This window comes from Pedobacter sp. BG31 (genome assembly GCF_042464845.1).
Lineage (GTDB): Bacteria > Bacteroidota > Bacteroidia > Sphingobacteriales > Sphingobacteriaceae > Pedobacter > Pedobacter suwonensis.
The window spans coordinates 1-55,947 of the sequence record NZ_JBHNZK010000026.1; the positions used below are offsets into that span (position 1 = coordinate 1).

The following is a 55,947-nucleotide window of genomic DNA, read 5'->3' on the forward strand; positions in this document are numbered from 1 at the left end:
ATTTGCCGCCGACTTCCTTCAGATTCGCAGTCACCCACGACACCCTTGTCTTTAGCTAACACTTCCTACTGCTAAGCGTGTTCGGGACTCTAACCCTATAGTCGATTGCCATGCCCGGCGCACCATAGAAGAGGTCAGGATCATATACCCTGGCCTCAAACTGCTTAAGTGTATAAACCTCGTCAAACTGAATTATTTAATAAAGAGATGACCAGGTCTACACCAATCAGATGATATGGTGCCCAAAGTTGTGAATGACTTATATAAAAAAATTTACTGAAGCATTTGCCACAGCAGACCAGTATATGGAAAGAGGCAGAGAACTTACCGTCATACCAACCATTACCTATTAACCGTAGTGTTTATTGCCCTCGAAGCGGATAATAACCAAAACTTGGCAACAAAATGAGGTCTACGCAAACATTCACCTTTTAAAGGCGGTTTTGGTAGATATGGAACAGGATCAAAACATAAAAGCAAACATCAGAACCGTAGTTGTTACCGGCGCATCCAGCGGTGCAGGGCGGGCCGTCGCCCTGGCTTTTGCGGCAAATGGCGATCGGGTGGTGATTGCTGCGAGGAATATCGATGCGTTAAAAGACCTTGCTGTTGAATGTGAAAATGCTGGTGGTGCGGCAGAATGTGTCGCCTGCGACACCACTGATTATCATCAGGTACTCAACCTGGCGGCAACAGCAGCGAAGATCGGTATGGGTATTGATGTATGGGTTAATAATGCAGGTGTACTTGCTATTGGCAGTTTCGACCAGACACCCATGGAGGTCAGTGAGCAGGTAATCAAAACCAATCTTTTGGGTTATATGCATGGTGCCCACGCCGTTATGCCCTATTTTAAAAAACAGGGATTCGGAATCCTGATCAACAATATCTCCATCGGCGGGTTCCTGCCTGTACCTTTTGGTGCGGGTTATTCTGCTGCTAAGTTCGGACTTCGCGGCTTTTCCGCATCATTAAAATCTGAACTGAGGGAATATCCTAATATCCATGTCTGTGATGCCTTTCCCGGCTTTCTTGATACGCCCGGCATACAGCATGCGGCCAATTATACCGGCAAAGTGCTCAAACCCGGCCCGGTAGTTTATGACCCTAACCGCCTGGCCCATGAGGTATTCAAACTTTCACTCAATCCCAGATCTGAAAAAATGGTGGGCAGTTTCTCCATTTTGATGCGCTTATCCCGTGCCCTGTTCCCAAGCCTGACCACTGCCATAGCCGGAAGCGTGATCCGTACCTACCTTAAACACGCCAAAACCATTGCACCAACAAATGGTAATATTTTCAGTCCGGTAGCCTATGGTAATTCGGTACATGGCGGATGGGGAATCCCCGGAAAACCAAAAGCGCACCGTAAATATGTGGCTCTGGGGGCTGGGCTATTACTCGGTGCATTACTCATCAAAAGGAAATGGTAAATGGAGAACAAAATTGTTTTTTTTGGCGATAGCCTGGTGGCAGGATACGGTCTCAAAAACCCTTTCTCTGAATCCATCCCAGCCCTCATCAATGCAAAACTAAAAAAGCTCGGACTAAAATACACTGTAGTTAACGCAGGCCTAAGCGGTGATACTACGGCTTCTGCCCTATCCAGACTTGGCCAGGTCCTGAATGAAAACCCAGCGATTTTTGTCCTTGAACTTGGTGCCAATGACTTTCTGCGCGGCATTAGTTCTGCGCTGATCCTATCCAACCTGCAGCTCATCATCAACAAAGTTAAATCTACCTGTCCGTCGGCATCCATACTTTTATTGGGCATCGAACTACCAGACTGGGCAACCGGCTGGCATCAAAGTGATTATGCTGGTATATTTCCGGCACTGGCTAAAAAAAACGGCCTTTCGCTGGTACCGTCATTTTTAAAAAATGTAGCAGGCATACGGGCACTGAATATGTACGATGGTGTTCACCCGCTTAAAGAAGGATACGAGATCGCGGCGGAAAATATCTGGCCGGAATTGTACAGAATTATTCAGGAGCGTGGTAGCCTCACTGACTTATTTTAAACCGTAATCACCTCATGATCGCTTCCAACATACAAGACATCGGACAGATGGATGTTATATTTCCGTCTTAGCAAGACGCCAGGACCAGTTAAGGTTTATATAGGCCTGCTCAAAGCACGCGATTTGTTAATGGCTGCAATAACTTTATTTATCTTTCTACATACTTATGTAGCCTGGCTATTTTTCATTTAGAAATCAGCAAAACCTATTCGGGAGAATGTAATTATTTTTGGATATAATTATCCAGCCAGTTGAATGGTAAATACGGTAAGCGGCCTGACCGTTTTCAAAGAAAAATCGAAACCGTGGTTGAGCAGTATTTCTCTAACCAGGGTTAGCCCAATCCCTTGTCCATCTTTTTTTGTGCTGAAAAATGGACTAAATAGTTGTGCTGCATTTTCCTCAAAAATACCTTTTCCATTGTCGTAAATATTGAGCTGGTGTTTAGCAGAATTTAGTTCTATCTGGATAACGCCGTTATTTTCTATCGCTTGAATTGAATTTTTAAGAATGTTTATCAGGGCCTGTTCCATTTGTTCAACATCGGCGGCAATAAAATATGATGAGGTTGGTAAGTCCAGTTCAAACCTGATTTCTTTTTCGTTTGCAGCGAAATACATTAATGCTGAAACCGATTTGAGGAGTTCTACCAGATCTGTTTTCTTTCTGTTCGCTGCCGGAAGTTTAACCAGATCGGCAAAATTCCGCATAAATACATTTAGGTTCTGATTACGCTCAACAGCAATTTTCATGGCATTTTTTAATAGCTGCTCTTCCTCTTCCAGCCATAAATTATCTTGTGCCAATGCCGTATTAATAATTGAATTTACGGGACCAACTGTATTGTTCACCTCATGCGCCATCATCCTGATCACCTTACTGTAAACACTTTTTTCGGCTGCAAAAATTTCTGCCGTTACTTCCTCCATCATGATAAAAATCCGCTCAAAACCCCTGTCCATAAATCTCGACTTTTGAATTTTGTAGGTATGCAATCCATCTGTACGGAGCATTTTTGATGTTCCGGTTTTCATACCCAGGATCTGATTTTCGAGCATATCAGGATTCGCTTTTGTAATTTCCAACGCTTTTGGATTAATCTGCTTTAACTGCCCATCATAATCAAGAATAATAATTCCCGTTGGGGAAGTCTGAATGAGCTTTTCGAGAAAAAAATGCTGTTCTTCCTGCTTGGTTCGCTCAGTTCTCAATTCGTCAATCATGCGGTTATAAACATCCACAAGCTCATCTACCTCTTTTTTTCCGGTCAATAAAAATTTAACGTTAAAATCACGGTCTTTTATAGCTGCAATGCCTTGTTTTAAATAGGTAAGCGGACTGACTAGCTGCTTATAAAGGCTAATTGATATAACAACAGAAACCAGCACAAATGCCTCTGCCAGCATAAATATGAGTTTGTTTTTCTCAAAAATAAAATAGCTCATCACCAGGCAGATGAGGTGAAGAATAACGATAAACAGAATATACTTAGTCTTCAGTTTCATGAAATGGAATTTGATATTTTTCCAAACGGCGATAAAGAGCATTCCTGGTAATCCCCAATGATGCCGCGGCTTTTGTAATTCTGTTTTTATGGAAATTCATGGCCTGCTTAACCATTTCTGCTTCCATCTGGTCTAAAGTCATGGTACCTACTCCGGGCAATCTGACTTTATCGCTTTTTAATGGTGACAAATTTAATTGTGATTGAAAATCATCAATCGTTAACTCATTTGTACTGCTGATCAGTACCGTTCGCTCAACCAGGTTTTTTAGCTGGCGGATGTTACCGGGCAAAGGCAGTTGCTGTAACCAGCGTAAGGCACCGGGCGCTATTGATAACGCTTCCCTACCGTAAATTTCTTTCAGATTATTGATAAAGAAGTTAACCAGCAAAGGAATATCAGATGGTCTTTCCCTTAACGCGGGTAGGTGAATAGTAATGAGGTTAATACGGTACAACAAATCCTCTCTGAACAAGCCTAACGCTACCCTTTCGTTTAAATTTTTGTTTGTTGCACAAACTACCCTGGTATCAACTGTTTTGGTTCGGCTGCTGCCTAAAACTTCATACGTACGGTCTTGTAAAACCCTTAATAACTTCACCTGTCCTGATGCATCCAGATCGCCTATCTCATCCAGGAAAATGGTTCCTTTATTCGCCATTTCAAACCTGCCCGTCCTATCGAAACGGGCATCAGTAAAAGCTCCGCGAACATGGCCAAACATTTCGCTCTCAAACAACGAAGATGAAATTCCGCCCAGATTAACTTTTACAAAAGGCTTGCCCGAGCGGTTGCTGTTTTCGTGAATGGCCTCTGCTATCAGCTCCTTACCCGTTCCGCTTTCGCCTGTAATCAATATTGATGCATTGGTTGAAGCTACGCGACCAATGGTTTCCAGAATATTCAGCAAGGTTGGGTCTTCACCTATAATCTGTTTAAAGTTATATTTCTTATCCAGTTCCTTTCTGCTTCGGGAGCGCGGTTTTTTACCATTAATTTCTAATAAGGTTGCTACCGACTGCAGCAGGTGTTCATTATTCCATGGCTTATTAATAAAATCATTTGCGCCGAATTTCATCCCCTGCACAGCAAGTTCTATACTTGCCCAGCCTGTAATTAAGATAATCGGAACACCGGCATCAACAGTTCTGATTTTTTTCAGCAAACTCATGCCTTCTTCTCCCGAGGTATCAATAGAAAAATTTAAATCCAGTACCACAAGTGCAGGCTTTTGGGTTTTTACCACCTCAAAAGCCTGCACAGCGTTATCAACAGCAATAACCTCGTAGCCCGCCCCTTTCAAGAGAAGTGAAATGGAAGTTCTAACGGCAATATCATCATCAACTACTAAAATCATATACGAAGTTAACCATTTAGTCTTCATGCAGTGCAACGGCCGGATGAATTGCAGCAGCTTGCCTGCCCGGATATAAGGAGCATGCGATAACCAATGTATAAATAAATAAAACAGAGAGTAAAATAGCAATAAGGTAAACGCTCGAAGCTATATCAAATACGTTTAACAGCGGAAACTGAACAGCAAAGAAACAGCCGATCAGAACAGATATTGTAGCTAAGATTAACGATTCGAGTACCATTTGAATTGACACGGAAACGCCACTTGCACCAATTGCCCGCCTCAGGCCAATTTCGCCTTTCCGTTTATTAATGTTATACCACAACACACCGAAAAGACCAAGGGCAACATTAATAATCAGGAAACCCGCAACAATGATGAACAATAACATCGGGATAATGGTTTCCTTGTTTTTGGCATCGCGCATTTCATCAACATGTTGAATTTCGACTGCACTGCGCATGGTTGTAGCCATAAACTTATATAGCTTGCTTTCAAAACCGGCACCGGCAGTTTCCCGTACCTTTATTAAAAGTGTACTCGCCCACTTCAAATTTGTTGTATCCAACTGACTAAACATAACATTGTTTGCAGGCAAAAAATCACCATTTGCCTTAAAATCGTTAACAACACCTATGATTTTGAATTTATTTTTATCATCGAAATCGCCAATCAGCTTTCCAGCAGCCTTTGCGGTTCCGAACAGTTCTTTGCTAAAGGTCTCGTTAATGACAATTCCTTTATTTTTGCTGATCAGGTCTTCCGGAGTAAACCATCTCCCGTCAACGAGTTTAACACTCCAAACTTTTTGATAATCGTTTCCGACATTAAAATCGCTAATGTCATTGAATTTCTTTCCTCCTTGCGTTAATCCGGTACTTATAAAACTGGATGAGTAGGGATAATTCGAGCTTGAAAAACTTACTGCTTCAATTTCAGGCATCGCTTGTAGTGCTTTGTTCAGATTGGTATAAAAAATACCAAGCGAATCAGCATTTTTCGATAACCGGTCACCATTATAGCTAACAGACCAAACCCTATTATAATCAAAGCCAAGTGGCTTGATATAATTCTTATAGTAATAGGTTAAATAAGAAAAAACAGCAAACACAACCAGAAAGGAAATCAGAATTTCAGACAGAAAAAGGAAGTTTTGTCTCCTTTTGTTCCATATTAATTTAAACAGATGTTTATACATATATTTTATTTTGAGGCATTAAGCCTTTAATGCTTTAACAATATTTAATTTCGACATTCTCCATGCCGGGTATACGCCTGATATCAATCCAAAGCAAAAACAGGTAATAAGACTAAAAAATAATACCGTTAAATCCATGGTGAGATTAAAGCTTGATATGTAATCTGATTCATTGATGAGGTAAATAACCAGCAGGGATAAAAAGACCCCTATAATGCCTCCAATAAAAGTGAGAATGAGGTTTTCTACAATAAACTGGTAAACCAGTGTTTTTGATGAAGCACCAAAAGCCTTGCGTACGCCAATTTCTGATGAACGCTCCATGATGCGGGTAATATTGATATTGACTAAATTCATGGTTGGCAGCAATAAAAACAGGAGTACAAAAATTCCGCCTACGGTGATTACCTTTGTGATCCCGTTACTGGTCGAATCTCCTGCTATTCTACGGGCAACACTGGTTTTAAATCCATCTGCATTGCAATAAATCTTATTAAAATCTGGCGGGATTGGCAGTTTATCAACCATTTGGGCAAACTCTTTTTTCATCCTGGGCACATCATTTTCCGTACGACTTAAAAGCACGGCATTATATGAACCCATTAGTCTGGTATCTTTACTATCTTTTGCAAGCGTATAAGGCAGATACATATCGCCGGCAAAATTGCGTACAGCACCTGAAACGTTATCAACCACTCCAATTACCCGGTAGTTAATGTTATCTGCAGAAATGTATTGGCCAATTACCGATTTTTGATCACCGAAATAAGCTTCTTTTGTTTTTTTTGAAATCACGGCAACACGTTCTGCACTTTTAATTTCCCTTTCACCATAAGGTTTACCTTCCAAAAACCGGTACGATAAAACATTCCAGTAATCTGCATTGGTATATTTGTAACCTATTACCAGCTTTTTATTGTTCAAATAAGCATTAGATGATCTCTGATCCGATGAAATGGCCATTTTATAAACCGTTTTCAACCTGGAAACATAATGTTCAAAGAAATAAAAAGACAGGTTGCTCATATTCACCCAACCTTCCTTGGTATTTTTTATTTCTATACGTTCAACATAAAGCGAACGATGTTGATTGTAATCAGGATATCCCGGATTAAACATTTTATCTGCAAGTGCAGTGGCTACCATTAAGATGGTTAGTGTAAGGCTGATGCCAAACAAGCTGATGAAGGTGAAAAATTTCCTTCTTTTTAAAACAGCTATAGCAATTTTGAAATAATTTTTTAACATAGCTGAAATTATTGAACCTGTGAACCATCAAAAAGACGAACCAATCTGTGTGTTTTTTGCGCCATGCTTTCGTCATGTGTAACCATCACGATTGTTGTACCTTCATTTTTGTTCAGATTGATGAGGATATTCATGATCTCATTTCCCATTGCGCTATCAAGGTTTCCTGTTGGCTCATCCGCAAGGATAATCTGAGGGCGGCCAACAATAGCCCTTGCAATGGCAACACGCTGGCGTTGCCCACCCGATAGCTGCGTAGGGAAATGTTTTAAACGGTTGCTCAGGCCAACTTTTTCCAGTGCTTCAGTAGCCAGGGCCTTTCTTTCCTTAGCAGATGAATCGCGGTACAATAAAGGTAGTTCTACATTATCCAACACCTGCAGATCATTAATCAGGTGGTAACTCTGAAAAATAAATCCAAGCTTCTCATTTCTGAAATGGGCCAGTTTTTTATCAGAAAAACTGCGAATGTCCTGGTCATCTATTTTGATATCACCCTTCGATGGCTCATCAAGCAAGCCCATAATGTTTAGCAAAGTACTTTTTCCGCAGCCCGATGGCCCCATAATGGAAAGAAATTCTCCCTTTGCAATGTCGAGGTTAATACCGTTTATCGCCAGGGTTTCCACAGTAGCCGTCCGGTAAACTTTTTCAATATTTTTTAAGCGTATCATCATGTATAATTAGTAATTAAGATTTATTAATAAGTTATTTTAATGTTTTTTTCAAAATCGTAAAGAGAAAGATAGCGAAGCTGATAATAAGCACCCCAAAAATCGCGGAGCGAAGAAACGTAATCGCGCTTTGCCGCATCATTTTCCTGGAAAGCAATACTTAAATCGGTAATGCTCAGGTTGCCTAAAACATAGCGTTCGCTGGCTATCTTATATTTTTCTGCGGCAATTTTTGCAGCCGTATCTGTAAGCTTGGTCTGTTCTTTCATCATATTAAAAAGCGTTACCTGCGTTACGATCTGCTGTTTAAAAGTTTGCTTATCCTGCTCAACAGCATAAGTTACCAGTTGCTCATTTGCTTGTGCTGTTTTTGTTCTTGATTTAGACCTGCCCCAATCCATAACCGGAATAGACAACTGTAGTTCAACGGTTTGCTGATTTTTCGGATTCCGGTAAACATCAAAAGCACTTAATCCGGCATTGGAAAAACCCAGATTTGCCCTCAATGTGGCCTTAATTCCATTTTCACCCTTTGCTTTGGCCACATCTCTTCTGGCTTCTGCCAACCGGCGGGCAAAACCAATCGCATCCGAACGGTTTGCAAAGGCTTCGGCCAAAACTTTTTCAGTAGCCACAGTCATTTGAGCAACCGCCTGCGGCATATCCAATTTTATCCTGTCGTCGCCCTCAATGCCCGTGTAACTGCGAAGGTTCAGTGTGGCCACCTCTACATCTCTTTTAGCCGTTCCAACGGCTTTTTGGGCATTAAGTACCTCCAGCTGAAGTTGGAGAATCTCATTTTTTGAAATCTTGCCCAATTCAAATTTAGTATTGGCAATACTCAGGATCCTTTTGGTGTTCGCATAATTTAATTCAGCAATATCGAGGTTAACCTGCGCCAGCAGTAAATCGAAAAAATATTCGGTAACGGTAATTGATATTTTCTCCTGTGTTTCGATAAAAACCTGTTTACTCTCACTGTATTTTAAAGGTTCAATTTTCTTGTCCCATTTTAAGCTGTTAAACTGTAATAGCGGTTGTGTGTAACCAACTCCGTAAGGAATACCATTATAAAGTACACTTTTTCTGTCAAAATCATCAAACCGCTGCAGTTGGGTAGTTCCATAAATGGTGCCGCCCGTTGCGGCAATACTTTGACTAAAATTTAGTGTCAGTGAGGAGTTATCATAATGTACGGGCTGGAAAAGAATGCTTCCGTTGGGTTGCTGTACCTGGGTATAAGTTTTGGTATAGCCGGGTAAAATACCCTCTAAAGCCAACTGTGGCTGGTAATTTGATTTGAAAGTACGCCACTCCCAGTATTTCGTCTCTTTAACCGTTGCGGCCTGTTTTGCCGCAATAGAATTGGCCCTGGCCATTTCAACTACCTGCAGCAGGTTAAGCTTAAGCGTATCGGTAACCGCGAATACTGCATGTATTGAGCTAAATAAAATAGCTAATCCAATAAGTACAATTTTCTTCATCATCTTAACGGCTTATTGTTACTTTTTCCGAGTTTTTGAAATCAGCCATATCCGAAGTAATGATTTCGTCTCCAGCTTTTAACCCACTTAAAATTTCAACATAATCAAAGTTGCTTAAACCTGTTTTCACGGTGCGCTTTTCGGCTATACCGTTTTTCAATACAAAGATCTCCTGTAAATTTGAACCGTTAAAAGCTGGTCCGTTCGCCACCCTTAAAACACCATTTCGGGTATCAGTAACCAAAAAAACATCAACTTTTTGATTGGGCCTTAATACTTTACTGTCTTTTTGATTCAACTGGATATCAAACGATACGGTGGCATTGGTTACTGCCGGTGAGATATTTACAACTGAACCTCTTAGTTGCGTATCACCTATTCTGATGATAGCAGCCATGTTATTGTGGATTTTATCCAGTAGATTATCAGACATGCTACCTGCAACTTTAAAGCCGCTTAAATCGGCTATACGTACCAAGGCATCGCCTTCGTGTACACTGGAGCCGATATTTTTATTTACCCAGGTAATTACCCCGGGCCTGGTTGCCGTTACATCGGCCAGATCAAGTTTCCGTTTCAACGCATCCAAATCATTTTTTTGAATGGCCAGTGCAATTTCAGCCTCCCTGATTTCGATTTTCATGGTTTGCTGCTTACTTTTAATTTCATTTTCGAGCTGTAGCTTCTCGAGTTCGGCCACCTTCAGATCGAGCTCGGCCCGCTCCACATCCTCTTTGGTTCCCCCACCGGCTTTAAGTAATCGTTTAGCCGATGAAACAGCATCTTTAAGGTTACTGATCCGCAACTGTTTTATGGCGTTGCTCGATTTAACATCGAAAAAACTTTTTTCTAAATCAAGCTTTAGCTTACTAATTTCATTTTGTTTGGACTCCATCTGAAATTGCAGCTTTCCATAATCGGTTTGGCTTACTGATTTATCCAGCAATAGAATGGATTGCCCTTTATTCACTTTTTTTCCGGCATCCATCAAAACATTTTTTATCGATGCATTTATCGGGCTGGTTAACACTTCTTCGAATTCAGGCAGCACTTCACCGGTGGCATTAATCGTATTTTCGATTATTCCGGTCTCCACTTTTGCCGTCGTGATATTAGCTTCCGTAAGTGCAGCTTTAAAATAAAACCGTACAAACCAGATACTGGCTATCAGCAAAATAAGGATGATAGAAACCAGCAAGTAATTTTTTTTCTTGTTTTTAGCTAAAACTTCTTCTTCAATGAGTTTGTCCATTTAAACATTTTTTGAACAAGCTTTTACAAGCGGGATGCCAATATTAAAACATTAATAATCAAATCTTTATAATTTTACACAAATATAAATATGCCCGATATCGAACGTTTTGCCTGTTATCGAACGGATAAGGTCTGTGTCCTGATGGTGATAGAAATACAATTTTTTCTAGAGCATTCTGATTCTGTCTGGCCAAACAGCTAACCGATAATAATAAGCTTCCATAGTTGGTTAACTGTTATTGTTGGGTGATATTGATGGAAACGATTATAAAACCCTAAAACCGGAATGCGAAGAGAATATCTTAAGAACAGAGGCAAAATTAGTGGAAATCACGAAAAAGAAACATAAGATAGCACGGTAAAGCCAGTCCTAAATGATGCGATTTTCACATTAACCCGATTACTTCCAATTTTAGCCAAATGGGCCATTAATGATAAGCGGGGACTGATTGGTTCGGCATTCCCCAAAAATTCGATTTTAAAAGCCGACAACATCAAATCGCGTTAGCGACCGAAACAATCAACGTATGTATTTGACAATCAATAAATTATAAATTAAAAAAACTACAAACATCTTGCCCTCCACTGCGATTGATTGCAATGGTATTTGATAGTCTGATTACAAGTTTTCCAGACTCATTAGCTTGACCATATTAGACAGTATTTTCCTATGATCCTCCAATTGTAGAAAACTAGACAATTTCTCCTTATCACATATTCATTATTAAGAAAACGGATGGTATCCCCGTATTCCAGCTTTGGATCTTCGATCCTTGATGAAAAAAAGAGTAATCATTGATCAGGTCATCTTTGAATTTCTGATCCCAGTTAGGTCCGGGGAATCGTTGCCCAAATGCAGCAAATGCTGTATTGAACCTCTCCAAAAAGGGGCTGAGCATATTAATCTTTGTACTTTGTAACCAGCACACGAACCCATTTACGAATGTCCGAAGGGTAAGCAAAGCGCCTGTTGCATGCGTCCTTTACAATGGTCTTTCCAAAGATATACACTTGAAAATCATCCTTGAAAATAGCAGGTATAGAATCGAAAGGCACCAATTCCGTGGCAGAGGAAAGGTCTTTAAGTGCAACAATATCCGATCTATTCATTAACATGACTTATACAATTTGGTGTTAAACATGAGCATATATGATCCCAGTATACACTCAACTGCAAAAGTAAATAAAAAATAAATTATGAAGGCTACCCTAGACCTTTCAACTAATTGAATTAAAACAGTTTAAAACAGAGAATTATAATTAAGTCAAAAAGTTTTTTTTTTAGAAAGGGTTATGATACTCCATAACGTGGCTCAAATAAAAGGGGTTGTCTCAGAAATGATTTTGAAGATTTTTGGCAGAATAATATTTTGAAAGGGCGTCATTCCCGTGAGAACAGAATGTTAATACGACAGAACAGTAACTAAATATCTCCCTACCAAAGCATTAAGATGCCCATCCGATAGCGCCTAAAATCCGCAAGTTAGGAAAAAAAATGCTGCAAAACTTTGATAAACAATGTTTTGCAGCAAGGTAATATTCACTTAAATTAGTGTTGACCAATATTACTGCTGTGAAAATAATAAATTCAGACCCAATATCCGCTTTCGGAGGCATAAATTTTGTTTTTGATTACTTAAACAGATTGGAAATCGATAAGCTCTGCCATGCACATCTGCCTGGCGTTGCTGCCCAGAGCAGATATTCCTGGAAGGATGTCTTCTACTCGCTCAAATCTGTTTTTCTCTGTGGCGGCGATTGTGTAGAAGATCTCCATACCCACTTGCGGGGTCATTTTACAGACAGTCCCTATGTCAGGCTTGCAAGCCCCGATACTGTTCTGAGAAGGCTCTCCGGGCTGGCCGAACAGGCAAGAACCTGTGCAACCAAGCGGGGGGCGGTCACACATCAATACTGTACCAACCGGACCCTTGAAAACTTCAACCTTGAAGTCCTAAAAAAGATCGGGGTCCTTGACTCTGGTGAACTTACCCTTGATTATGACAATACGATCATTTTCAATGAGAAACAGGACAGCAAAATGACCTACAAAAGGGATTATGGCTATCAGCCGGGTGTCTGCACGATCAATGAGCAGTTTATACTTTATATCGAAAACAGGAACGGGAATTCTGATGCAAAGTCATTTCAAAGGGATACGCTCGGGAGGATTTTTGATCTGCTTGAAACAAAGAAGGTAAAAAAGATCAGAAACTTCAGGGCAGATGCAGCATCGTACCAGTATGATGTGGTTGCCCTCCTGGAACAGAAAGTGGAACATTTTTACATAGGGTGCAGAAACAGCTATGTCGAGAAATATTTCCCCCAGATCCGTAACTGGAAAGTGATGGAGGACAGAGATGGCCCGCTGGAAGTAGGATACATTGACATCCTTCCCTTTGCCACTCAGGCCAGGGAACAGGACCGGCAGCCGCAGACATACAGGCTGGTTGCCAAAAGGAGATTGAAAAAAGATGGCCAGGTCGACCTGATCACCCAGGATGCCTATGGATATAGGGGGATCCTGACCAACGACTTCGAAACGGATACTGTAGCCATTGTCCGTTTTTATGGCCAGAGAGGAGGCATGGAGCGGCAATTTGATATCCTTAAAAATGATTTTGGATGGAACAACATGCCTTTCTCCACATTGGACAAAAACCTGGTTTTCCTATACCTTACAGCGGTCTGCCGAAACATATACAATAAGATCATTGATTATTTTTCACAAAAGGTAAAAACGCTGAAGCCATCTTTCAGACTAAAAAAGTTTATTTTCAGGTTCATCATCCGGCCGGCCAAATGGGTCAGACAGGGCAGACAGCTAAAACTGAGAATCTACTCGATGGATCACCGCTACCCATAGGTTCAGCAACAAAAAAAGAAATCCTTAGCGCCAATATGTTACCTGGTATATCGCCGGAAGGAGATGTCATTACCGTTTTTATGCCCAAAACAGAATTTGGATCCCAGATCTGTTCGAAAATTCAAATCAAAAATGAAATTGAGGCTAAAAATATAATTATCGGCGAATAAAATCAGGTGATATTCATCTTTAGAAATTAGTAATATTTAGATTACGACAGACATGCGGATTTTAGGAGCGATCGGGTCAAGCTGAACATGACGACATCGCCAAATTTAATTCTTAGCTACTTCTAAATCTGTTATTTTGAGACAGGCTCTTAAATTAGGATCAGTGGCGGTGCGTAATTCGAACCATTTTATGGCTGAATTGATTGAAATCGGCGATTTTTAGATTTTTTGAAAGAAAGAGATGAATGAGATCTTCTTATCTTTTCAAGAGTTCGAATAATTCAATATTTATGTATATTGTTTCTTTCCATATTTTCTTGGATTGTAGCATTCCAATTTTCTCAAGTCCACTTAAGTATTTTGAAGCTGTTACTCTTGAGATCTTAAGTCTATCTACTAAAAATTCTATTTTACAATACGGTTGTTCAAAAAGTAGTTCTAACAATTCTTTATTGTAAAGCTTGGGTGCATTTTCTTTTATTTTATCTTGTAATTTTAAAAATAATCCATTAATTGACTTAATTTGATTATTGGTTTGCCTGGCAGTTTCCTCCACTGCTCTCAGCATAAACAACACCCAACCTTCCCAATTATCATTTATCTTTACTTCTCCAAGTAATCTATAATAGTCCGCTTTATGTTTTATAATATAATCACTTAGATACAAAACAGGGCTATCCAGAAGGCCGTGTAAGCACAAGTATAGTACATTTATTATTCTTCCTGTTCTTCCGTTACCATCATAAAATGGATGTATACTTTCAAATTGGTAATGTTGAACCGCCAATTTAATCAGGTGCGATATTACATCAGTTTCATTCATGTAACTTTCTAAGTTTTTCATCAATAACAAGATGGTATCGTAATCATCTGGTGGTGTGTAAATGACCTCACCAGTAATCGAATTTTTTAATGATGTTCCTGGCAATCTTCTTAGGCCAGCTTTATTTTCCTCTAAAATTTCTTGAATGCTAACTATACCGTTTATATTCAGAAATCCTTTCTTCATTACCATATTAAAACCAGTTAGCATCGCCTCCCTATAGCGAAGCACTTCTTTAGTCTCATGGTCTATTGGCTTGCCAGTTGCAGATAAAGCCTGATAAAGCTTATCATGGGTAGTGATTACATTTTCAATCTCTGAACTCATCTGAGCTTCCTTAAGAATCACTGCATTTAAAAGTATGGAAGGGTTGGGCAATGTGTAAGCTAGTCCTTTTAACTCTGCAAGAGCAATTGAAGCTAACGTAACTTGCCTTAATATAGCTATAGTCTCTATTTTTGCATTATCTGGAGGTAGTAAGGGCAATTCATTAAAGGGTATATTGCTATTTACCTTAACGTTGTTCTTCATACAAAGTTTTTTTACATAACAAATTTATCATGTAAAGATAATTCATTTTACTTTACATGACAGCTTTATTATGTAAAGAATGTTTAGATGAGGTAATCTCATTTATTATTGATAAGATTATCGCGTTATAAACTATTCAACTCAAAACATCCACAATGATAAAGACTTTCACTTCTTAGATTCGGAAATGCCATATTTGAGTATCTTAAAATTTGAGCTTCTAAAAGGATTTCATAAAATCTACTCCCACCAAATAAATTAATTGAACATGAATTAGCGATATCATAACATCCTCTTTGAAATTCTGAGGTACTTACGTAAATTCCATTTTGTATTCCTTGAAGTGTCAAAGCACCTAGAAATGATCTAACTTGTTCTAATTTTATAGCGTTTTTTGTTCTCTTTACCTGAACTGCGGAAAGGTCACTTCCTTTTTCCAAAAGTATATCTATCCCACCGTCGTGGGAATAGGGTGTACATAAAGCTTGAAATCCTAAATCTTTAAAAACACTGGAAACTAAATTTTCAAATTTTCTGGGATTTACTTGAAATCTTGAATTGTAATGTCGGGTAAGATAATTCCTAATCTCGAGATCTGGTACCGAGAGGTCATTTACGTCGATATTTTTAATTACTCCCGTAATGCCGTAAAACAGCTGCCACATTTGCCATGATGCACCCACCCAATACTCATCATAGCTAGTCCACCAACCATAGTGTAAACATCTTTTAATATGTGACCCTTCGTAGTTCAGTGAATGATTGATTTGAAAATATTTCCGTTCAAATCGCCCATGAATTTCCTTTATTTTTCTACATGATTTAAAAATTCCTTATAAAATACCTTAAATGAAACTTTAGATATTTTCTTTACCTCTTCAAACTCCAAATCGTTTGAACAATACAAACACTTTTTATTAAAAGGGTGCTCATTGGTAAATCTAGGGTTTATCTTATCTTGAAAGTCATACATAAATAAATAACATAAACAATCACAATAACTTGAAATGCAAGTCTAATTAGCTATTTATATAACACAATTCATATTTAAAAGATTTGTTATAGCTAACATTTTGTAAAGTTTTATCACTTTCTAGCTACGCCAATAGGAATGAAAGAACGCGAAAAAGATTGAAAAAATTTATTTAAGTCAAAGCAAGACAAAAAGTCAAATTGCTAATGGGCTTGAACCAAAAATAGGCCTTCATTTACTCAATTCAATGATTTCAAAATAGCCTAAATTGAAAAACGCCCTTTAAGATATCTTAAAGAGCGTTTTGGATCGGTAACGGTGCGTAATTCGAACCATTTTTTCTGATGAATTTATTTAAACAGGCAATTTTTCAAACTCCCAAAAAAATTAGGGCTGCTCCATCAAGAGCAACCCATTATCTTAAAACTTTAATATGCTTAAAAATTTTCCCTCAGCAATTATTCCAGTGAAAACATTTCCCAGCCAGAAATAGTAGCCCTGTTGCATTTCATTGCCGATTGGCCGTTCTCTGAAGAAATGTATTTACCATTATTTCCTTTAAGGGAGATTTTTCCATTTGCGTTTACCACCCAGTCAAATTTTTCCCAATCGCTAATGCTTGTGCGGGTGCAGGTGATCCCGGTTGCAGCACCATTTTCTGAAGATACATATTTGTTCATACTTTTTAACGCGATTTTTCCGGCACCAGCATCAACAATCGTAAAGCTTTCCCAGTCAGAAGCACTCGCACGGTTACATCTCATGGCTACTTCACCGTTTTCACCGGAAACAAACAGGTTGTTAGAACCTTTTAGTTTAATTGTCTGACCAATTGGTGGTTCGGCTTGTACCTGCAGATTACCCAATTCCAACCAGCCGTTTTTAAAAGTTCCGGTTACGGCCAGTGCAATACCTGGTTTGTTGGCATTTGTTTTATCAATGATGGCCACCCCCCATTTATAATTCCCAGCCGGCAGGTTAATTGCCGTTGTGGTAAAATTGTAACTCATAGGGTTATCCTTCAGCCACTTAGAGGGCTCACCATTTTCATCTACAAAAAGTTTTTTAACCACACCAGCGGTATCCAGAATGGCAAAAGCTACTTTATATTTATAATTCCACTGCGGAATGTTATTTGGGCAGTAACCCCAACCCATATTTCTCCAGCGATGGCTTAGTGTAGCGGTGGCCCCATTGGCAATTTCATTGGGTAATGATACCTGATCAGGATATAGCCGGTAGCCTCCTTCTGCATTAAAGCGCTGTACCAACGGAAAACTGGTTTGAAACCAGGAAGCCACTTCGCCAACCCTGAAATCCATCATATTTACAGCCGCTTCTGCCGATCTTTCAAATTCAGCCTTTCTTACATCTTCAGGATGTCCTTCGCGATATTGGCCGCTTGAATCGATCCAATAGCGGTGTGTGCCGGTCACAATCCATCCCCCCTCCATAATAATCGGCCGTTTATGTTTCCAGGTGGCTGCGAAGTTTTTCTCCCAGCTTTGGTAATAATCGGTCATGGCAAAAGCATCATGCCGCAGGCTATACCCTTGATTTATCGCTTTCACCAGTAACTGGTTACTGTTTGGGTTTGCTGCACCCCAGCTTGTTGGATGACCTATTAACCGGTGATAGTTAATTACCAGCGGTACTTTGGTGAAAGTCCTATTGTAAAGCGCCATAATCCAGTCCAGTACCTCTTCCTTTACAGTTTCTGTTTGTGCAGCTGTTAATACTCCTGGCGCGGCATACACGGTATTATGGGCCTCACCCCATTTGCCTAAACCATAGGCATCAATAAAAGAGGTGCGGACCGGATCATTAAAGTCTTTGGCAAGTTCTTCAATAAAAGTGGCGTAATATTGCCTGAAAATTGGATCCTGGGGAAAAGGAGTTTTCTGTGCTGGTACTGCAGGATTTGACAACCAGTATTGAGCGCCTGCCGTGAATACAAAGGCAGGGGTATTTTCTCCCTGGTCGCGCCCGTCTACCACAATCCGGAATGCAATGGGCAAACCTCTGGTTTTAACACCGTTGATGAGTTTACCGATCTGCGAGTTGGGGTCTCTCCAGGCATAAACGCCCGGACTTGGATTAAGTGATCGCCAGCTGGTCCGGATGTAACAGGCTGAGGCATAATCTATCGCCTTTACATTGGCACCCAGTTCTGGCACGAAAAACTGACTGTCCCAATACGTTTCGGTAGCATCTCGTTTGCCATACATTACCCATCCATTTAATGGATTCCGTAACACCGAAGTACTATTATAAACCGGGTTAATCAGCACATTATTGGCAATAACAGCCAATTTTTGTGGTCCCTTATCAAAAGTTTGTGAAAGATTTTCTTCCACCATTTTGGAACAGGAAAGCGAATGCAGCCCCAGAAGAGCAAGCAGCGTTACCTTTCCAGTCCACCCAAAAATGAGTTTTTTCATAGTAATAAATATTAAATTTTAGATTAGAGGTTTTGCTATTAATTCGGTACCTATTTTGAACCTGGCACTAAATTTTCTTTACACTAAACTTTTTTTCTCTATAGGAATTGAGGAAAAATGCCAATCATATATAAAAAGGAAGTTAAACGTAAACCTTATCGATTAAAATGGTGATTGGCAAAGCGGATAAAATTTGTCCAATCATAAACATTGAGGTCGTGTTTTCCTTCCCTGAAATGGTAACCTATAGCCGAATGGATGATTGGCTTGTTCACATCGGGCATATTTTCAGGAAGCGTCACTTTCCTACCATATAAATCGTAAACAGGTTTGGCATGTACCAATGATAAATAAGAACCATAAGGGTCTGCCCAGCGATCCTCCGTAGCGTTCGTAGTATACACTGGCCTCGGTGCAATTAAGCCGATGAGCATATGCTGATCAACAGGCAGGTTGTTTACATCATTGCTATATTTTTTGTAATTATTGTTAAACCAGTAACCAAACTGTTTATTGATCAGGCTGATGGTTTCTCCATATTTACGTCTGGCCAGCGCTGCACCCGTACTTCCTGAGCAGCTGCTAAACACCATGGCGAAGCGTTGATCCTGGGCTGCAGACCATAAAGCAGTTTTGCCACCTCTTGAATGCCCTACCAGCGCAACCCTGTTAAAGTCGATATCTTGATCCGTTTTAAAGTAATCCATTACCCTGCTTGCTGCCCAGGCCCACACGCCAATGGCTTTCATGCCATTATCTGTTTCCAGCTCTGCAGGAAACAACTGTTTCAATATGCCGTTCTGGTAGCTATCCTTCCCATCAGGCGCTACATCCGAATGATGAAAGGCAGCTATGGCGTAACCGCTGTCTATGACCATTTCGGCTGGCCAGAAAGTACTCTTTTCAATCCTCGCCGGATCCGTATTCCTGCTACTGCGGTTGTTGATCAATAAAAATACCGGAGCGGGCTTTGTTCGTTTGTTGGGAATAAAGAGTACAACAGGAAACGATACTGAATGACCATCATTCCACGCTGTAATTGTTATTTCTTTCAAATGGGCTTTTCCATCCATAGCATCAGCTTTTTCATTAGCCACCGCAAATTTTAAACTATCAAAACCGTCTGGTGTTTTTCCGTAAACGTGTTCTTTAAACAGGGCTAAAAGTTCGGGTCTGCGCTGCTTTTCCCACATGGCGACGTTTTTAATCTTTTTGCCCTTTGCAGTAACCAGTATCTCGGGTAAAGTATAGGCAGGTACGGTACTTTCGTCATAGTTAACGATTTCTCCCATAAACCGATCTGTTTTCTGCGCATACACTCCAGCCGATAAAAAAACTGGACCAATTAAGCAGATCATAGCCTTTTTTAACAGATTGCTGACGCGCCAGCTGCCTTGATGAGCAGGGAATTTTATTCTGTTCAACATCATCAATACCCTGGGTTTTGAATAAGTTTACTGGCTTTATTAATTTCAGATTGCTGAAAAGGATACCAGTAGTTTTTACTGCTAAAGGTTCTGTTTTCAATTACAAAAGGGTTATAAGTTAGTGCAGTACCCACCTTCGTGATTTTCATCCCCCTAACTGCTCCGTTAAAATTACTTTCCCCGTCTTTCCAGCGGCGGACATCAAAAAACCGTTGTTCTTCAAAACATAATTCCACTCTCCGTTCATTTTTAATCCTGTCGCGCATTTGCGATTGTGTTAACCCGGCAAGTGCAGGCATTCCGGCACGGTTACGCACCGCATTTATCGCGTTATAAACTTCTGCGTTCGGACCTCCAAATTCGTTCAGGGCCTCTGCATAAATCAGTAAAATTTCTGCATAGCGAAACAATACCCAGGGTCTTCTTACGCTCGTGGTACCTGTAATGTTGTAAGTAGCGTTACCACTTAAAAATTTCCGCAGGTAATAACCTGATTTTGTACTGTTTACATTAGAAGGAACGTTATCACGTCCGCCTTCATAAGTCTCTACAGCCCGTGTCAAGCTTCCTGTTTTAAAATTTGCGCCGTTAACAATGATAAACTGGTTTAAACGCGGGTCTCTGTTCGCATACGGATTTTGTGGATCATAGCCTGATGTAGGGTCGGTTATGGCTTTGCCATTGGTCATTTCGAAAGCATCAACTAAATTCTGGGTAGGGTTTGTTCTGCCTAATCCGCCCGTGAAGCTGATCGGCGCATTATTTGCTTCAATGGCATTCGTATTGCTTGCCGGCGTAGCGAAGATCACCTCGTTATTATAAGAGGTTGCTGTGTTGGTGTAATCCCACAGGCTTGGAAATAAAGCCGTACTTAACAGGCTGTGTTTATTTAAGTCGATTAAATCCTTTGCTGCATTGGCCGCATTTTGCCAGCGTTGCAGATCGTTGCCGGTGTTGTATAAAGGGCTTGCATAAACCAGCAGGGTTTTGGCTTTTAGCGCCATTCCCGCAGCTTTTGTGGCACGTCCGTAATTGGCCGCATCCCAATCTTTTGTGGAGGCTGCCGGAATCTGGCTGATGGCTGAGTCGCAATCCTTAACAATCTGTCTGACTACATCATCAACTGAATTGCGTGGAATATTCAGGTCTTCTACCGGTGAAAAGGACCGGGTGGCAAGAACAATGCCCCCATATCTTTTAAACAACTCATAATGTAATAAACCCCTCAGAAAAAACGCTTCTCCCCTTAGTCCGCGAAGATCGCTTGCGGGAAAAATCACTGCTGTGGGCGATCGCTCCAGGAAAGTATTGACTACCCATAAACCGTTATAAAGATTGGTATATTGCTCATCAAAAGTCCTTAAACTGCTCCAGTTACCATTATTAAAAATGTTCACATTGCTGTTTAAGTTTGAGTTAACTGCTTCATCACTTCCGCTGGCCATTAATGCTCCTGAGCCATCAACATTGTATCGGGCAAGCATGTAATTATAACCGTTGTTTAAATACTCCCGCACGCGTCTGTCGGTATTCCAGATCGCGTCTTCATTAACAGGCCCCTCACTGTACGAGGGCTCAAAAAATTCATCCTTGCAGGCAGTAAAGCTCATTAGCAAAACCGCCAGTACCATTTGCATTACATATATTTTCTTTTTCATACTCATTTTGAGTTAAAATTTAACAGTTAAGCCTACCGCAAAGGTTTTTACGTAAGGGTAAGAGGAAAAACGACCTGCATTGGGGGTTTCGGGATCAATACCCAGTTCTCCGAGTTTGGAAATCGAGAAAATATTATTACCACTTACAAAGATCCTCGCGCCTTTAAAACGTAGGTGCTGGTTAAGGCTTTGTGGCGTACTGTATCCAATTTCAGCAGACCTAAGTTTTAAAAAATTCCCTGAATACAACCAAAAGGTGGAGTTGGCCGTGTTGTTTCCATTATCTGATATTGCGATACGGGGATATTTTGCCGTGGCTGCTGTGGCAGGGGTCCAGCTATCTAAACTGAGCTGATTTAAGCCATTCGGACCTGCATATACAATGTCAGAGACATCTACAGTTCTGCCAGCAACGCCCTGGAACTGTGCGCCTAAATCAAACTGTTTATATCGGATATTAAAACCGAAGCCATAATATATTTTCGGAATATCGGTATAGTCGCTGGAAATGGCATCGTTGGCATCGATGACGTTATCGTTGTTCACATCCCTGTATTTCAGATCGCCCGGAACCACAAGGCTCGAAAGGGTTTGCTTCGGACTGGCATTAATCTCTGCCTGGCTCTGAAAAATACCTTCAGCGATGTAATAATTTCCGCCATTCACATACCGGCCTATAGTAGACTGGTTAGGGAGTACGTTTTCCGTTCTTTCCAAAATGATATTTTTAGCATAGGTAAAGTTGGCGTTGGTACTGATCAGCACTTCGCCAATTTTTTTATGGAAAGTTCCGCTGGCATCGAATCCTTTGCTGCTTACCTTGCCCGAATTTACCTGCGCAATGGCTATCCCAAGAATCCCAGGTAAGTTTGCAGGACCAAGGATATCCGTTCGTTTTTCATCAAAATAATCAACAGAGAAGGAAAGTGCGCCTTTAAAAAAATCTACGTCTGTACCCAGGTTCAAGCGGTCAATTTTTTCCCAGGTGGTTAAGGGGTTACCTGCAGGGCTTACCAGCCTGGCCGTGGTTGACGTAGAAAAAGTAGAACCCAGAAATGGCCCTGCATCTCTGGTAAAGAGCGTACGGTATGGCAGCCTGACCACATTGCCATTGGCATCATAAGTTGGGCCGATATTACCCGAGCGACCATAAGATCCGCGCAGTTTCAGGTAACTGATTACGGAAGCATCTTTCATGAAATCTTCTTTGGATATCAACCACCCTGCCGATACTGCCGGAAAAAAACCAAAACGTCTTCCAGGCGCATAGTTTTCAGATCCAGAGTAACTTCCTGTAAATCCCAACTGGTAACGTTGCTTAAAACTGTAATCTGCCCGCCCTACAATCATCCGTGAACGGTAATCCAAACGGTCTACCGCAGCACTTACATATTGTTGCGCCCTTACGTTTGCCTTTACCTGATGATCTGTAGCAAAGGTTCTGTTGTAATCTAAGCCAAACCAGAGTTCATTGTTTTTGGTATTGGTTTGGAAAGCTGCAGTACGGTAAGCAATAACTGCCGGCGTACGATAAGTTTGTACAGGCGTAACGGTTTGATTGAAAACTGCATAATTCTGAGATAACCCGTCGCCATAATTACCATAACCATCATAAGAAAAGAATAAGTTAGCCGAAAGGCCTTTCGTGATAAAATCCATTTTCTGATCGGCCATGATGCTGGCGAGCAAAATATTGGTGGTGGTTCTTGAAAATCCTGTAGACTGTAACTGGCCCAGGGGATTACTTTGAAAGAGGGAGGTTCCGCCGTAAGATCCATCTGCATTTAAAATCGGAAAGGCGTTTGGCGGCAAATTATACAGGTTACTTAAAACTGTGCTGGTGCCATCGCCAACATCATTACGCACTTCACTCCTTACACCTGCCAACAACGTAAGTGTAAGTGTTTTGGTTACATCGTAATCTAAATTGATGCGGAAATTATAACGTTTATAGCCATAATTAGAATCGTAATTGGGCGTTTCCGTTTCCTTCAAAAGGCCTTGCTGGTTAAAGTAACTCACGGAACTGAAATAACGTACCCTGTTGCTCCCTCCGCTAAAGGTAAGCGCGTACCTTTGTGTAGCTGCTCTTTTGCCCAGAAAGCGTTCTAAGTAGTTATTGTCCGGATAGAGGTAGGGGTTGGTATGGTTTTTATAACCATCAAGCGCTGCATCGTTATAGGCCGGTGCCTGGCCCGCATTGGTTAAGCCCCGATTGTATAAAGTAGCAAAATCATACGAATTTAAGGGTTTGATGAGGTTGCCGGCAGATTGAAAACCGCCCTGAGCATCAAAAGAAATCAGGTTCTCTCCTATTTTACCTCTTTTTGTGGTGACCAAAATTGCGCCATTTCCTCCATTCAGGCCATACCAGTTTAAACCAGCAGCATCTTTTAATACGGTTACACTTTCAATTTCGCTGATATCCATATCTTCGAAATCACGTTCAATTCCATCAACAAGAAAAGCTGGCGTAGCGCCTTGCGCATACGATGATTTTCCGCGGATTTGATAGGACACGTTTCCACCGCCCGGCTGATTACCTGTCCACCTGAATAAAAAGCCACTTAACCTCCCCGCCAGTAAACCAGAAAGGTTACTGATCGGTACTTGCGTAAGCTGATTATAGCGAAGCGAGCTCTGGGCATAATTCAATTCTTCCCGGCTGCGTGTAGCAAACGGAATTTCTATTAATTTATCTGTCGAGTCTGTGCGGTTAGCTTTCCTAACCCTGACGGTATCCTGCTTACCGTTAGTCTGTGCAAAGGCTGTGCAGGTAAGCAGATAGCTGATGATGCACAGCATAACGCCCGAACATTTAATATATCTTGTCATTTCTTATCTTTTAAAATTGATGTACAACCCAATCACTACCATCCCGGATTCTGTTTCAATGCACCACTGGTCTTATTCATTTCTGCCCGGGGAATAGGATATAAATACATATTGTTATTAAATACCTTTTTAAATGCAGGCAATTCGATCACACTATAGCTGAAAGAACCGTTGGCATTTTTAACCACTTTCATGGCCTTCATTGGCTGGGCCACAATTTCAGCCCCTTTTTTCCAGCGAAGGATATCCCACCAGCGCATATCTTCGAAAGCGAACTCGATGGCCCTTTCGTTTCTGATGCGTTCGCGCATTTCGGCCTGGCTGAGACCAGCTGGTAAAACCGGCATTTTAGCGCGCAGGCGAATGGCATTTACCGCATTGTATACTTCTGCGCTTGGCCCTGATTCTTCATTTAAAGCCTCGGCATAATTGATCAGGACTTCTGCATATCTGTAAAAAACATAATTCAATAATGCTGATGCGGTTGAGCCCGAACGTGAAGCCTCCGGCCAGAGCCTTTTCAGGTAATAACTAGTTTTGGTTATTGAAGTGGCCGTACTGATATCGGTTCCGTAAGTGATAATACCCTGGGCATTGGGTTCAGATTGCCAGGTTTGCACCGCCCGCCCCTGCCAGGTGGCATTATTATAAAGGATGTTCGTATAAAACCGCGGATCTCTGTTGAGGTAAGGATTTTGCGGATTGTATCCTGAGGTGGCGTCGGTAATGGGTTTGCCATTGGCCATTTCGTACAGATCAACATGATTCTGAACAGGTGAAAGGTTAGATTGTGCCCCTCCATAACTTGTAGGGATCAAAAAATCGCTCAGATAAGTACCAATAAATCCACGGCCGCCACGGGGCCAGATCCGGATGTATTCGTTAGAGTTTGCTACCGTAAGCACATTGGCGTAATTGGGTTCCAGTGAAAATTTGTTCAGGTCCATAATTGCCTTTGATGCCTCTGCGGCTTTTTTCCATTTCGCCAAATCATTTTCCGGATTATTTAACGGACTGGCATCGAAGAGCAGGGCTCTTGCTTTAAGCGCCATAACCGCAGCCCCCGTAGCCCGGTTAGATTGTGCTGCCGGATTGGGCCAGTCGGCGTTGGTTAGTGGCAACAGCGTAAGGGCCTGTTCCAGATCACTTAAAATTAAAGCAAATGTTTCTGCATAACTGCTACGCGGAAGGTCTGTAGAAGCTTCTGTAAAGTCTTGTGGCTGGGTTAATATCACGATCCCTCCAAAACGCCTTAACAACTCGAAATAGAAGTAAGCGCGGAGATATAGTTGCTCACCTTTGATATAATTAGGATTATAAAGATCGGTCCAGGGAACTTTATCCATATTGGCCAGCATCAGGTTTGCATTTCTGATTCCACGGTACATTTGAGCGTAAATGCCTGTCACATCAGAAGCTCCCGGATCCAGAAACTGGCCACTGTTCATCGCCGCCACCTCGATCTGACCATTGTTGGCAATAGACTCATCTGTAAATTGCGAGGTCATTCCTTTATATCCGCTCAGGCGGCCATAATCCGAAATGGAAAAAGTATAGGTAAAATCGCCAAAACGGGAAGCCGTTAAGGGGTCTTTAAAAACTTCTTCAAGGTCGCTCTGAATACCCACATCACGCTGTAAAAAATCCTTTTTGCAGGAATAAGCAATACAGAGAACAAATGAAAACAAAAGATATATGAATTTTTTCATGATAATAACCTTTGATTATAGTGATAAATTGAGGCCGAAATTGAAAACCTTAGTGGTGGGAATCGTGGCAATAGAAGAGGCATAGGCATTTCCCGATAAGCTGTTTTCAGGATCGATGCCATAAAAATTTGTCCAGGTGATTAAGTTCTGGCCGCTAACAAATACGGTCAGGCCATTTAAACGAATTCTATTAACCCATTTTTTAGGCAAACTGTAACTGAACTGCACATTTCGTAATTTGATGTAAGAAGCATCTTGCAGTATAAAGTCGTTTAAGCTTTCATTGGGATTTGCATTCAGTCCCGGACGGATTACCGGCCAGCTGGCATTGGTATTGCCTGGCGTCCATCTGTTTAACATCGGTGCATAATACTGGTTAAGGCCGCCACTTTGAAACACCACGTTTGAACTCACATTCGTTACCCCATTAAAAAGTGCCGATAATTGAAATCCCTTATACCCAAATTGCATATTCAGACTTGCATTGTATTCCGGAATATTAGGATGCCCGATGGCGATTACATCCTGGTTATTAATGATTCCGTCGCCGTTAACATCCTGATATTTAAAATCGCCGGGTATAGAAGGATAAGCTGTAATTTTGTTCAGCGGACTGCTATCAATATCCTGTTGATCTGCATAAAAACCGAGTACATGGTATCCAAAATAGGTACCAATCGGCTTGCCCGACACCCGCAGATTTTCGGTAAGACCAGGTGCTTCATCCAATACCCTGCGCTCATTTCTGGCATAACTCAGGTTGGCCGTAAAGGAATAGGTAAAGTCCTTAACCTTATCCCGGTAAGTTGCTGATAGTTCATATCCGTGGTTGTAATTGACACCATAATTGGTACTTGGCACGGTGGCGCCGTAAGTTGCAAAACTGGTTGCCGAACGGGTGGTCAAAATATCCGAACGCTCATCATCAAAAAGGTCAGCAGTGATGTTCAGTTTATCCTTGAATAAAGAAAGATCAAGTCCGATATTTCGTTTTAAAGACACCTCAAAGGTGATAAACGGATTGCCATATTGTAACTGGGTATAGGTAGGCGCGCTAAAGTTACTGTTCGGATTTCCGAATACTACGTTTGATCCGGCGCCAAACCTGTTCTGATAATAGAAACGGCTTGTACCGGGACTTGGAATCCCTACCCTTCCAATCGAACCTCTGATTTTAAACATGCTGATCCAGGTAAATTTTTTCATCCATTCCTCATTGGCAAGATTATAACCCAAGGTTGCTGCAGGAAAAAAGCCGTAGCGATAACCCTTGGCATAATTCTCTGAACCGTTGTAGGTTGCACTGGCTGTTAGAAAGTATTTATTTCCATAGTTATAAGTAGCCTCCGAAATGATTCCCTGGTTGGCATAAGGCGCGGCAGCCGCAGCTGAGCCCTGCAGTTCGCGCTGACCGATTAGATTGGCACTGATGTTATGTTTGCCAAACGATCTGCCATAGGTTAAAAACAATTGCAGATTCGTTTTGGTAAAACCACTTCTTGAATAGGCAGGCGCCCCAAAAAAATCGTTATAGGTACCACCCACAGGTGTTAGTGCCAACGTAGCCCTGTTGAGTTCCAGATAGCCGATACTTCCACGCTGCAACTTTCCTGATAATTGGGTGGCATCGTAGCCAAACTGGGCCTTAAAACTCAGGCCCTGTGTTAAGAAATCAAGTTTTTGCTTTACGGTGAAAATCGATTCGGCAATATTGTTATCGGTAAAGGCATATCCACCATAAGTGAGTAAGGCGTAAGGATTGAAAGCATTTACCCCGCCCAATCCATAATTTACGATATGGTTATAGTTTCCATCCAGGGCAATAATCCGGGGATCATCGGAGTTGATGTATTCCTTAAAGAACGGAGCTGCCCATGAAGGCATTTTCAAAGCCCGGCCCACAAGCCCTTCAATACCGTTACTCACTACCCCCGCAGGATCGTTATATTCGCTCATACCCGCCGGACTGTAACGGTGTTCGTTCCTGCCGGCAAGGTTCACCTCAAAATTAGTGGTTTTGGTCAGGTCTATGCCTACCCTGGCCCTGAAATTGTAACGGCTGTAGCTCGGGGAAGTTGAATAATCCAGTGGTGTTTTAAATTCCTTAAAGTTTCCTTCCTCGCGCATATGGCTAAATGAGGTAAAGTATTTCACCTTATCACTGCCACCTGATATCGTAAGGTTTTGCTGGTTCTGCATCCAATGGTCTTTAACCAGTTCATCGTACCATTGCACATCCGGATAAAGTAATGGATTACCGTTTCCGGCCTTAAAAATCGCTAAATCCTCATCGGTAAAGGTTCTGGATTCACCCACGTTGCGTTGCCCCTCACTTAACAGCATAGCACTTTCATAAGCGCCCAGAATTTCAGGACGGGAGGTGGCACTGATGATGCCCAGATTACCGGAAAATGTGACCCTTGCCGGTCCCTCCACTCCCTTTTTGGTAGTCACTACAAACACACCGTTAGCACCTTTCAAACCATATAGTGCGGTAGATGAGGCATCTTTCAGTATGTTTATGCTTTCAATTTCATTGGGATCAATATCACCGAAAGAGGTCCTTTCCACACCATCCACAATGATAAGCGCTGTAGCTGAGGGCGAAACCTGTCCGCGGATATACAAAGCAGCACCGTTAATTCCCGGACGTCCGGAAGTTTGCTGCACCACCAGGCCAGGCACGCGACCGGCCAAAGCATTGTTGACATTCGTTACCGGCGCCTTCAATAAATCCTGGCCCGAAACAGTACTGATGGCAGCAGTAACGGCTGATCTTCTTTGTGTAGAATAACCATTTACCACTACTTCACTGAGCGAACTGCTTGCGGAGACCAGCGTGATGTTGATTACACTAGCAGCCCCTATGGTAACTTCTTTGCTTTCGAACCCAATGGTTGAAAACACAAGTACCTGCCCAGGATTAACATTGATTTTATATTTTCCATCCAGATCGGTCTGGACACCCGTAGTGGTACCCTTTATTCTGATGGTTGCACCTGGAATAGGCTGGTTTTTCTCATCTTTAACGGTTCCGGTGATTTCCTGAAACCGCATTGCAGGGCGTTTGGCAACGAAGCTGACGGCAATTTTCATGGGCCTGGCCGGCAATGCCTGGGCCTTACACCAAAATGCAGCAACCAAAAGAAGCCAGCCTTTGGACCTTAGGTTTATGTTTTTTATCATCTATCTTGGATATGGTTAGAATTATCTTTTTTTAATATTTCTGCTTTTTTGAGCAATACAAATCTCCAGGACACGCAGATGCGTCCTCATCAATTCCCCAAAAGGGTGCAGGTTTATCGCCGAATTAAAAATGGAGATGGAAAAGCATTAAAAGGGTTGATTCCAGTTTTATGCTAAACCTCGGGTCAGGAAAAGCCAGTCAGGTTGAAAGGCTTTTTTAATAGTATCGCCCGTAATTCAGATTTTGTGTTTTCCTCAATTTCAGAAAGGGGAATGGTTAAGAAATAGGTTGTCATCATATTTAGGTTTATTATTTGGTTAACACAAATCTATATGCTTATCTGCTTTGGAGGGTTCACTTTTGTACGGAAATGGTTTGTTTTTGTACGCAGGAGTAATTTCTGCAGTTTATTTTTTAGAAAGTTTGTGTTTTACAAAAAAAAATAACCCAAGCGGACTAAAGTTTAGTATCTGCAGTTATTTTATCGATTCGTTTTTGCGATGATTTTAGCCGCCACTGTACGAAGATATTTCGCAAACTCTTCAGAAACACTTTCAGGCTTAAATTTGATATGCTTAACCGAATCATTAAACAACATCCCATACCAGATTAATCCGCCAAGGTATTTCCCCGCATCATTGGCATGGTTCGGATCGAATACGAGCTCTTTTTTATTCCAATAGTAACCCACATTGATCGAATGGGTCTGATCAGGGAGACTTGGGGCTGTCGGATGCTCATAATTAAATGAAAGATCAGGTTTAAAACCATATTTCCTGTCATTGGCTACAATTTGGAAAGCATCACCCACCGGTAAAATCGGAGCATTAATCCGCTTAGCCAATAAGTGATAAGCCGCACGTGATTTCTGCCACATTTCCTGCTGGTTCATGGCAGTTTTACCTTCGGCTATACGCCCAAATTTCTTTGCATCGGTACGGTAAGCCCAGGTTTGATGGATAACAATACGCACCTGGGGTTGCAATGCTTTCACATAAGCAATAAGTTTGCTGGCATAGGGATAGTAGGTTGAGGAGTCTGCCGAAAGATAAGAATACTGCTGAATCGTAACCATGTCCCATTTTCCTTCACCCAACAACATTTTTAATGATTTCCCGCCGTAAGGTTTTCCCTTGGAGTCATCAGCATTGGCTTCTGCTTTTTCTACATAACCCCAATGCTGCTCAAGTGAATGTCCACCAAGTTCAGCACGTCCGATGATGAGCGTTTTTCCGCTTTCTTTTGCCAGTTGCGGCAAAAAGGCAGATGCATTTTGAGAAAAACTGTTCCCTATAATAAATAAACGTAAGGTATCTTGCCGGCTTTGCGCAAAAACATTTGCGGCCAGGCAAACCAGCAAAAGGGAATACATGCTCAACTTAATTAAAGTCGAGAACTGTAGTTTCATATTAATACTCATAATCGTCTATTTTACTTTCTTCATATATTCATACAATTGTGTTCCCGCCAGCAAAAATGCACCAACGCCATACACCTCAGTACTATTGGCATTTACCGCATCCGGACTTGCGCCAATGGGTTGTACATAACCCAGCATCCCATCTTCATGTACGGCAGAAACCATGGCTTTCCATGATTTTTCTACCACAGGAAGGTATTGTTGCTTGTCTAAAATATGGTGATTTAAACCCCAGGCAATGGCATAGCAAAAAAAGCCGGTCCCGCTCATCTCTTTAACCGGAAAACTTGCAGGATCCAATAACGAAGCATGCCAGCTGCCGTCTGGCTGTTGTAATCCTGCTACTCTGGATACCATATCCTTATAAAGCTGAATCATTTTATTTCTATCCGGATGATTTTTTGGCATATTCTCCAACACCCTTACCAGGCCGGCCAATACCCATCCATTACCTCTTGACCAGAATATCTTTTGCCCGTTTTTCTCTCTTTTGTTGAAAAAACTCTCATCTCTGAAAAATAGCTTCTCCGAAGGGTCATATAAAAATCCGGTTGTCTTCCACCACAATTTAACAGCTGTATTCAGATACTTTTCATCTCGGGTAGCCGTACTTAAATAAGCAAGCGAAGGCGGCCCCATAAAGAGGGCATCGCACCAGGCCCACTCCCTTTTCTGGATATTATTTTTCCAGTTCAAAGGTTCGTCGTGTGGCTGGCTGATGATACTATCGGCCTGTAAAATAAAAGGAGCAATCATCTTTTTCTGCTTAAATTTACTGTAAAGCTGCGCATAAGTTTGTCCTATACAATAATCATCTGCATAAAAGCGCAAGTGCCCCGTATTCCAGCCCAAATCATTTCCAATATCAACCAGCGTCTGCAAGTAGCGTTCGTTGCCCCGCAGGTTGCCGAAAGCAAAAATACCGGTATAACAGGCACCATTGGTCCAATCTGCTTTTCTATGATTAAACCCTTTGTTCTTCCAGGTATTTAATTGCCAGTCTGCCACCCGCTGCATCGTTTTAAAAATGTTTGCGGTTTCCAGAATCGAATCAGTTTTTAAAGGTGTTTCACCTGAAAAAGCACTAAGTCCGCCGTAACAGCTAAATACCAGGATCAGAAGCAGTCGTTTTAAATTCATATTTTTCATTTCTTAATTGGTTATTTTTGATAAACCCTTATATAATCCACTTCAAACCTGGCCGGGAAGGTGGTTTGAGAAGAATCTCCACCTTGTTTACCCCCTATTGCCAAATCGAGCAGCATATAATGCGGTTGTTTAAAAGGATTAATATTGGTACCATCCTGGTTGACCAACCGGTCTAATGACACTTTATTTAAAAGCTGGTTATCTACATAAAGTGCGATGCTGTTTTCATCCCAATCCATTCGCCAGATATGAAATTGATCTGCCCATGCCTGACCGCCAAGGGAATCGATATTTTTCTCTGTGCTAAACCAGGCATCTTTTCGGTTTGCATCCATAAAGGCGATATTGGCGAGCAGTTTTTTCCGGTAATATTCCATCATATCGATTTCACCGGTTGCAGGCCAGGATCCTTTTGTTCCCAGCGTCCACCAGGCTGGCCAGATGCCGTCCCGGATATCTATTTTACCGCGCATGACAAAACGGCCATAAAGCCAGCTATGTAACCCCTGGGTTTTGATGCTGGCTGAAGTGTAATCCGCTTCCCGCCTACGCTTTCTCCAGTCGCTGCTTCCTTCCTTAAAATTGGGGTTTGCCTTTTTTTCTCTTTTGGCCTCCAGAATTAGTTTGCCGTTTTCACACCTTGCATTTTCCTTTTGGTACCATTGGTATTCTTCATTGCGTTCAAATCCGAGTTCGTAAGTCCAGTTAGCCGGATCAGGTGCGCCGTTATTATTAAATTCTTCGGCCCATACCAGTTTGTAACCCCCTGAATGGAGCGCTGGAGGCTTAGGATTTTTTGTTTGTTGGGCTACTCCCGATAAGCTGATGCAAAAAGCACAGGCCGGCAATAATAATTTAATTAGATATTTTTTCATGGGGAATAATTTATTGGTATCCGTTTAATCGTAAGGGCATAAGGGTTGGAAATGTCCAGGCATAATCGTGTGTGGTATACATAATGGGGCGATATGGTGCAAGATAATCATCAAATTGCGGCGAAGGATAAATGCCATTCATCGCTTCCAGTAAGTTGGCCGGCCAGAAACCTGTTACGGTATGCACACTACCTGTATCCGGATTTTTGAAAAATTTCCATTCTTCGGGGTGTTGATTGTAGTAAAAAAGATAATCAAGTGCTTTTTTGAATGATGCCCCATCGCGCGATGCTTCAAAGAGATTCTCACCTGTCTGATTATAAATGATCCAGCTGGATGCGGTAAGCGGTGCCAGAGAAAAATAGGTATACCAAATGCCTTTTCCCTGTCGTTTTACTTCCTCCACCAAATGTCCATCCGGAGCAATTTTATCGAAAAGGTCTTTTTTGATTAAGGTTATGTTTTGCTGCATATCTTCCCGGTCTTCCAGGTAGGTGTCTGCCAGGATAGAAGCCAAACGAGACCAATCGCCAGAATTGTTGTTCCGGTACCGGATGTTGTTTGCCGCAGCACGAAATACATTTTTAGTCCACCATTGAAATTGTGTTACCTCTTTAGGCTGCCATCTTTTATAATCTTTGAGCAAATCGGCACTGATCATCAAGGCAGTACCAGAATACGACATCACCAGTGAACCATCCAGTTGAGAATATTTTTTATTGACCGTTGCCCAGGCATTCAGAAAATAAATGGCTTTATCTGCATATTTTGTTTTTCCACTCAGCTGATATGCTAAGGCACAGCTGTATGCCGAAAAGCCATCCACCTGAAGCGCCCGTGAAGTTCGGCGATGGGTTTCCTTATCAACATAAAAACCCGGAATACTGAAATCTTCTACCGCATGTTGTGTGACCAGTAAAGCTGAATCTGCCTTGACCAACAAAGCTTTATAGGCTGATAGATAAGGTTCTTTTTTGGCTTTAAGCTGTTTTTTAACAAAATCGATCTGCTGTTGCGGATGCATCCCCTTTAGCCGATGTTGCGCAAAAGCTTCCTGCCCCTGCAGTGTGCATAATATCGTGGTTGTAGATAAAATAATAAGAAAAAATTTCAAGTGCTTCATAGGTTTTATTTGGTTAATGAGAGTGCTTTAACAGTGTAATTGTCTGCATGCTCGGCAATAATTTCTTAAACGGCATTATTCTCTGTACTAAAGCGTTTTTTATATTCAGACGGACTGGTTTCAAATTGTTTTTTAAAGCATACACTAAAATATTTGGCATTGTTGAATCCGGTTTGATAAGCCACTTCTGCCACGGTCAAATCTGCATGTTCCAATAAGTAGGCACTTCTTTTAAGCCGGATGTTTAGAATAAATTCTTTGATCGACATGCCAACAATGTCATTGATCTTTTGGTACAGGATTGTTCTTCCGGTATTCATATCCGAAACAAAATCGTCTACCGAGTAATTGGGATTGGCCATATGCTGCTCAATAAACTTCATGGCCTTAACCAGCAATTCCTCATCCATTGAAGTAATGGTTACCTTAGCCGGATCTACGACGAGCCGCTTGCTGTACATTTCCCTCATTTCCTGCTGGTTTTTCAAAATGGTATCCATCTGCTGAACCAGGTATTCCACTTCAAAAGGTTTATCAATAAAAACGGTTGCGCCATGTTCAAGCGCTTTGGTTTTATTCTGGTTTACATCACCCATACCCGAAATCATGATGATGGGTATGTGGCTGGTTTTAAAGTTCTGCCGCAAGTGGTTACATACCTCAAACCCATTGGTGTTTGGCATCATCAGGTCGGTAATAATGAGTTGAGGGTATATTTTTTCGGCTTTAATAATGCCTTCATGACCATCGCTGGCCAGATAGACATTATACTTTTCAGACAAGCGGCGTTCCAGGTAGTTCCGCAGGTTAGGATCATCGTCAATCAACAAAATGCTGGTCGATTTCCTGGCATGCTTTGGAGATAGATCAGGTTCTTCGGCTTCCAAAAGGATTTCATCAATTTCGGATATGGTATAGTCGTACACGTTCGACTGCATATCACCAGATCCTGCTTCTTTTTTAAACGGGAGCATCATCGTAAATGAAACTTTATTGGTTTTATTTACCATCCAGATTTTTCCCCCAATGGCATCAACCAGTTCCTTCACAATGGCCAGGCCAAGACCCGAACTTTCTTCAAAAGTAGGGCGATAAGATGACAAACGGTTAAAGGAGGTAAATAGTGTAGCAATCTGCTCTTCCGAAAAGCCTATACTGGTATTTAACACTTCAACAGATATGTATTCTCTTTCAAGGAGATCCGGCTCAATAGCTAACCTCGACTGTTCCTCGGCTGTAGATTGATAAATCCTTACGCCTACATAGCCTTTACCAGAGGTGTACTTTAAGGCATTAGAGAAAAGATTGGTCAGGATTTTTTCAATAATATCATAATCGAAAGCCACAAACAAATGGTCTGCATGAGCAGTAAAATTGGTTTCTATTTCTTTTTTGTTTGCATAGAGTTCAAAAAGTCCAAAAACATCGTGTACAAAACTGACGAAATCGCCAAGCTGTGGATTTAGGGTTATTTTCTGGCTTTCTATTTCCCGGAAACGAAGTAACTGACTAATTGAACGCTGTATCCGCGCCACATTTTTCTCAATTAATTGCATATAGCCCGCTGCATGGTCATTTTTCTGAACGGTTTCTTTTAACTGCTTCAGTGGTTCAAGCACCAGGGTAAGCGGAGTTTTAAGATCGTGGGAAATATTGGTAAAAAAATCAGTTCTCGCCTGGTTCAAATCCCGCATGTTCTGTTCTTTAAGTGCTTCTAAAGCCAGTCGTTCCTTAAAAACTTTCTTATTGGTATAATACCGCATGATGAAGAATAAGAGGCCCAGCACAATTAAAGTGTAAATGGAGTAAGCCCACCAGGAGAGGAAAAATGGCGGGTTGACATGGAAATAAAGCCTTGAAATTTCGTCGCCCCAAAGCCCGTCATTGTTGGAGGCCTTGATCTCAAAAACATAATCTCCGCCTGGTAAATTAAAGAACTGAACAGCTTGTTGATTAGGGTTCAGCTTCATCCATTTATCGTTTAAGCCAAGCATGCGATAAGAAAACTGATTTTTATCTGCCGATAAATAGCTGTTTGACGAAAAACGGATTTCTATATTAGACTGGTGACTGGAAAGTTTTATTTTTCCCTCATCGTGATTGCTTAATGTGGAAATATCTTTGCTTAAAGGTGAATCTTGCGTTACATTGCTTACCAGTTGGTTGTTAACTAATAAGCTGGTAAAAAATACCCTCGGTTTCTGAATGTTTTTATTGAGGTATTGCGGATCAAAAAGTACAAATCCGTTGGTCCCCCCAAACAATAGCTCTCCTTTTTTGGTCTTATAGGCTGACCTTAGATAGAAAGAACCGCAACTATTTGCTTTATAAAATCTGGCTTTTTCAAACTTCTGCGCTTTCTGATCGAAAAAGAACAGCCCATCGTTGGTGCTAAACCAGATATTTCCGGAAATATCGTCTTCCAGAATACCAAAAACAATTTTAGGAGAAAAGCCATTGGTACTGTTAAAGTTAAGATAGCGTCCGTCTTTCTTTAAAAGATTTACACCTCTTCCCGAAGTACCAAGCCAGAGGTCTCCATTTGATGCCTCATAGTAGCAACCCAGGTGATTTACCGCATAAGGACCATCTTTGATCACATAATGATGCAGCACTTTAAGCGTTTGCGGGTCTGCAATGTACAACCCCTGATGCGTAACCAGACGAAGATGCTGCTGCTGATCAAGCGAAATGGCTTCAATTTCTACATCCAGCGCCTGGCCGTTTGCAGCAATCAGTTTAACCATTTCGGTTTCTACTGCCTCGTTCCGTTTGCGGTGGAAAAAGTTTTTATCCGGATCGGTCATCCACCAGGTTCCCCCGGCATCCCGTACAAAATCATACACGGTTAAAGGCTGCCCGCTTCCGGGTAAAAGGATGTTGAGGTTACTAAAACGCTTTGTCGCTATTTCATAGGCAGAAATACCTCCATTGAAAGAGGAAATAAACAATTTTTTTCGATCGGAATCAAATTTTAAGCGCTTAACCATGTTGGAGTTGATGGAATTGGCTTCGGCTTTGGTAAAATGGCGGAAGCTGTCATCCTTCCGGTTCCAATAGTTGAGTCCACCGCCCTCTGTAGCAATCCATACATTGCCCATATCGTCTTCCTGAAAACCACTTACGATGGGATGGTTGAGTCCGCCCGGGCTGGTGGTGAAATAACGAACGTATGCATCATAAAGTGAACAATAAGCAATTTTGCCACCATAAGTACCAATCCATGCCCCCTGGTCAGGGTCTCCGTAAATGGTCCATATCGAGTTATTGGGCAATGAAAAAGCATCGTTCGGGTTCATTTTGAGCAGCTTGCTGATCTGCATTTGCGGATCATAAAGCAACAGTCCAGACTGTGTGGCTATCCACATGATGCCCGTTTGGTCAATAAAGATTTTTTTGGCAATCGTGGTCTGGAACCCCGGTCCTGTAACCGGAATGTTTTTTTTGATTACCCCTTTGGCGTCGGTCACGAAAATACCACCCCGCTGGGTAAGGAAATAATAATCGCCCCCATAGGCTACAGCATCATTTACCACAAAGGAGGTTTGACCCAGATTGGTGAAAACCGAAAAGCGTGCTGTTCTGGTATCGAACCTGTAAAGTAAATTCTCCTGAGAGAGATAAATATTTCCTTTCAGGCTGATCACACTGTCAAAATACCTGTTTGTAGGAAGTTTGATTTTCTTAAAAACCTTTTTCTCCAGGCCAGATATATATAAACTGTCGCCAGAGAGCATGTATAAATTGCCATCATTATGGAGACAAATAGAGCGGATTTTTCCAGGGAGAACCAGTTCAAAATTAAATTGCCCATAGTTAAACTTCAATAAACCATGATTAGTGCCCAAAAATAATCCACCCTTTTTATCCGTCACCAAAGAACCGTAAGCCCATTTTACCTTTGGATTGCTCTTCGAGGCCAGGTCATTTAGCTGATAAAAACTGTTCCCGTCATACATAAAAACAGCATCCGGACCAGTATACCACATGCGTCCCAAGCTATCTTTGGTGATGCTCTGAATACCACTATAATATGATGTTTCGGGCATGACATGGAAACGATACCTGGAAATATCAATTGCAGCGGCATTATTCAGCAAAAAGGCTGAAAAAAAAAGCAGCAAACAGAAGATTTTCCGGATATCCTTAAGGTCGAAATGCATACGCAGGTATTCTTTTTGGTTTTCTAATGATCGTTTAAATTTCCCATCTATCAATTTCTTTCCAGTTTCAGCTGACAGCTATCAATAGCGAAGGGATGCAGCTAAAATAAGTGTTATCATCGCCACCGTTAAGCGTGGATATCATAAATTGCAATTCCTTTCGGATTTGTTACGTTGAAGTTTAGCTTGTCGCTATCAATGACAGATTTAAAGAATCGCCGTCATTTCGACTGAAGCGCAGCGAAATGGAGAAATCTTACATAGTTCAAAGATTTCTCCACTGCGGTCGAAATGACGAAGCAATCTATCATGCTAATGATTTTTACCATAAAGATTGCTTCGTCGGCTGAAAAGCCTTCTCGCAATGACGACTATCCAGGCTTACAATCTTCTCTTCAAACGACTAAGCGCTTCCACATAATAATAATCTGCATAGGTTAAGGGCACATCTACTTCTGATTTAAAGGGAAATGCTCCCGTGCTGTGCATCAGGATAAAATTTCCGTTTTCGCCCAACTTCGCCGTGTATTCATTAGAAGCGAGTGTCCGGATTTGCTTTTCTACCACTTCCATATATTTCTTTTTAGTATCGGCATCTACAAAATCACTCAATTCGGTTAATGCAGAAGCCATAATGCAGGCAGCTGAAGCATCTCTTGGCGTATTAGTCTGTACAGGAACATCGTAATCCCAGTAAGGAATAAAATCTTTAGGCATTTTAGGATGGTTGATCAGAAAATCAGCGATATGCATGGCCTGATCCAGGTAGCGTTCTTCTCTGGTTTCGCGATAGAGATAAGTATAACCGTAAAGGCCCCATGCCTGTCCACGGCTCCAAGCAGAATCATCAGCATATCCCTGGTGGGTTTGTTTTTTATGCGGCAGACTGGTCTGCCGGTTATATGAAACGACATGGTAAGAACTGAAATCCGGTCTGAAATGATGCGCCATGGTTTTATCAGCGTGCGAAATTGCCATTTGTTTAAGTTGTTCATTTGCTGATTGCTTGCTGGCCCATAACAACAATTCGAGATTCATGATATTATCGATAATGACCGGATATTGCCAGATGGCTTTATTATGGTCCCATGACCTGATGAGGCCAACTCTAGGATCATAGCGGGTAGCCAGCGACTGTGCGCCCTTCAGTAAAACTGCCTTGTAAGATGTATCGTTGGTTAAACGTAAGCCGTTGCCAAAACTACAATACAGCATAAAACCTACATCGTGGTTATCGGTGGTGAATTTCTCACATTCTACCCTGGCCGTATACAATTTAGCAAACGCTAACAGCGCTGGATTTTTACTATGCTCATAAACATACCATAGCGAACCCGGAAAAAATCCGCTACACCACCAGCGCGAATCAGATATGGTGCTTTTCCCTGCTTCAAACGAACGCGGTAATACGCCTGATTGATGCTCATATTTCCTGGCCATTAACAGGCTCTGCTGTTCAGCAAAATCCAGGGCTTGATCAACAACGGTTTTCAAATTTTGCGCATGTGTAAGGTTGTAACATAATAACCCCGTTAACAACAGCGCTAAAAAATATCTCCTCATAAATTTATTTGATGTTTTTATAATAATCTGCAATAACATACCAGGCTTTTTTACGAAACCCCTGATCAGAAACCAGTCCTTTTCTGTTCCAGCCATCCTGATAAGTGGGGTGAAAGCGAAATGGCGACCGAAAGTCGAACAATACCCAGGGTGATATTCCATTGAGATTCGGAATATTTTTAAACATTTCCAGGTTATCCTTGTAAAGCTGGGCCTGGTAGTCTTCGCTCCATGAACTTGCTACATCAGCGTCGCCGGTTTTACCGTACAAAGCCTCAGCACCAAATTCTGAAATTATAAGAGGTTTGTTGCTGGCCACATCCCAAATGGCCTTTTTTGGTGCAACTGGCCAGGGATGATACCAACCCATATATTTATTAATGGCCACCACATCTAGTTCATTTATAAAAGGGTCGTCCATTACAAAACGTTGTTTATCCGGATTAAACCGAATCAGATCAAATGCAGCCGTAATTAAACGGGTGCTATCAATATCTTTCGTGCATTTGATCAGGTATTTTAGAAATTCATTCCTGGCAACAGATGGCTTGGTTTCATTGGCCATTCCCCAGAAAGAGATGGCGCATCGGTTTTTATCCCGCATTACCATCTCGCTAATCATCTTTCCGGCTTTCTTTTTGGTTTCCTGGTTTTCAAAATCAATCCCTTGCCATATTGGTGTCTCTTCCCACAACAGAAAACCAATTTTTTCGGCTGCACGTACCGTATATTCATTTTGCGGATAATGTGCCAAACGGATCATATTACAGCCTAAAGCTTTCGCTTCAGATAAAAGCATCATGGCATCTGCCTCAGAGAAAGCTCTACCTTTACGCTGTGGAATTTCCTCATGAAAACTAATAGATTTCAGAAAAACCGGCTTCTCATTCAGGTAAATCTGTGTTCCTTTTACCGCCAGGTTTCTAAAACCAATCCGTTCTTCTACCCTATCTTGGCTGGTAGATATCACCACCTGATAAAGTTTAGGCGCATCAGGCGACCAGCGCTCTATTTTTTTTAAATTGGTGATTGACACGCTAGCAGTCCCGTATTGATCCGTAACCAGCTTTTGTTTTATATTCAGTTCAGGAATCTCAACGGTTACCGCTACATTTTTCTGGTTATCAACAACTTTAACCTTCACGTTAATCTGATCCGGATGATTTTTATCCAATTGAATAAAATAATCCTGAATAAAAATTTTTGGGGTTGATACCAACATCACATCACGTGTGATGCCGCCGTAATTCCACCAATCAAATGATTTCGCGGGAATAGCATCAGCAGTCCGGGTATTGTTTACCTCCAGGGCTAAAAAGTTGTCTGATGGTTTCACCAAACCTGTTATCTCCACCTGAAAAGGTGTAAAACCACCTTCATGTTCTGCAATTTCCTTTCCGTTCAAATAAACCTTACAACGATAACTTACCGCAGCAAAGTAAATAAACAGGCGTTCGTGATCTGCTTGGGGCGCATCAAAATGCCTGGCGTACCAAACCGTGCCTTCATAGTATTTGAGTTCGGGCAATTGACTGTTCCAGTCTGAAGGCACATTTAATTTTAAGCCACCATCAAAGGCATATTCGTAAAAATCTGTCTTTCCGGCTGGTTTTTTATTGAGGTATATTTTGTTTTTCCTTCCCTGATCGTACTGGTCTATAATCGCTTCCCATTTCCCGTTAAGGGATTGTGTTGTTCTGCCGTATACATTAACCAGGGTCTCCTGCGCCGAAAGCTTAGAGAAAAAGCAACACAACATTAGTAGCAAATTAAAAGTGGTTCTGCTTGGTTTCATAAAAATCACGGCGTTTGTTTTTTAAAAATCTTCATTGCGAAACCACCGCCCTGGGCCATGTTAATGGATAATTTTCGATCGGCCGGAATCTCCATCCGCTGCTTTTTGTAGTCGGAAGCGATTTTATTTGCGTTAATCCCGTCCTGGTAAACTTCTGCTGCATAGTCTCCGCTACCGAGAAAACTGAGGTCAAGATCAAGTTTGCGTGCCTCCCAATTGGTTAAAGCGCCCAGGTACCAGGTGTTGCCCTTTTGGCGGGCAGTGGTAATGTATTGCCCGATCTCACCATTAAGTACGATGGTACGATCCCAAACCGTAGGGATAGCGCTGATAAAATCGGTACATTCCTGCTCCTTCGCATAACTGTCCGGACTATCACAAAGCATATTTAAGGGCGATTCAAAAACCACATATTCTGCCAGTTGCCTGCAGCGGGTTCCCTGACTCATGGGTTCATCATTTATTCCCCTATGGCTACTTTTAGTAGCATTACGCATGGCACCTTGTGTGTAATCTACCGGTCCTGCAATCATCCTGATAAAGGGCATCGTTACATCGTAGGTAACCATATCCATCTCCGGACCGGTCCATTTCATCTGCTCCAGACCGTTCACAGCTTCATAATTAATTACATTCGGAAAAGTCCGGTTTAGTCCGGTAGGTTTATAGGTTCCGTGAAAATCGACCATCAATTTATATTTTGCTGCCGTTTCTGCCGCCCGGTAATGAAAATCAACCATTTCCTGATCATCGCGGTCCATGAAATCGATCTTAAAACCTTTTATGCCCAGCTGGGAATAATGCTTACAAGCCTCCTCCAGATCGCGTGCAAAGGCATAATATCCTGCCCAGAGAATAATATCTACATTTTTGGTTTTCCCATAGGCAACCAGTTCTTTCAGATTGATTTCCGGTACAACGTCAAATAAACTCGCCTTCAGATTTACGGCCCAGCCTTCGTCCAGGATCACATATTCAATTTTATTTTTGGCAGCAAAGTCGATATAGGCCTTATAGGTTTCTGTATTCACACCTGAAACAAAGTCTACCTTGCTCAGTCCCCAGTTATTCCACCGTTCCCAGGCTACTTTGCCTGGTTTTATCCATGAAATATCCTTTAACCGGCTGGGCTCGGCCAGTTTGTAAACCATATCATTGTCAGCTAAAGCTTTATCGCTGGTGGAGACAATGGCTATACGCCAGGGAAATTTTGTTTTTGCCTTACTTTTAGCAAGATAAGGCTGGCGCGCGGTGACGATTTGCTGCAGCTGGTTATGTCCGCCCTGCACGATAGATTTTGGATAAGGGGCAAAGTTGGCTTCGAGAACAGTTCTTCCGGAAGGATTAAATAGAAACATACCCGGGTAGCTTTGCAGATCAGCTTCGGCCAGACACACTTTTTTACCTTGATCCAATTCTACCACCAAAGGAGAAAAAGCAAGCTTCAGCTTATCCATTTTACTCAATGGGCTGTAGGTGTAGGTATTTTCAAACGAATTGAAATATTGGCCCTCAATGGTCTTCTCTTTAGTTTTTACATATGGAATGTAGGCCTTGTAATCTTTTTGGAACTGGAAAGCGGCCAGTTCTTTATTCACAATAAAATCCTGCTTAGCCGTAGATACAAAACGGTAAGCCATGCCTTCATTGTAAAGTCGAAAAATCAGTTTGTAATCTTCCTTAAATTCCAGTGTCAATTCTGCATATTCATCACTGATACGGTTTCTTTTATAAAAATGGGCAGGGATTTCCTGTTTAACGGTAATGGTTTTGCTTTGTTTCAAATGAGATTTGATGCCGAAGGTTTTTCCATTGCCAAGTTTCATGGCTATGGCACCAGAATTCAGAACAATTTCTTCATCATGCGCCAGCTGAAAACGGATACTGTCGGCAATGCTTACATCCACCTGCAATCGCCCGTCGGGAGAATTGAGACCAAGCCTCTTCTGGGCGATTGCGGGAATGCTGAGGAACGTTAAAAGGAAAAGATTTAATATGTTTTTCATTGGTTTATTTTAAAATGGTATAGCTGTACATCACGAAATCATTTACAGCAGGCAATGTTACTTTCAAAGCTCCTTTTCTACCAGTGGTTTGAATCACCGGCTTCCCGTTACCCAGCAGCGGCTTTAATTGTATTTTAACTTTTTCGGGTAACCAGGTTTCCAGTATGCCCGTTCCTTCAGGTGTATTTTCCCTGAACACCATCAAATAGCCCCTATCTTTCAGAAGAGATTGAAAACCTGTCCATGATTTGCCTGAAGGTTCATCACCAATCGGTAAAATGGTTCCCTGATGAAAATCGTGCTGCACCTTTTTATACTTTTCAATCGATTCTCCTAGTTGCAACGCTTCTTTGGGTAGGCCTGTGCCTTCAAACCACGCCAGTGGCTGGGCGGCCATGGTAATGGCAAATAAATATTCGAAAGTATAGCTGGATGGCGCGAATGGATCGCTGCCATACTTATCTGCATTCCTCCATTTGTTTAAAAATTCGATCTGCAACTTCTCTGGTGGTACATATTTAGAAAGTTGCCATAAATTGCGGAGTGTCCAGTAAGGATAGTAATTTTGCCAGTCGGTATAACGGTTCTCCAAAAAAATATTGCCATATTCAGTAAAAAGATGATAACCGCCCCTGCGACCCGCAGTAGCATCGAGATTGAAAACAGCCTGGTTTTCTGTTTCGCTCAACACCTTATTAAACATTTTGGTTAGATTAATTTCTGATTGTTTGTTGGGAATGGAGAGCCCATCAATTTTAAATGTCCTGATTCCGTACAGCCGGTACAGTTCGGCCATTGCTGAAGCATCTTTCTCCCAGTCTGCATAGTCATGCTGAATACTGGGATTAAACCATAAGCAAACTTCTATACCCAGTGCTTTACCTCTTTTTACAATCGGACCAAGGCCGTTAGGATATTTTACCGTATCAGGTTTCCAATAATTGGGGTTATCCCAAATGTTTTTAAAAGATCCTTTAGCCAGGGCAGAATTCGGACTTTTTCCCTGCTGCCATCCGTCATCGATCTGAAAATGGGTGATACCCAATTTGGCTGCAGCGTCCAGTTCCAGCAGGCTAAACTTTTCATTCACTTTAGCATCCTGGCTCCGATCACCCCAGGTATTCATCATCACCATTTCGTCTCGCTGTGGCTCATTTTTACGGATGGTTTTCTGATAGCCACGTAAGGCCTCTAGTTGGTTAAACTCCTGGCCGCTATAAACGCCTAACACCACCGTATAAGCTTTTCGCCACTCATCCTGACTAACATCGCTTGCATAAAGCCCCAATCCGTTTACGGCAAAATGTCCAAATTCAGTGGTAAAATCCTGACCGCCGTAAGCAAGCTGCGTAGCAGCCCCCGGGGCTTCCTTTAAGAAGAAAAAACCGGCCTCTTTTTCCTGGTTATGCGAAAAAAGCAGGTTGCCCCGGTAACTTTTTTTCCTATAAGGGATAAACTTATTCTCCTGTACAAGATTGTTGTTCCAGTCGGTTACATCAAAAAATTCGACCGACTTAACCTGCCAATGGAAACCGTCTAGCTTTAACTGATCTAAAACTGTGGTATAACCATTCACCTTCATGTCCTCTGTAAATTCAATATTTTTTTGATCAGCAGCATTGATGCCTTGTCCCCCTGCTATACCGGCTAGCTGCCCTCTTAGATACGTTTCGCAGGCGATTGAAGCGCTTTGCGCATTAATCCGGTAAACCCGCCTGATATCAAGCTTACCTATAGAAAAAGAAATAATGGTTTGCTGTTCGGCGATGTGAATGGCATCTTCTTTCCTTGTCAACACTTCATAATGACCGTTTCGAGGTGCATTGCCAGCTTGAATGTAAAAATCGGGACTCTTAAGCTTGTTAAGCCAAACTTTTCGGCCTTTTTTGTCGCTTAAGCTATGCGTAATCACATTTCCCTTGATCCAGATAAACTTACGCTCAATAAATTGATTGCCGATCGTCAGGGTATCTTGGTCCAGACGACTGTAGCAACCATCCTGGGCAGCGCAAGGCAAACAGGCCACCAAAAGCAAAAGCAGCAGTGAAAAAATATAAAGTCCCACTGTTAAATTGCTTTTAATCTTTGCAAAAAATGGCATCAATATCACCTGCAATCGGAGATTACCGAAACGCTGCAGAAAACCCTGCCTGTCGATCTCATAATTTATAGCTTTCATATTTGGAGATTCCAAAACTAGCTACTTGTGTATAAAGAGGGGTTCAGTTTTGTACGGAAATGGTTCAGTTTTGTACAAAATAACCAATATGCGCTTTTTTTAACACTTGCGCTTATAGCGTATAACTATGTCTTTTAAAAATCTGATTAATTATTAAATTAAGTTTCAGGATAATCGATTAAAGAGACCAGACGAAACTGAGGGTTTTTACTAACGGGTTGCTACCGTCAATCCATACCGTTATTGCCAGGCATGCAAAAACTATATAGCGGAATTAAACGATTTAGTTCTAAACGATAAATCTATTTGGATTTATTCTAAATAAATATACCTTTGCAAAAAAAAAATGCCACAGCGGACCTGAACTCCGTGTGGCATTACCGGATTTTAACCCGGATACCTTTAACATCTAATTAAAAGTAAATGCAATTTAAGAAAATTTTATTCTTAGGTATGTGCTGCACCGGAATATTTGCAGCTCATGCCAGTTCTGGTAATCCACTGACAGGATATTGCGTAAATCCTACAGATAGCCTTGTTGAAAACCGCAATGATGAACAAACCGGTGTGGTAAGAGGAAGGATCACTACTGCCGATGGTAGTGTGGCTGCCAATGTAAGCGTGGTGTTGAAAGGCACCCGTTATGGCTCGGTAACTGACGAGGATGGCTTTTACCAGATCAGGCGTGTGCCGGTTGGTAATTATACCCTGGTCGTTTCGGCGGTTGGCCTGTATCCAAAGGAAAAAGAGATACAGGTTTCCTCACGTGGTACCGTGATTGCGGATTTCTCTTTGAAAGAAAACCGTTCCGAATTAGACGAGGTACAAATCAGTACGAACAAAAAAAGATATAAAGTCGATAAAGTATCCCCTTCACTGCGCCTACAATCCCCCCTGATCGAGGTGCCACAAAATATCCAGGTAGTGACCAGCAAAATACTGGCAGACCAACAGGTATTTGATATTGTTGATGGGGTAACCAGAAATGTGAGCGGTACCTTACGGGTAGGTCATTGGGATGCCCAATATGCCAATATTTTTATGCGTGGCACCAGTATTCCGGCTTTCCGGAACGGTATGAACCAAAAAATGCCATGGGGGCCATTAGCTGACGACGCTGCAACTATCGATCGCATCGAATTTGTAAAAGGTCCCTCTGGTTTTATGATGGCTAACGGCGAACCCGGAGGTATTTATAATGTGGTAACCAAAAAGCCTACCGGTCAAAACCGCAGTTCGGTAAGCGTGGCTGGCGGAGGTTACAACCTGGGCCGCGTAGCTGCCGATTTGGACGGTAAGTTAAGCCGAGATGGGCGATTACTGTTCCGCCTGAACGTGGCCGCACAAACCAAAGATAGTTACAACAAATACAACTACACAGATAAATACATTATTGCTCCCGTAATTAGCTACCAGGTGGATAGTAATACCTTGATCACTGCTGAATATACGACGCAGCATGTGGAAGCACAGGCGTTAGGTTCTTACGGTTTTTCGCCAAAAGGATTTGGTGATACAGACCCTAGTTTCTTTCTTGGCGATCCGGCGCTTGATCCTGCAAAACTTTATGACCACAATGCCACTGTTTATGTGAGCCACCGTTTAAATAATGACTGGAAGATTAATGCCCAGGCGGCCTATCTGCGTTACGGTTTAGATGGCGGTACCCCCTGGCCGTCCAAAATAGCAGCCAATGGCGATATGCGCCGCTACCTGAACATCAGCGAAGAACTGGCCATTAATAAAAATATCCAGGTAAGCCTGATGGGCGACCTGACTACCGGCCCCATTGTACACCGTATTTTGGCCGGACTTGATATGGGCAACCTGAAAACCTGGGGCGATTTTTCCAGTGTAACGAAGTCCGATATACCATTGGCGAATGATGCCCCGTTTAACATTTATAATCCTGTTTACGGCGTTCCTTTCTCCAGTATTCCTGTCTTCGATCGTTCGCGCAGCATTCAGAACCGTTCGGGATCAAATGTATATGCCACTAACCTCACCTATACCGGTGCCTACCTGCAGGATGAACTACGCATGCTGGATGGAAAGGTCCGTTTAACACTTGCCGGCCGTTTTACGCATGCCGTAACAGTTGGCAAAACCAACCTCACGCAGCTTTCTGATAATGTTTTTAGCCCAAGGGCCGGTTTGAGTGTAACCCTGGCAAAAGATTTTAGCGCCTATACCCTCTACGACCAAAGTTTTCTGCCTGTTGCCGGTCAGGATTATGCCGGAAACCCTTTCAAACCGATCCGTGGCAATAATATCGAACTGGGCCTTAAAAAAGATTTCTTTGATGGTAAATGGAACGTCACCGCAGCTGCCTTCCGCATCAAGAAGAAAAATGTGTTAACTGCCGATCTTGATCCGGCACACCTGGCGATGAATCCAAATGCCCAGATCCAATTAGGTGGTATCATATCGAAAGGTATTGAACTGGATATCAATGGAGAAATTACCCCTGGATTAAACGTGGTATTAAATTATGCGCTAACAGATGCCACCGTAAGTGAAGATGCTAAACCAGAACTGGTAGGCAGGCATACCCCTAACTCTTCGAAACACATTACGAATGGCTGGTTATCTTACCGCTACCAGAAGCAAGGCGCTTTGTTGAACGGTTTTGGATTGAGTGCGGGATACCAGATCCAATTGGATCGTTATGCCGGATCTACTTCGGTTCCATTAATGTTACCTGCCTATTATCGTTTTGATGCAGGCGTTTCATACGAAAAGGGTAAAATAACGATTGCCGCGTTAGTGAATAATCTGTTAGACCGCAGGCTGCTGACGCAGGGATCATATACCAAACTGGCTACCGAAACGGCAACATCAGTATCGTACTATACCTATATCTATGAGGTTCCACGCAATGCAAGATTAAGTATTACCTACCGGTTTAAATAATCTATATCCAAACAGTAAACAGGCACTATGAGCAAGACACGAAATCAAGGAAAGAAAAAGCAAAAAGACACGCTTTTAAAGCGCATCAACAATTGGCTGCACTTGTGGTTAGGTTTAATATCTGGCATCATTGTACTCATCGTGTGCCTCACCGGTTGTATCTGGGTATTTAATGAAGAAATTACCGGGCTGCTGGAACCGGAAACAAAAGTAGCCTGGCAGGATAAGCCCGTGGTGAAACCATCTGAACTGATGCAGATTGCCGCGAAACTTTACCCGGAGAAAGTGCCTTCATACGCCAATTACCAGCAAGGCAGAGCCATTAACTTAAATTTGAGGGCCGCCAATGCTGGTCTGAAAGATCGCCGTACGGGCAATACCATCCTGAAAGTGAACCCTTATACGGGCGAAGTGATCAGTACCGAAGTGCATAAACCCGGCGAATCGGATTTCTTCAGGTTCATTTTAAATGGACACCGTTTTCTGTGGATGCCGGCTAAAATAGGCCGGCCAATTGTCAACTATGGTACCCTGATTTTCGTTGTCTTGCTGATTACCGGGCTGATCTGGTGGTATCCTAACAAATGGAATCAGTCCACGCGTGATAAAAGTTTTAAAATCAAATGGGGCGCCTCTTTTAAAAGGGTAAACCTCGACCTGCACAACGTACTCGGCTTTTATGCTTTGTTGTTCCTGCTGGCCATAGCCCTTACCGGAATGGTATACGGCATTAAATGGTATAGTGAGGGGATTTATTGGGTCACTTCCGGCGGCGATAAGCTGGCAGAATACAAACGCCTGGATTCAGACTCTACGCTAAAAGGAAAAGGCTATACACCGGAAAAAGCGATGGACATGGCCTGGAGCCAGGTCATCACCCGACACCCTAAATCGATGGGATTCTATTATAATTTTGCAGATACCACAGATGCCAGGGCTGCCATCAACATTACCGTGTACCCAAATAAAGGACAGTTTTATAATAGCCAGGGTTACACGTTTGACCAGCATAGCCTGAACGAATTGAAGCGGGAAGATGCCTATTCTATAACTTATGCGCAAGCCTCTTTTGGACAGAAACTGAGAAAGATGAATTACGATATCCATGTAGGCAGTATTTTAGGCTTCCCTGGCAAGGTGCTGGCCTTTCTGGCCTCACTTATCGGCGCCAGTTTACCGATTACCGGATTCCTGGTATGGTATGGCCGGAAGTTTAAGAAAAAAAAACCTGGGAAAATTTTGGTGAAACAGCCTAACGTGATTCATCAGGAACAAGCGGAACAACTACTTGCGGAAATATAAACAGGAAGCCCCGGATTTGAAAAGCCGGGGCTTCGTTTTTTATACAAATCCATACTTAAAACTTAACGCTTTAAAGCGACAGCGATAATTTTGGCATCATTTAGGCTAAATCAAGCCTGTTACGAACAGCAACACGCCAAATTGAGCCTATTTCAACAGCAGTCGTCCGGGTAAAAGGGCAGGCATGTTACAAGCAGCCTTTCTGTGTGCATCATCATCATAAAGCCCACGTTTACGTTTGGCCGGTACGCAGCGCTGAAGATTTTTTTTATATAGTCAACAACGACAAATTTTCTCACCCTAAATTACGGTGATGCACTTGAAATTGACTAACAAAAGATTAAGGCATTAATAATTTCTAAATTCTGATGCCTTGTTTAAAATCGCATTTTTAAAGTCGCTTAACTGCCTATCATCTGCAACAACTTCAGTTAATTCAAACGGATAATCTTCTTTTTGGTTGGCACTAATCCATCTTCCGGTGATTTTATTTTTTTTGAACGTACCCAAAAAAGTTCCTGTGAAATTTGCGGATGACAATTCAATCAAACTGATATCACCATCATTATTTTTATGTCCGTTCAACAAAATGTACCCATTTCCTTTATCATACTGATAACTTCCGATAACGGGATCAGCGTTTGTTCCTTCATTTAATCCTTCCAAATAGAAGGTGACTTTTATTTTGTGATTAATGGTGCCCTTGTAGCATTTGCCGGTTTGGCCAAATGTTAGGCCGGGTATACTTAAAAACAAAAAAGCAATGATAATTTTCATCGTTTAAAACATTTCATTATGTACAGACTAAACCGCTGTGCGCATTGCCGCCCGCCTCGACATTATTTTCTCGATCAGGCCATGCAAACGGCTCCGGTAGTCGCTGCCCAACCATTTGATATAGTTTTTGGTTACCGAACCCAGGCATTTCGCGTATTGTTTTATCCTCCAATCGATTTCTTTCTCCAGTTCGGTTATCAATTCAAATGCCTTGCTCACCGTGTCGGCATTGTCAGTGCACATCAACGCGTGTTGCCTGATGGAATTGCGGAGCACGGTTTTTGCTTTTTCCCCTTTATCCATGGCGGCTTGATAGGCGGCAAGCACGTCGAATGCAATCTCCGTACTATTGGGAAACCTGTTTCGCATTTCGGCAGGCATCTGATGGATATCGTCGCTGGCTTTTGCCAGGATCTGGTGATAGATTTCGGGGTTTTCGAATACATGCTGCCAATCCACCGGAGCATCCCATTCTCCAAACCTTTCTGCATTATTGCCCAGGTCGATAATATTAAAAGTCTTTTTACCGGACAAACGTCTTGCTCCCCTGCCAATCATCTGGTGATAAAGTGTAAGTGAGGTGGTAGCACGGTTGAGGATAACCGACTGCACAGACGGTTCATCAAAACCAGTAGTTAATATAGATACCGATGTTAATATCGCACCTTTTGTCTTTTTAAACCATTTTAATATTTCAATCCTTTCTGCATTTTCGGTGTGGTTATCCAGATGTCGGATGGGATAACCCGCCTGCTCAAAAACTTCCAATACCTTTCTGGAGGTAAATATGCCGTTATTGAAAATTAACGTCTTTTTTCCAAGGGCATGTTCCCTGAAGGCATGAACCAGAAGATCGAGCATTACTTTCGATGAATATAGCTCATCAGAGCTGCTCACCGTGAAATCGCCATGTATGCCCCTGTTCAGCGTGTTGAGTTCTACTTCATAAGCAAAACTCTTTGGTTTGGCCAGAAAACCCTTTTCGATCAGCGAATTGATCTGCTCTCCAAGCACCAGCTCAGTGTAAAAGCTCTTCATCGGCAGCGCAGCATCTGCCGAAAAAGGTGTGGCTGTAACCCCTATTATCCTGGCAAACGGAAATTTTTTAAGCAGTTTATGGAAGGAATTGTGATGGGCCTCATCAACAATTACGAGACCTACCCCTTTAGTATCAATCAGACCATCATCGATCCGGTGTTTAAGGGTTTCGACCATGGCTACATAACAGTGATAATAATCTTTTTTGGCTATCCGTTTAACTTTGCTATCGACTACTTTATTAAAAACACCAGCATTTTTCATGGCAAGCGAAGTCTGTTTGCATAACTCTTGCCGGTGTGTAAGCACAATCACCTTTTTTCCGTATTGGTTTATAAAACGATTGGCAATTTCAGAAAAGATAACCGTTTTACCGCCGCCTGTAGGCAACTGGAAGAGCAGACGTAGCTGCTCAGTGCCTGACTGCATTTTTTCAAACAGGGTTTCTATCGCATACTGCTGATAGGGATATAATTTTGTTGCTGACCCATGCGCAGCGGTTGAGGATAAAATCTGCATGGTGTTACAACCATTGAAACCGGCTGAAAGTTTTAAGACAAGCCGGCCTTTTCGAAAACCTTTATCGCGGAAGCATTTTCAGCATAAACCTCACATCTTATTTCGGCAATGACCTGGAATCTTATCCAAACCAGCGGTGAAGTTTCCGGTAGCTGGCTTATTGGGGGCCACGCCGGATAGAGCGGATAACCTTTGCATAACGGATAGCTGCAAAAATTTGCGCTCAACCCGATATCTTCGTCTGGAAACCCCCTTTGGATAAGAATCTTTATAATAATTTCTCTATCTTAAACACACATTTTTTGGCTTGCCCGTCATTGTCAATATAGCTTACTTCAACCTCTTTATTTTCATTCAACAGCATTTTCCGATAGTCCTTTAAATCTTTGGATTCCAATTTATTGATTGCAGTAATTACCTGGCCCTTCCGAAGGCCGCAACGGTAGGCTGCAGATTGCTCCATGATTTCGTCTATCATCACCTTCCCTCCCTGCAGAATAATTTTAAACGGCGCAACAGCGGTAGTAAAATCCTGTTGATATAAAAAATTTGGTTTCAGGTAGAGTTTCCTGGCACTATAGTCCAAAATAAAATCAAAACGGTGTATAATCTGGCTGCCCAATATACCCAGGTACTTTTTAGAAGCACTTACCCCCTCCCCGTCTGACGATATACTTACAGGCAGTTTCCCTTTGAAAATATATGAACCAATAGAAAGAGAAGCAATGGCTGCAAGTGTAGTGGCACTTTTGGTGGTTAAACTGTTCTGCGTACTCGAAACAGTTTTGCCTATTTTTGTTAATAAATCGTGTTGTTGCTGGAAAGGCGTATTAAAAAGCAGTGCCAGGCCCGCGCCGCTATCAAACAATATATCTCCGGAAAGCTTTTCCCCATTCAATAAATGCACATCAATGCCAAAACGTGGGATAGGTATTCCATCATCCAGAACAAAATCTATGGTCTTATAATCAGCCGTGTTCAATTGTGTTTTAAAAGGATACAGCAATATTTGTCTTTTTGTAATATTTACGACAGTTAAATAATTGCTCAGGATATCATTCCCAATAATACCATCAAACTTTCTACCAACCGTTGCATTAAGTCTGGAAAGATCATCAAGAACAAAATTCAAATGATCAATACTTACTGATTCATTTAGAAAAATTTTTTGTCCCATAGTATAGCGGTACATCTTAATGCCCCCTGCCCCGCGGATCTCCTGGTGAAGATCTGCCTTAATATTAAATTTTTCGGCTACATGGCTATCGAGTAAAATGGTCGAGGCACCTGTATCAAAAAAGAAAGTTAACGAATCCTTGCCGTTCAATGCAGGCAGTTTGATCAGAATACTTTTATTATCATATAATTCAAAAGGAAGTATAATCTGTGAAAAAGTTACTGAATGCACTAAATTGAACAGGAGAAAAAAAATAAGGGCTGCATTAAATTTCGACGGCATTTCCGGGGAGTTCAAGTGAATTGTAAAAGATCAGTTTTGCGTAATTTATATAAATAAATCATTTTATTTATAATATTGAAAAAGTAATTTATAGCTGAACTCAGCAGAGCAAATTATTTAATTAATATTAAAATAAATAAATTTTAAATTGAACGATGAAGCATATTACCGAAGTAATTTCTACGGGTAATTTTTAAAATATTGCAACGATATACATTTTGAAGTGTCTATTAAAATAAAAACATGTTTAAATTATTTACCGTTCTATTTATTTTACTGCACGCTGTTTCTTATGCGCAGAATTTTGTTGATTTTAAGCAGAATGATAAAAAGACTGCATTTAGTGGCAAAAATGAATTAAACTATAATGTACAGCTTAAGAAGGGTGAAGTTTATCTGATTAAGGTTTATCAGGAAAATATTGATATTGAAATTAATCTCTATGATGAAGCTGGTGAAAAAATCTTATCAACAGATCTTGCCGACGGAAATAAAGGAACCGACAAGTTGGAGTATGAACCCGCAAAAGGCGGACTTTATAAAATCAACATCAAATCAGTCTCTCCAAAACCTTCACCAGATGGGGTGATCAGTATGAATTTGGCCCGGCTAAGTAAAAGTGTGCTGGAGCGGAGAAGAAAAATTGCTAAAGCCCTTGAACCCGAAAATGCAAAAGATGTTTCAACTATTGACATCAAGCACTTCTGGGAAGCATTCGATGCCTTAAAAGCTGCTAAAACCTATAGCGACAGCGTTAATATTATTCAAAGTAAATATCTTGACCGGGCTACAAACGGTTTGAAGGAATTTGCAAAAGTCAGGTATTTTTCGCCCGAATTTTATACTGACAGGATTAAAAAATATAAAAAGTTTTATGAAAGCGTACGTCAAAACACCCTGTTATTTTCAGATTCGGAACGCTTATCGGATATCATCAGGCAGACCCGTTCGTTATATCCCAATGGAAAGGAGGCCAGGATAGCCATCACTATCGGACCAATGTCTTCTGGAGGGACCATTTCCAACAATTATGTGTTAATAGGGCTGGAGATGATTGCCGGGGATAAGAATTGTGATGTTTCAGAAATCACTAATGAAAATTTAAGATCAGATATATTAGCGCGATCAGATCAGGCAGATGTTTTAAATTTTGTAAGGGAGACCATTGCCCACGAATATATCCATACCCAACAGCGAAAAATGAATCCGACAGCCTGTGAGTGTGTTTTACTTGAAAATGTGATTAAAGAGGGTGTTGCCAGTTTTATTTCTGAGGTGTTGATTATGAAGAGAAATCAGGAAACTGGTAGCCGCGCTTCGCTGTATGCAACTGCACACGAAAAGGAACTGTGGCAGGAAATGAAGAGCGAACTCTGCACCAAAAATCTCCAGAATTGGTTATTCAATGCGGCAAGCAGCAAAAACAGGCCTGGCGATCTGGGCTATAGAATCGGATATAAAATAGCAGAATCTTTTTATAACAAGTCTGACGATAAAAAGATGGCCATTAAAGAAATGATTGAGACCGATAATCCGCTTGTATTTTTGGACAGAAGTGAATATGATTTAAAATTTCGATAAGCTGTAAAGCTTGCCCTGTCATCAATAACGCATCAATCCTCATTTTTAAAACCGGAGATAAAGGTTTACCAGAGAAAGATATTGTTCAGTAATATTACCTGAGACCAGGGCAGGATTGTAAAGACCAATACGAATTAAACGGACCATGAAACATTTGATTATTTTACTTTTGGTACTCACCGCCTGCAACAACCGCAAGCAACAAGATTTTGAACTCAAGCCCTTAAGTCCAGATGTTCAACAATTTAAATCAGGAACAAATGACAACCGCATTGACTATTTTTATATCAGGGGAAACTTTTTCTATAAAAAATCAACCTATGCACTACTTGGGGATAAAGTCAGCAGAAAAATCAATTCTGCGATTTTACCAGACTATGATTTCTATTCCGTTTATGTTTACCGCGATTTAGATCTGCCAAATAAAAAAGATGGAGGGGGTATTAATTCTTTCGATGGACAAAACAAAAACCTGGTTGCGTATATCCGGTATAAACGAGGGCAGATGGATATTTTTTATATTATTAAAAATGGGAACGTAGTGTATAACCTTATATCCGGAAAAGAAATGGATTTTGAGTTTGATCAGTAATAAGTTGTAATAGCCACTACTTAATCTTACAGTTGGTTAGTTTTTACTGATTGTCAGATTGAATTTGTGAGTATGTTTTTTGCTCTTCTGAGATCGTTAATTTATCTACTACTTTCTCTTGTTTATAGCTCT

General features: G+C 41.5%; 35 protein-coding genes. 7 read left to right on the forward strand and 28 right to left on the reverse strand.

Translation table 11 applies throughout. From position 1 onward, the window contains the following. Nucleotides 1-452 precede the first annotated feature (452 nt). Together ACFE6N_RS21470 and ACFE6N_RS21475 are read left to right on the forward strand one after the other, a co-directional pair. A complete protein-coding gene (locus tag ACFE6N_RS21470; protein WP_378939923.1) occupies nucleotides 453-1,433 on the forward strand; it encodes an SDR family oxidoreductase in 981 nt (326 codons plus the stop codon). Then, complete coding sequence (locus tag ACFE6N_RS21475; RefSeq protein WP_378939925.1) at nucleotides 1,434-2,021, forward strand: arylesterase; 588 nt, start codon at nucleotides 1,434-1,436, stop codon at nucleotides 2,019-2,021. 239 nt (nucleotides 2,022-2,260) lie between these two features. Here ACFE6N_RS21475 and ACFE6N_RS21480 read toward each other — a convergent pair whose 3' ends face one another. The 8 genes from ACFE6N_RS21480 to ACFE6N_RS21515 form a co-directional block, all read right to left on the reverse strand. After that, the gene (locus ACFE6N_RS21480) at nucleotides 2,261-3,526 is read right to left on the reverse strand and encodes a sensor histidine kinase (RefSeq protein WP_378939927.1); all 1,266 of its coding nucleotides are present in this window, start codon (nucleotides 3,524-3,526) and stop codon (nucleotides 2,261-2,263) included. Further along, nucleotides 3,510-4,883 (reverse strand): sigma-54-dependent transcriptional regulator, encoded by a 1,374-nt coding sequence (locus ACFE6N_RS21485; RefSeq protein ID WP_378939928.1) that lies wholly within the window; start codon nucleotides 4,881-4,883, stop codon nucleotides 3,510-3,512. Before ACFE6N_RS21485 ends, ACFE6N_RS21480 begins: the two co-directional genes overlap by 17 nt. Before the next feature lie 16 nt (nucleotides 4,884-4,899). Beyond that, a complete protein-coding gene (locus tag ACFE6N_RS21490; RefSeq protein WP_378939929.1) occupies nucleotides 4,900-6,081 on the reverse strand; it encodes an ABC transporter permease in 1,182 nt (393 codons plus the stop codon). Between the two features lie 18 nt (nucleotides 6,082-6,099). Further along, nucleotides 6,100-7,329, reverse strand: coding sequence for an ABC transporter permease (locus tag ACFE6N_RS21495; RefSeq protein ID WP_378939930.1), 1,230 nt, complete (start codon nucleotides 7,327-7,329; stop codon nucleotides 6,100-6,102). A gap of 8 nt (nucleotides 7,330-7,337) precedes the next feature. Beyond that, the gene (locus tag ACFE6N_RS21500) at nucleotides 7,338-8,003 is read right to left on the reverse strand and encodes an ABC transporter ATP-binding protein (RefSeq protein ID WP_090985658.1); all 666 of its coding nucleotides are present in this window, start codon (nucleotides 8,001-8,003) and stop codon (nucleotides 7,338-7,340) included. Between the two features lie 26 nt (nucleotides 8,004-8,029). After that, the gene (locus ACFE6N_RS21505; protein ID WP_378939931.1) at nucleotides 8,030-9,490 is read right to left on the reverse strand and encodes a TolC family protein; all 1,461 of its coding nucleotides are present in this window, start codon (nucleotides 9,488-9,490) and stop codon (nucleotides 8,030-8,032) included. Nucleotide 9,491: 1 nt separating this feature from the next. Next, on the reverse strand, nucleotides 9,492-10,739 hold the full coding sequence (locus tag ACFE6N_RS21510) for an efflux RND transporter periplasmic adaptor subunit (RefSeq protein WP_378939932.1): 1,248 nt from the start codon (nucleotides 10,737-10,739) through the stop codon (nucleotides 9,492-9,494). A 902-nt stretch (nucleotides 10,740-11,641) separates the two neighbouring features. Then, nucleotides 11,642-11,851: a hypothetical protein gene (locus ACFE6N_RS21515; protein WP_378939933.1), complete on the reverse strand. Its 210-nt coding sequence runs from the start codon at nucleotides 11,849-11,851 to the stop codon at nucleotides 11,642-11,644. Between the two features lie 463 nt (nucleotides 11,852-12,314). Between ACFE6N_RS21515 and ACFE6N_RS21520 the strand changes: the two genes are divergently transcribed. Then, nucleotides 12,315-13,607 (forward strand): IS1380 family transposase, encoded by a 1,293-nt coding sequence (locus ACFE6N_RS21520; protein ID WP_378939934.1) that lies wholly within the window; start codon nucleotides 12,315-12,317, stop codon nucleotides 13,605-13,607. A 426-nt stretch (nucleotides 13,608-14,033) separates the two neighbouring features. Here the strand turns inward: ACFE6N_RS21520 and ACFE6N_RS21525 are convergent, their stop codons facing one another. The 17 genes from ACFE6N_RS21525 to ACFE6N_RS21605 all read right to left on the reverse strand — a co-directional run bounded on the left by ACFE6N_RS21525 (nucleotide 14,034) and on the right by ACFE6N_RS21605 (nucleotide 45,634). Then, a complete protein-coding gene (locus tag ACFE6N_RS21525) occupies nucleotides 14,034-15,131 on the reverse strand; it encodes a Fic family protein (RefSeq protein WP_378939935.1) in 1,098 nt (365 codons plus the stop codon). 125 nt (nucleotides 15,132-15,256) lie between these two features. Next, a complete protein-coding gene (locus ACFE6N_RS21530; RefSeq protein ID WP_378939936.1) occupies nucleotides 15,257-15,814 on the reverse strand; it encodes a restriction endonuclease in 558 nt (185 codons plus the stop codon). A 748-nt stretch (nucleotides 15,815-16,562) separates the two neighbouring features. Continuing rightward, the gene (locus ACFE6N_RS21535) at nucleotides 16,563-18,545 is read right to left on the reverse strand and encodes a DUF4832 domain-containing protein (RefSeq protein WP_378939937.1); all 1,983 of its coding nucleotides are present in this window, start codon (nucleotides 18,543-18,545) and stop codon (nucleotides 16,563-16,565) included. A 155-nt stretch (nucleotides 18,546-18,700) separates the two neighbouring features. Further along, nucleotides 18,701-19,837 carry an acetylxylan esterase gene (locus ACFE6N_RS21540; protein ID WP_378939938.1) on the reverse strand — a complete coding sequence of 379 codons (1,137 nt, stop codon included), beginning with the start codon at nucleotides 19,835-19,837 and terminating at the stop codon, nucleotides 18,701-18,703. A 137-nt stretch (nucleotides 19,838-19,974) separates the two neighbouring features. After that, nucleotides 19,975-21,630: a RagB/SusD family nutrient uptake outer membrane protein gene (locus tag ACFE6N_RS21545; RefSeq protein ID WP_378939939.1), complete on the reverse strand. Its 1,656-nt coding sequence runs from the start codon at nucleotides 21,628-21,630 to the stop codon at nucleotides 19,975-19,977. A gap of 12 nt (nucleotides 21,631-21,642) precedes the next feature. After that, nucleotides 21,643-24,465, reverse strand: a complete 2,823-nt coding sequence (locus tag ACFE6N_RS21550) for a SusC/RagA family TonB-linked outer membrane protein (protein WP_378939940.1) — start codon at nucleotides 24,463-24,465, stop codon at nucleotides 21,643-21,645. 35 nt (nucleotides 24,466-24,500) lie between these two features. After that, on the reverse strand, nucleotides 24,501-26,174 hold the full coding sequence (locus ACFE6N_RS21555; protein WP_378939941.1) for a RagB/SusD family nutrient uptake outer membrane protein: 1,674 nt from the start codon (nucleotides 26,172-26,174) through the stop codon (nucleotides 24,501-24,503). A gap of 15 nt (nucleotides 26,175-26,189) precedes the next feature. Further along, the gene (locus ACFE6N_RS21560; protein WP_378939942.1) at nucleotides 26,190-29,360 is read right to left on the reverse strand and encodes a SusC/RagA family TonB-linked outer membrane protein; all 3,171 of its coding nucleotides are present in this window, start codon (nucleotides 29,358-29,360) and stop codon (nucleotides 26,190-26,192) included. 482 nt (nucleotides 29,361-29,842) lie between these two features. Beyond that, the gene (locus ACFE6N_RS21565; RefSeq protein ID WP_378939943.1) at nucleotides 29,843-30,781 is read right to left on the reverse strand and encodes a DUF4886 domain-containing protein; all 939 of its coding nucleotides are present in this window, start codon (nucleotides 30,779-30,781) and stop codon (nucleotides 29,843-29,845) included. Nucleotides 30,782-30,787: 6 nt separating this feature from the next. After that, nucleotides 30,788-31,921, reverse strand: a complete 1,134-nt coding sequence (locus tag ACFE6N_RS21570) for a glycoside hydrolase family 105 protein (RefSeq protein ID WP_378939944.1) — start codon at nucleotides 31,919-31,921, stop codon at nucleotides 30,788-30,790. A gap of 20 nt (nucleotides 31,922-31,941) precedes the next feature. Beyond that, the gene (locus tag ACFE6N_RS21575; RefSeq protein WP_378939945.1) at nucleotides 31,942-32,805 is read right to left on the reverse strand and encodes a family 16 glycosylhydrolase; all 864 of its coding nucleotides are present in this window, start codon (nucleotides 32,803-32,805) and stop codon (nucleotides 31,942-31,944) included. 10 nt (nucleotides 32,806-32,815) lie between these two features. Then, nucleotides 32,816-33,928: an alginate lyase family protein gene (locus tag ACFE6N_RS21580; protein ID WP_378939946.1), complete on the reverse strand. Its 1,113-nt coding sequence runs from the start codon at nucleotides 33,926-33,928 to the stop codon at nucleotides 32,816-32,818. A 65-nt stretch (nucleotides 33,929-33,993) separates the two neighbouring features. Next, nucleotides 33,994-38,145, reverse strand: coding sequence for a response regulator (locus ACFE6N_RS21585; RefSeq protein WP_378939947.1), 4,152 nt, complete (start codon nucleotides 38,143-38,145; stop codon nucleotides 33,994-33,996). Nucleotides 38,146-38,472: 327 nt separating this feature from the next. Next, nucleotides 38,473-39,654 (reverse strand): glycoside hydrolase family 88 protein, encoded by a 1,182-nt coding sequence (locus ACFE6N_RS21590; RefSeq protein WP_378939948.1) that lies wholly within the window; start codon nucleotides 39,652-39,654, stop codon nucleotides 38,473-38,475. A gap of 4 nt (nucleotides 39,655-39,658) precedes the next feature. Beyond that, the gene (locus ACFE6N_RS21595; protein ID WP_378939949.1) at nucleotides 39,659-41,449 is read right to left on the reverse strand and encodes a glycoside hydrolase family 2 protein; all 1,791 of its coding nucleotides are present in this window, start codon (nucleotides 41,447-41,449) and stop codon (nucleotides 39,659-39,661) included. Nucleotides 41,450-41,454: 5 nt separating this feature from the next. Next, the gene (locus ACFE6N_RS21600; protein WP_378939950.1) at nucleotides 41,455-43,455 is read right to left on the reverse strand and encodes a glycoside hydrolase family 97 protein; all 2,001 of its coding nucleotides are present in this window, start codon (nucleotides 43,453-43,455) and stop codon (nucleotides 41,455-41,457) included. Between the two features lie 4 nt (nucleotides 43,456-43,459). Continuing rightward, nucleotides 43,460-45,634 carry an alpha-galactosidase gene (locus tag ACFE6N_RS21605; protein WP_378939951.1) on the reverse strand — a complete coding sequence of 725 codons (2,175 nt, stop codon included), beginning with the start codon at nucleotides 45,632-45,634 and terminating at the stop codon, nucleotides 43,460-43,462. 423 nt (nucleotides 45,635-46,057) lie between these two features. Here ACFE6N_RS21605 and ACFE6N_RS21610 point away from each other — a divergent pair, with 423 nt between their 5' ends. Together ACFE6N_RS21610 and ACFE6N_RS21615 are read left to right on the forward strand one after the other, a co-directional pair. Continuing rightward, a complete protein-coding gene (locus tag ACFE6N_RS21610) occupies nucleotides 46,058-48,547 on the forward strand; it encodes a TonB-dependent siderophore receptor (RefSeq protein WP_378939952.1) in 2,490 nt (829 codons plus the stop codon). Between the two features lie 27 nt (nucleotides 48,548-48,574). Next, nucleotides 48,575-49,849, forward strand: coding sequence for a PepSY-associated TM helix domain-containing protein (locus ACFE6N_RS21615; protein ID WP_378939953.1), 1,275 nt, complete (start codon nucleotides 48,575-48,577; stop codon nucleotides 49,847-49,849). Between the two features lie 348 nt (nucleotides 49,850-50,197). Here ACFE6N_RS21615 and ACFE6N_RS21620 read toward each other — a convergent pair whose 3' ends face one another. The 3 genes from ACFE6N_RS21620 to ACFE6N_RS21630 form a co-directional block, all read right to left on the reverse strand. After that, nucleotides 50,198-50,626, reverse strand: coding sequence for a hypothetical protein (locus ACFE6N_RS21620; RefSeq protein ID WP_378939954.1), 429 nt, complete (start codon nucleotides 50,624-50,626; stop codon nucleotides 50,198-50,200). A gap of 27 nt (nucleotides 50,627-50,653) precedes the next feature. Next, nucleotides 50,654-52,183, reverse strand: a complete 1,530-nt coding sequence (locus ACFE6N_RS21625; RefSeq protein ID WP_378939955.1) for a DEAD/DEAH box helicase — start codon at nucleotides 52,181-52,183, stop codon at nucleotides 50,654-50,656. Between the two features lie 268 nt (nucleotides 52,184-52,451). Beyond that, on the reverse strand, nucleotides 52,452-53,642 hold the full coding sequence (locus ACFE6N_RS21630; protein ID WP_378939956.1) for an aspartyl protease family protein: 1,191 nt from the start codon (nucleotides 53,640-53,642) through the stop codon (nucleotides 52,452-52,454). A gap of 243 nt (nucleotides 53,643-53,885) precedes the next feature. Here ACFE6N_RS21630 and ACFE6N_RS21635 point away from each other — a divergent pair, with 243 nt between their 5' ends. Beyond that, on the forward strand, nucleotides 53,886-55,223 hold the full coding sequence (locus ACFE6N_RS21635) for a DUF2268 domain-containing putative Zn-dependent protease (RefSeq protein WP_378939957.1): 1,338 nt from the start codon (nucleotides 53,886-53,888) through the stop codon (nucleotides 55,221-55,223). Between the two features lie 145 nt (nucleotides 55,224-55,368). Then, nucleotides 55,369-55,815 carry a hypothetical protein gene (locus ACFE6N_RS21640; protein ID WP_378939958.1) on the forward strand — a complete coding sequence of 149 codons (447 nt, stop codon included), beginning with the start codon at nucleotides 55,369-55,371 and terminating at the stop codon, nucleotides 55,813-55,815. Nucleotides 55,816-55,947 lie beyond the last annotated feature (132 nt).

What these genes read in the sequence shown, in the direction of transcription:
- ACFE6N_RS21470 (WP_378939923.1), top strand. Translation starts at nt 453, where the DNA reads ATGGAACAGGATCAAAACATAAAAGCAAACATCAGAACCGTAGTTGTT.
- ACFE6N_RS21475 (WP_378939925.1), top strand. Translation starts at nt 1,434, where the DNA reads ATGGAGAACAAAATTGTTTTTTTTGGCGATAGCCTGGTGGCAGGATAC.
- ACFE6N_RS21480 (WP_378939927.1), bottom strand. Translation starts at nt 3,526, where the DNA reads ATGAAACTGAAGACTAAGTATATTCTGTTTATCGTTATTCTTCACCTC.
- ACFE6N_RS21485 (WP_378939928.1), bottom strand. Translation starts at nt 4,883, where the DNA reads ATGATTTTAGTAGTTGATGATGATATTGCCGTTAGAACTTCCATTTCA.
- ACFE6N_RS21490 (WP_378939929.1), bottom strand. Translation starts at nt 6,081, where the DNA reads ATGTATAAACATCTGTTTAAATTAATATGGAACAAAAGGAGACAAAAC.
- ACFE6N_RS21495 (WP_378939930.1), bottom strand. Translation starts at nt 7,329, where the DNA reads ATGTTAAAAAATTATTTCAAAATTGCTATAGCTGTTTTAAAAAGAAGG.
- ACFE6N_RS21500 (WP_090985658.1), bottom strand. Translation starts at nt 8,003, where the DNA reads ATGATACGCTTAAAAAATATTGAAAAAGTTTACCGGACGGCTACTGTG.
- ACFE6N_RS21505 (WP_378939931.1), bottom strand. Translation starts at nt 9,490, where the DNA reads ATGATGAAGAAAATTGTACTTATTGGATTAGCTATTTTATTTAGCTCA.
- ACFE6N_RS21510 (WP_378939932.1), bottom strand. Translation starts at nt 10,739, where the DNA reads ATGGACAAACTCATTGAAGAAGAAGTTTTAGCTAAAAACAAGAAAAAA.
- ACFE6N_RS21515 (WP_378939933.1), bottom strand. Translation starts at nt 11,851, where the DNA reads ATGAATAGATCGGATATTGTTGCACTTAAAGACCTTTCCTCTGCCACG.
- ACFE6N_RS21525 (WP_378939935.1), bottom strand. Translation starts at nt 15,131, where the DNA reads ATGAAGAACAACGTTAAGGTAAATAGCAATATACCCTTTAATGAATTG.
- ACFE6N_RS21535 (WP_378939937.1), bottom strand. Translation starts at nt 18,545, where the DNA reads ATGAAAAAACTCATTTTTGGGTGGACTGGAAAGGTAACGCTGCTTGCT.
- ACFE6N_RS21540 (WP_378939938.1), bottom strand. Translation starts at nt 19,837, where the DNA reads ATGGGAGAAATCGTTAACTATGACGAAAGTACCGTACCTGCCTATACT.
- ACFE6N_RS21545 (WP_378939939.1), bottom strand. Translation starts at nt 21,630, where the DNA reads ATGAAAAAGAAAATATATGTAATGCAAATGGTACTGGCGGTTTTGCTA.
- ACFE6N_RS21550 (WP_378939940.1), bottom strand. Translation starts at nt 24,465, where the DNA reads ATGACAAGATATATTAAATGTTCGGGCGTTATGCTGTGCATCATCAGC.
- ACFE6N_RS21555 (WP_378939941.1), bottom strand. Translation starts at nt 26,174, where the DNA reads ATGAAAAAATTCATATATCTTTTGTTTTCATTTGTTCTCTGTATTGCT.
- ACFE6N_RS21560 (WP_378939942.1), bottom strand. Translation starts at nt 29,360, where the DNA reads ATGATAAAAAACATAAACCTAAGGTCCAAAGGCTGGCTTCTTTTGGTT.
- ACFE6N_RS21565 (WP_378939943.1), bottom strand. Translation starts at nt 30,781, where the DNA reads ATGAGTATTAATATGAAACTACAGTTCTCGACTTTAATTAAGTTGAGC.
- ACFE6N_RS21570 (WP_378939944.1), bottom strand. Translation starts at nt 31,921, where the DNA reads ATGAATTTAAAACGACTGCTTCTGATCCTGGTATTTAGCTGTTACGGC.
- ACFE6N_RS21575 (WP_378939945.1), bottom strand. Translation starts at nt 32,805, where the DNA reads ATGAAAAAATATCTAATTAAATTATTATTGCCGGCCTGTGCTTTTTGC.
- ACFE6N_RS21580 (WP_378939946.1), bottom strand. Translation starts at nt 33,928, where the DNA reads ATGAAGCACTTGAAATTTTTTCTTATTATTTTATCTACAACCACGATA.
- ACFE6N_RS21590 (WP_378939948.1), bottom strand. Translation starts at nt 39,654, where the DNA reads ATGAGGAGATATTTTTTAGCGCTGTTGTTAACGGGGTTATTATGTTAC.
- ACFE6N_RS21595 (WP_378939949.1), bottom strand. Translation starts at nt 41,449, where the DNA reads ATGAAACCAAGCAGAACCACTTTTAATTTGCTACTAATGTTGTGTTGC.
- ACFE6N_RS21600 (WP_378939950.1), bottom strand. Translation starts at nt 43,455, where the DNA reads ATGAAAAACATATTAAATCTTTTCCTTTTAACGTTCCTCAGCATTCCC.
- ACFE6N_RS21605 (WP_378939951.1), bottom strand. Translation starts at nt 45,634, where the DNA reads ATGAAAGCTATAAATTATGAGATCGACAGGCAGGGTTTTCTGCAGCGT.
- ACFE6N_RS21610 (WP_378939952.1), top strand. Translation starts at nt 46,058, where the DNA reads ATGCAATTTAAGAAAATTTTATTCTTAGGTATGTGCTGCACCGGAATA.
- ACFE6N_RS21615 (WP_378939953.1), top strand. Translation starts at nt 48,575, where the DNA reads ATGAGCAAGACACGAAATCAAGGAAAGAAAAAGCAAAAAGACACGCTT.
- ACFE6N_RS21620 (WP_378939954.1), bottom strand. Translation starts at nt 50,626, where the DNA reads ATGAAAATTATCATTGCTTTTTTGTTTTTAAGTATACCCGGCCTAACA.
- ACFE6N_RS21625 (WP_378939955.1), bottom strand. Translation starts at nt 52,183, where the DNA reads ATGCAGATTTTATCCTCAACCGCTGCGCATGGGTCAGCAACAAAATTA.
- ACFE6N_RS21630 (WP_378939956.1), bottom strand. Translation starts at nt 53,642, where the DNA reads ATGCCGTCGAAATTTAATGCAGCCCTTATTTTTTTTCTCCTGTTCAAT.
- ACFE6N_RS21635 (WP_378939957.1), top strand. Translation starts at nt 53,886, where the DNA reads ATGTTTAAATTATTTACCGTTCTATTTATTTTACTGCACGCTGTTTCT.
- ACFE6N_RS21640 (WP_378939958.1), top strand. Translation starts at nt 55,369, where the DNA reads ATGAAACATTTGATTATTTTACTTTTGGTACTCACCGCCTGCAACAAC.